Raw genomic sequence first — 54,927 nt, 5'->3', positions numbered from 1 at the left:
TGCTGGTAGGTCGGGTTGTCCGGTTTGATGGCCTGCACGGTCAGCGTCGCCACGTAGTAGATGTCCCCCGCCCGGTACACCGTGCCCAGCGAGGTCGCGGTGCGCGGTGGGATCTTGGGGAGCTTGGGCCCCAGCACGACCTCCGGTGCGACGTAGGAACTCGACAGCGCCGGCGCCCCGCACACCGTGGTCGGCGTGGTCTTCATGTCGGTCAGCTTCAACTTCGCGGTGAGCCCTTTGTTCTGCTCTTCGAGGATCTTTTCGGGCTTTCCGGCCCGGGTGCTGATCTGCTGCAGGGTGACCACGGCGGTGGGAGTGAAGTCGTCGACGGCCAGGGCGGGGTTGCGGATGGCAAAGCGGATCGACTCGTTGTCGCGCTGGGTGGTGCGCTCCCAGCCCGGGGGTACCGGGATGCGCATCTTGGGTTCCTGGTCGGTCCGGGTCGGGACGTCACTCAGCGGCGCCGAAACCGTCTCGCACTTGTCGGCGCTGGGCTGTCCCTGGTTGAAACACCCGGCCAGCATCACCGCAACCGCCAGAAGTACGGCGGCCCGAACGGTTCCGGACGGTGTCGGTCTGCGCACGTCAGCTTCCCTTCTCAAACCCGCCACAGCCTACCGGCCGTCAACCCCGGTCCCCCGGGACCGCAGGACCGCGACGAGCACCGCCCACACCGAGCAGATCACGGCGGCCACCGCGAACAGCGCGCCGAGATACAACCCGTACCCGGCGGCCACCGGCGGACGCACGTTGGCGTGGTAGTACCACCAGGTCAAGACCACGACCAGGATCGAGACGAGCAGCGCGGCGACCGCCGAGAGCCGCGGCGACAACCCGCGGGCGGCCATCGCGCCGAGCACGATCAGCACCGAGGACAGCAGCACGATCAGCTGGCCCGGACCGAAGCGCGCCGGCAGCACGATGCTGCCCAGCGCCCCGCCGATGGCGCTGGCCCGCCCGCCCCCGCCGACCGAGGTGGTCAGCCAGGGCAGCCAGGCGCTGACCCCCAGAGCGGCCGACCACAGCACGACCAACCACCCCGGACGCAGCCGTGCCATGGAATAAAACCCTAACCGGCTGATCGCCCACGTACCGTTTTCCCATGCGCGCTCAGGTCCTCGGTCACATGATCGTGTGCGGTGACGATGCGCTGGCCCGGCGGATCATCGACGTCCTCAACGACGCCGAACTGACCGTGGTGACGCTGCGCACCCCGGCCGACCTGGCGGCCGCCGGAGTGGCGACCGCCCGGGCGGTGATCTGCGTGTCCCCCGACGACTCGCTGAACCTGGAAGTCGCACTGCTGGCCCGCCGTGCCAACCCGAACGTCCGGGTGGTCGCCCGGCTGGGCAACTCCGTGCTGCGCCAGGCGATGAACGACGGCAACGAGGCCGGCGCGGTGCTCGACGTCGCCGACCTCGCCGCACCGTCGGTCGTCGAGGCACTGCTGGGCCGCACGGCGCACACCATCCGGGTCGGGTCGCTGGACTTCCTGGTCTCCGGGGTGTCGGCCCCCCGGGCGGGCACCGTGGGGGAACTCTCCGGACAGCTGATCCCGGTGGCCGTGATCCGCGGCGACCTGTCGCCCACTCCCGGTGAGGTCATCGCCTGCCCCGCGCCCGGCGATCCGCTCTACCCCGGCGACTGGACCGCGATGATCGGTCAGACGGACGGGGCCGCACAGCCGGGCGTCAGGGCCGACCTTTCCGCCGCCGACTCCACCGGCGCCTCGCCGCGACGACCGTGGCCGGTTCGCGTGATCGACGCCGCGCGCGCCTTCCACGACGACGTCAACCCGATGTTCTACCGCGCGCTGGCGGTGGCGGCCACCCTGCTGATCGGCTCGGCGGTCATCCTGAAGCTGGCCTACCGGGACTCCGGTTTCAGCCTGATGGACGCGCTCTCCTTCGCCACCGAGACCCTGACCACGGTCGGCTACGGCGATTTCAGCTTCACCGAGCAGCCGGTGTGGTTGCGACTGTGGGGCGTGGTGATGATGCTCAGCGGAGTTGCGACCAACGCCATCCTGGTGGCGTTCATCGCCGACGTGCTGCTGTCCCGGCGCATCAGCCAGGCGGCCAATCGCCAGCGAGTGAGCCACCTGCGCGACCACTTCGTCATCGTCGGGGTCGGCTCGTTCGGTTACCGGGTGGCCGGTCTGCTCAAGGAGTCCGGTTATGACGTGGTGGCCATCGAGCGCGACGAGGCCGGCCGCTATCTGTCCTCGGCGGCCGAACTCAACGTGCCGGTCATCCTCGGCGACGCGACGCTGCGCGCCACGCTGGCGGCGGCCGGGGCCGAACGTGCCCGCGCGATCGCCGTGCTGACCGAGGACGACATGGTCAATATCGAGACCGGCATCGTGCTGCGCGAGATGATCGGGTCCCGCTCCGAGGGCGGCTCCGGGCGCGGCCCGATCGTCCTGCGGATCTACGACCGCACGCTCGGCAAGGCCGTGGGGCACCGCTTCGGGTTCGAACACGTTCGCTCGACCGTCGATCTCGCCACGCCGTGGTTCATCGGCGCGGCGATGGGCCTGGAAGTCCTCGGCACATTCTCGGTAGGCCAGAACTCGTTCATGGTCGGCGGGGTCCGGGTGCAGCCCGGAAGCGAACTGGACGGCGTCACGGCGACCACACTGTCCACCCAGACCCGGCTGATCGCGATCGAAAGCGGCGGGACGATCACCGCGATCCCCCCGGGGCGCGACGTCCGGTTGCGGGCCGGCGACACCGCCTACCTGGTCGGGCCCTATAACGAACTGCTGGAGACCCTGCGCCGCGGGCAGCGCGCCGGCTCGGTGCGGCCCGCTCCCGGGCCAGGCGGCTAGTTGTCGGCGACGCCGAGGACCCGCAGCGCGTTGTCCTTGAGGATCAGCGGCACCACGTCGGGGCTGATCCCCAGCGCGTCGAACTCGCGGCGCCACCGCTCCAGGGTGATGTACGGGTGGTCGGTGCCGAAGAGGGCCTTGGTGCTCAGGTGTCGCCCGACCGCGCGAACCAGCTGCGGCGGAAAGTATTTCGGCGCCCAGCCGGACAGGTCGATGTAACAGTTCGCCTTGTGCGAGGCGATGGCGATCTGCGCGTCCACCCACGGCACCGCCGGATGGGCCATCACGATCGTCAGATCCGGAAAGTCGGCCGCGACGTCGTCGAGCAGCATGGGGTCCGAATAGCGCAGCTTGATCCCGTAGCCGCCGGGCAGATCCGAACCCAGACCGGTCTGGCCGGTGTGGAAAAGCGCGGGCACACCCGCGGCCTCGATCGCCTCGTAGATCGGGTAGAACCGGCGGTCGTTGGGCTCGAAGGCCTGCAGGCTCGGATGGAATTTGAACCCGCGCACGCCGCGGCGCTCGACCAGCTCGCGCACCCGTTGCACGGCCGCGTCACCCGTCCACGGGTCGACACTGCCGAACGGGATCAAGATGTCGTTGTTGCGTGCGGCCCCGGCCACCAGTTCGTCGACGGAGTTGGGCGGGTGCCCGGAGGCGGTCTGCGCGTCGACGGTGAAGACCACCGCCGCGACGTTGTGGCGGCGGTAGTTCTCGGCGAGCTCGTCGATCGGCATCAGCGCCTCGGCGCTGAGCTTGAAGTAGCGCCGGGTGGCCTCGGCGAGCCCGGCGTCGTAGGCGCACTGACCCCTGCCGTCGATTTCGACGTGGGTGTGGAAGTCGATCGCGTCGACCTTGTCGAAGTCGATCCCGAACTCGTAGCGTCTGGCCATCGCGGCAGTCTACGGTCGGCTCAGCCCGGGCCGAACACGGTGACGAACCGGTCCAGCGATGCGCGGATGTCGCCGCGCAGTGCCGCGGCGACCACCATCCCGATCGGCCCGAACAGGGCGGGCCCGCCGAGGTGGACGTCCATCGAGACCACCGACGCCGACGCGTCGCCGGTGGCGGGCCGGACCTTGCCGACCAGTTTGACCTTGACCCCGCCGGCCCCCACCCCGTCGAGCGTCATCGCCTCGGGCGGCTTGAAATGCACGATGGTCCACCTGATCCGGCTGGGCATGCCTTTGACCTCGACGATGGACTCCACCACACTGCCCTTGTCCAGGGTTTCGGGCAGCGTGGAGCGCCACACCCGGTGGATGGTCAGCCACTCCCGGTAGCGGGACAGATCAGCGGCGTGCTGCCAGGCCTCCTCGGGCGGTAGCGGAACGTCCACCGAAACCGAGACTTTTGCCACCGCTACTGCTGGGGATCAACCTTGTCCGCTGCGGCGTTCGCCGCACCCTGGACTTTGTCGACCGCGGAGTGGGCGGCTTCCTGGACCTTGTCGACCGCCTCGGAGAGCTTGCCGCCGGTCTTCTCGTCGATGAGGTCGCCGGCCTTGTCGATCGCCGCTTCGACCTTGTCGACGTTCTCACTGATGGCGTCCTTGGCCTTGTCGAGGAACGACATGTTGGGGGCCTTTCTGTCGGTGTCCCGCCGGTCGTGGGGGAAGCTCGTGGCCAACCTTACGGCCCGGTGCGCCACAGATTCCGGGGTTCGCCCAACACCCGCCCGCCGATCCACCACACCGCCTCGATGAGGACGGCCGCCGCCACCCCGAGTGCGACGGCCGCGGAGGTCAGCGCGGGGTTGGACGGATCGAGCAGGAAGGTCCGCCGGGCCAGCGGCAGGCTGAAAATGATCACGTAGGCCACCGCCGAGACCGCGACCAGACCCACGCGCCACCACTGGTAGGGCCGGGCCACCACGGCCAGCACCCACAGCGCACCGATCAGCAGGGTGATCAGCGCGGCGGTGGAGGCCTGGTTCTGCTCGACGGTGTCGGCGTCGCTGCCCCGGTAGGCGATCAGGTAGGAGGCGAAGGTGGCCGCGCCGATCACCGCACCGCACGGCAGCGCCGAGGTCATCACCCGGCGCACGAAACCCGACCGGGCCCGCTCGTTGTTGGGTGCCAGCGAGAGCACGAAAGCCGGGATACCGATGGTGAACCAGGCCGCGATGGTGACGTGGATCGGCTGGAACGGGTAGACCAGCGGATCGGTGCCCAGCAGCTTGGCGCCCACGCCGGCCACCCCGACCGCCAGTGCCAGCAGCACCGAGTAGACCGTCTTGGTCAAGAACAGGTTGGAGACCCGTTCGATGTTGCCGATCACCCGCCGGCCCTCGCCGACGACGTAGGGCAGGGTGGCGAACCTGTTGTCCAGCAACACGATCTGGGCGACCGCGCGCGAGGCGGGGCTCCCGGAGCCCATCGCCACACCGATGTCGGCGTCCTTGAGCGCGAGCACGTCGTTGACCCCGTCGCCGGTCATGGCCACGGTGTGTTCGCGCTCCTGCAGCGCATGCACCATCGCGCGCTTCTGGTCGGGGCGCACCCGCCCGAAGGTGGTGCAGGACTCCATGGTGTCAGCCAGCGCACCGGGATCTTCGGGAAGCCGACGGGCGTCGAGGGTCTCCCCGTGCAGCCCGAGTGAGTCCGCCACCGCACCGACCGACACCGCGTTGTCCCCGGAGATCACCTTGATCGAGACGTTCTGGGAGGCGAAGTACTCCAGGGTGTCGCGGGCGTCGGGGCGGATGCGCTGCTCGAGGACGACCAGGGCCGCCGGGGTGACCCGGCCGGGTGCGTCGGGACTGTCGACCGGACGTTCGCAGGATCCCAGCAGCAGCACCCGCAGTCCGCGCGCACCGATCTGCTCGGCCTGCTCGGCTGCCGCCGAGTCCGGGTCGAGCAGCACGTCGGGGGCGCCGATCACCCAGTTGCCGTGCTCCCCGAAGGACGCCCCGCTCCACTTGGTGGCGGACTTGAACGGCGCGCTGGCCGTCGCCGACCAGTCCGGCGGGGCGGGGTAGGCCTCGGCGATGGCCTGCATGCTGGCGTTGGGCCGGGCGTCGTCGGCGGCCAGTGCCGCCAGCACGCTGGCGGGCCGCTCACCGGAGCGCGGGGCTCCCAGTTCGGCGATCTGCGCCAGGCGCATCCCATTCTCGGTGAGGGTGCCGGTCTTGTCGGCGCAAACCACGTCCACTCGGGCCAGGCCCTCGATCGCGGGCAGTTCCTGAACCAGACACTTGCGCCGGCCGAGCCGGATCACGCCGACGGCGAACGCGAGGGAGGTCATCAGCACCAGGCCCTCGGGCACCATCGGCACCAGGGCGCCGACCATCCGCAGCACCGACTCGCGCCACCCGACGTTGGTCAAGAACAGCTGGGTGTAGATGATCAGCAGCCCGGTCGGCAGCAGGAGGTAGGTGATGAACTGAAGGATCTTGTTGATGCCGCTGCGCAGTTCGGACTTGACCAGGGTGAACTTGCTGGCCTCCTCGGCCAGCCGGGCGGCATAGGCTTCGCGGCCGACCTTGGTGGCTCGGTAGGCGCCCGTCCCGGCGACGACGAAGCTGCCCGACATCACCGGGTCGGCGGGACCCTTGGCGATCGGGTCGGCCTCGCCGGTCAGCAGGGATTCGTCGACCTCCAGCGCGCCGGCCTCGAGCACCTCGCCGTCGACGACGATCTGATCGCCGGGCCCGATCTCGATCACGTCGTCGAGCACCACCTCATTGGGCGCGAGGTCGACGGTGCCGGACTGCCGCCGCACGGTGGGCCGGGCCTGGCCGATGATCGCCAGGTTGTCCAGCGTCTTCTTGGCGCGCAACTCCTGAATGATGCCGATACCGCTGTTGGCGATGATGAGCAGCCCGAACAGTCCGTTGATCAGCGACCCGGTGGACAGCACGATGGCGAACAACACCCCGAGGATGGCGTTGATCCGGGTGAAGACGTTGGCCCGCACGATGTCGGCGACGCTGCGCGAGGCGCGGGTCGGCACGTCGTTGGTCTGGCCCTGGGCGATGCGGGTGGCGACGTCGGCATCGGAGAGACCTGCGGCGAGAGTCATCGGGTGAAGGTTCCCATGCCGTCGGTATCGAAGTACTCCAGTGTGAGGGTGTCGCCGCGGAAAGTCGCCGCGGAAACGCTTCCGGGCGGGGCGTTCTCCGAACCCAGGGCGAAGGTGAAGACATCCCCGTCGCGGTGGGTCAACTCGAAGGTCTGAGGACGGGCACCCAGCGACAGCGTGAGCCGGCCCCCGTTCGCGGTCACGGTGGCGGGACCGAAATAGTCGTTGGCGTAGCTGCCGACGTAGGCAGGTAGCGGGCGGGCCGGTGCCGGTTGCGCCGGGGCGGGGGTTCCGACCAGGTCACCGACCGGCCGGTCGATCTCGGCGAAGGCGTCACGGTAGAGCGCGGGCCAGTCCGCGCGGATCTCGCCGAACTCCACCAGGTCGGCGAACTGGGCGGTGAGCGCTTCGGGCACACCGGACGGCGCGGCGTTGGTGAGCGCCACAATCGCCACGTCCGCGTCGGGGATGATCACGAAGTTGGTCGCCGCACCCAGCAGGAACGCCCCGGAGTGGCTGAACTGCACGCGGCCGGCGGCCGACGTGTCGACGTTGAAGCCGTAGCCGTAGAAACCCGAACGCTCGGCGGGCTCCTCGGGCGGGCTGGACACCATCTGCGGAGTCAGCGCGGGCAGCAGCGCCTTCGGGTCCAGAAGTGGGGTGCCGTTGTTGTCGCGCCCGTCGGCGAGCATCATCGCCAGCCAGCGCGTCAGGTCGTTGACCGACGAGCTGACCCCGCCGGCCGGCGCCTGCGGATCGGGGTCGCGCGGGTCGCGCGGCGGCCGGTAGCCGGCGCCCGCCTCACCGGGAACCCGGATGTGTCCGACGGCCCGGTTGGGGCGAGACAGGAAGTCGGCGAATCGCGAACTGGTCGACGCCATCCCCAGCGGCCGATAGAGCACCTCGTCACAGAGTTGCGCCCAGTCCCGGCCCGCCGCGGCGGCCACCGCCTCGGCGGCGGCGGTGACCCCGAAGTTGGTGTAGGCGTAGGACGCCCGGAACGGACCCAGCGGGAGCAGTCGCAGCCGCTGCAGGATCGTGCGCCGGTCATAGCCGAGGTCCTCGAGCAGGTCGCCCGCGTGCTCGGGCAGACCAGAGCGGTGGGCGAAGAGATCACCGACGGTCACCAGCCTGGTGGCCACCGGGTCGGAGAGCGCGAACCACTCCAGCGCCTCGACGATCGGCGTATCCCAGCGGATCGTGCCGGCACCCACCTGCTGGGCGACGACGCTGGCCGACAGCGGTTTGGACAGCGACGCGAGCTGGAAAACCGTGTCGGCGTCGATCTTCTGCCCGGTGCGGGTGTCGCGGACTCCGAAACCCTTGGCGTACACAGTTTTTCCGTGGTGGACCACGCCGACCGCCATCCCGGGGATACCCGACGACCGCATCAGCTGCTCGGCCAGACCGTCGAGTTTGGCCACCGCGTCGACGACCGCATCCCCCGGTAGCGGCATCGCCGGTGCACGTCGCGGTGAATCAGCCAGCGGCGGTGCCGGTTTGGTAGCGGTGGCGGAGCAGCCGGCAATTGACAACACGAGCGCCAGGACCACGGTCCGTCGGCTCAGCGCCGTCATACCCGATGCCACCAGTGCTCGACATCCTGCGCCGCGGCGGCGTCCACCAGACCTCCGGGTCGCGGTATCCCGATACCTACCCCGGCGTCGGCAGCCGCGGCGACCAGCCGGTCGGCCGGCTCGGCCCAGGGATGCGGAGCCAGCCGGAAGGTGCCCCAGTGGATCGGGACCAGCACGCCGGTGGCTCCCGCGTTGAGATCGGTGTGCGCCCGCACGGCCTCCTCGGGGTTCAGGTGGATGTCCGGCCAGGCTTTGTTGTACGCCCCGATCGGCAGCAGCGTCAGGTCGAACGGTCCGTGCTGCGCGCCGATGTCGGCGAAGCTGCCGGTGTACCCGCTGTCCCCGCCGAAGTAGGCGCGGTGGTGCGGCCCGCGGATCGCCCACGACGCCCACAGCGTGGTGTTGCGCGACAGGAAGCGGCCGGAGTAGTGCCGGGCCGGGGTGCAGGTCAGGGTGAGATCGCCGACCTGCGTGCTGGCACCCCAGTCCAACTCGACGATCCGGGTGGCCGGCACCCCCCACGCGCGCAGGTGCGCCCCGACCCCCAGCGGGGTGACGAACTGCGCACGCTGGGTGCGCGCCAGCGTTCGCACGCTGGGCATGTCGAGGTGGTCGTGGTGGTCGTGGCTGATCACCACCGCGTCGAGGGCCGGCAGTGACTCCATCGACACCGGTGCCGGGTGCAGCCGCCGGGGGCCGATCGAGCGCGACGGCGAGCACCGCTCACTCCAGACCGGATCGGTGAGGATCCGGTGGCCGTCGATCGTCACCAGCGCGGTGGCGTGCCCGAGCCAACTGACCGACAGCGGGGCGGCCGGATTCGCGGTGAAGTCCGCCATCGGGATGTCCGCGTTGGGCAGGCTCCGGCTGCGGCTGGAGAAGATCTCGAAGAGGATCAGGCGGTTCTCCTCGGTGTCGAGGCGGATCGCCGAGGCGGGCTCGAGGTTGCTGAAGACGCCGTCGCGACAGTTCGGCGACCCCTCGGTGACGGCCCTGATCGCGGCCGGGCCGGCGCCCAGCGCCGCGGGGGTGTCGCGCAATGCCTGCAGCACCCACCCCCCGGCGGCCAGCGATGCGGTTCCGGCCACGAGCCGCACGGCGGCCCTTCCGCTGGGCAGCAGCGCGGGAAGGTCGGGCAGACCGGGCACGGCTCAGGCTCCCTGGAACCTCGCGGCGCGCTTCTCAATCCGGGCGACCTGGGCCTCGATCACGTCGTGACTGGACCATGCCCGCTCGAAAAGATCCTTGTGCACCTCGGTCTGATCCTCGTAGGCCCCGTCGTCGTTGAGGACCCGCTTGGAGTGCTGCAGCGACAGCGGCGCGAGCCCGGCGATCTCCGCGGCCCAGGCCTGGGCGTCGGCCAGCGTTCCGAGCCGGTTGGCCATCCCCGTCATCAGCGCGGTGTCGGCGTCGAGCTTCTCGGCGGCCAGCAGCATCGCCCGGGCGCGGCCGTGACCGGCCAGCGACGCCAGCCGGCGCACGCTCCAGTTGTCCAGGGCCAGCCCGTATCGGGCGATCGGGAACTGGAAGTAGGCGCCGGGGGCGACCACCCGAAGGTCGCAGACCATGGCCAGCTGCACGCCCGCTCCGATCGCCGCGCCGTTGATGGCGCCGATCACCGGAACCGGTACGGCGTCGATGGCCTTGTTCAGCGCGATCGCCTTGTCCGGGAAGTCCGCGGCGAACACGTCACCGGAGAGGTCCGCCCCCGCGCAGAACACGCTGCCCGCCCCGGTCAGCACGATCGCCCGGACCTGGTCGGCCGCGGCTTTCTGCACCGCCTCGCGCAACGCGTCGACCAGTTCGGAGTTCAGCGCGTTACGCCGCTCGGGCCGCTGCAACTCGATGGTCGCCACGTCGCCGACCCGCTCGATTCCGATCATGGGTCCCCAGACTACTGGCCGGGCCGACGCGGCCCGCCGGTGCCGAAGGCGCTCAGCCGAGGAGCGACCTGAGCGCGTAGACGCAGATGAACAGATTCACCGCGAACATGGACAGGGCCTGCAGGGCCTGGCCCACCGAGTCACCGGAGCGGAAGCGGACCCCGACGCCCAGCGCCATCAGCAGCGCCAGCCCACCGGCGGCCAGCACCACCAGGGCCGGCACGAAGTAGCCGGCGATCAGCCCGAGCGCACCGAGCACCTCCACGATCCCGGTGAGTTTGCGGAACCGGGCCAGCCCGTAGCGCTGGAACTCCTGGGCCATCGCATCGGTGAACAGAACGTGCAAGCCGTAGAAGAGAAACGCGAGAATGGAGACTACTTTCAGTACCTCGTAGACCGCGCCCACACCGTTCCGATCGGTTATCGTCGTCCTTGACGACACAACTCAGCAGCGACATCATCCGGCAGCAGGGGCGCCCCATGTCAACTCACGCGATATCCAGCGTACTTCAAGTGATCGTGGGGCTCGGTCTCCTCAACGTCTGGCTGGTGCGGGCCCGGTCGGCGACCGCCTACCGGGGAGGTACGGCGCAGTCGCTCAAGGAGGAGTTCGCCGTCTACGGACTGCCCGAGTGGACCTTCTATCTGGTGGGCGGGCTGAAGATCGTTTCCGGCGTGCTGCTGATCATCGGCATCTGGGTCCCCAAGCTCGTCGTGGTGCCGGCGCTGATCGTCGCGGGGCTGATGGTCGGCGCGCTGGCCATGCACGCCAAGGCCAAAGACCCGGCGTCCAAGTTCGCCCCCGCGCTGTCGGTGCTGGTGCTGAGCGTCGCGATTCTGTGGCTCAACCGCCCCTGATTCCCTCCCCCGGGGCCGCCGAGAGCAGCGCGCACACCTGTTCGTCGGAAGTCTGGCCGAAGTCGCGGTAGCCCTGACCGACGGCGGAGAAACCGCCCGGCATGGTCAGGCACATCACCTCGTCGGCCACCTCGCGCAGTTCGGCGACGGTCTCCGCGGAGCCGATCGGGGCGGCCAGCACCACCCGCTTCGCCCCCCTGGCCCGGGCCACCAGCGCGGCGGCCCTGGCGGTCGCGCCGGTGGCGAAACCGTCGTCGATGATCAGCACGGTCCGGCCGGCCAGCGCCAGGCCGGGCCGGTCGCCGCGGTAGCGGCGGACCCGCCGCTGCAGCTCCCCGCTTTCGGCGGCCTGCACCGCCGCCGCGTCGGCGGGACTCAACCCCGACCGGCGCAGCACCGAATCGTTGAGCACCCGCACCCCGTCCTCGCCGATCGCGCCGAACGCCAGTTCCGGGTGGGAGGGCACGCCGAGTTTGCGGACCACCAGGACGTCGAGCGGGGCGCGCAGGCTCGCGGCGACCTCGTAGGCCACCGGCACGCCACCGCGCGGCAGCGCCAGCACCAGCACGTCGGACCCCCACTGACTGCCCGGGCAGCCGCGCAGCCGTTCGGCCAACTGCCGGCCCGCGTCGGACCGGTCCGCGAAACGCGCCATGCCACCGATTCTCCCCCAGCGCCGGGCCGGGTCAGGCCAGCGAATCGAGCCAGGCCCGGTGCAGGGCGGCGTAGCGGCCCTGAGACCCGATGAGGTCCGCGGGCGTCCCGTCCTCCAGGACGCGCCCGCCGTCGAGCACCAGCACCCGGTCGGCGATCTCGACGGTGGACAGCCGGTGGGCGATGATCAGCGCGGTGCGGTCGGCCAGCACGGTGCGCAGCGCGCGCTGGACCAGACGTTCACTGGGCACGTCCAGCGAGGACGTCGCCTCGTCGAGGATCAGCACCGCCGGGTCGGCGAGAAACGCCCGGGCGAAGGCGACCAGTTGGCGCTGGCCGGCACTGAGCCGGCCGCCCCGTTTGGCCACGTCGGTGTCATAGCCGTCGGGCAGCGCGGAGATGAAGTCGTCGGCGCCGACGGCGGCCGCGGCGGCCCGCACCTGCGCGTCGGTGGCCTGCGGCCGGCCGAACCGGATGTTGTCGGCGACCGTGCCGGAGAACAGGAAGTTCTCCTGGGTCACCATCACCACGTGGTGACGCAGGTCGGCCTGGGCGAGGTGCCGCAGGTCGACGCCGTCGAGGGTCACCGACCCCGACTGCGGGTCGTAGAAGCGGGCGATCAGCTTGGCGATCGTCGTCTTGCCCGAGCCGGTGGCGCCGACCAGGGCGACGGTCTGCCCGGCCGGTATCTGAAGCGACATCCCCGAGAGCACCGGCTGGCCGGGCAGGTACCCGAAGCTCACCTCGTGCAGGGTCATTTCGCCGCGGACGCCGGCGAGGGTGACCGGTTCGGCCGGGTCGGCGATCGCGGGCCGCTGGGCCAGCACGCCGGCGATCTTCTCCAGCGCCGAGGACGCCGACTGGAAGGAGTTGAAGAACTCCGAGATCTCCTGCATCGGCTCGAAGAACATCCGAAGGTAGAGCAGGAAGGCCGTCAGCGTGCCGATGGTCATCTCGTCGTTGAGCACCCGGTAGCCGCCGTAGAGCAGCACCAGACCGGTGGTGAGGTTGCCGACGAGTTTGACCGCGGGCATGAACACGGCCAGCAGCTTGAACGCGCGCTCGTTGTCCGCGCGGTAGGAGTCGGCGACGCCGTCGAAGATTTCCTGGTTGCGCGGCTCCCGCCGGTAGGCCTGCACCGCCTTGATGCCGGTCATGGTCTCGACGAACTGGACGATCACCAGGGCCGCGCTCTCCCGGACCCGCCGGTAGGTCTTGGCCGACTCGCCGCCGAACCACCACACCAGCGCGACCAGCACCGGGAAGGCGGCCAGGCACATCAGTCCCAGCCGGACGTCGAGCGTCACCAGCAGCACCGCGGTGCCGGCCAGCGTGAGCACCGCGGTGATCAGGTCACCGAAGCCGGTTTCGAGCAGGTCCTGGATGGCCTCGATGTCGTTGGTCGAGCGGCTGACCACCCGGCCCGAGGTGTAGCGATCGTGGAAGGCGACGTCGAGGCGCAGAAAGTGCCGGAAAAGACGTCGCCGAAGCTCCAGCAGCACCTGCTGGCCGATTCGGCCCGAGACATTGAGGAAAACCAGTCTGCTGACCGCCTGCACGACCACCAGCACGCACAGCACCGACACGACGACGATGAGCTCGCCGGCCGAGCCGTTATCGAGCAGCGGCGGGATGGCCTCATCGATGCCGCGCTTCACCAGGAGTGGAACCCCCAGCCGGGCAACGTTTTCGGCGATCACCACCGCGATGAGCATGCTCAACGTCAGCAGGTAGGGCCGTAGCAGCGAGGCAAGCAGCGCACGTGCCTCACGCGCCCGCGGGGCCAGTTCCCCCGCGGGAAGGTCGTCGGGCTCCTCGTCGAGGCGACCCCGCCATGCCGCCGTCATCCCGGACCGCCCTCGACGATGACGTAATCCACGGGCAGCCTGGCGGCCGCCTGCTGTTCGCGCTCCTCGGCGTAGACCCGCCCCGCCCGGGCGCGATCGTCGTCGCCCTCCCAGTCCGGGCGGGGCTCACATCCGTCGTCGATCTCGTCATCGGCGGCCAGCAGATACCGGTAGCGCGGCACCGTTGCCAGCAGTTCGTCGTGGGTTCCGACCGCGACGATGGTCCCGGCACCGTCGACGACGTCCAGCAGCGCGACCTTGTCCGCGAGCAGGACGGTGGACGCGCGATGGGCGACGACGATTCCGGTGACCCCGCGCAGCACCCGCCGCAGTGCGGCCGTAACCACGGCTTCGGTGTGCACGTCCAGCGCCGAAAGCGTGTCGTCGAGTACCAGGATGTCGGGTGCGGCCAGGATCGCGCGCGCCAGCGCCAGCCGCTGGCGCTGACCTCCGGACAGACTCATACCCTGCTCACCGATGCGGGTCTGCAGACCGAAGGGCAGGTCGTAGACGAACTGCGCGGCGGCCACCTCGATGGCCTCGGCGATCTCCGCGTCGTCGGCCGGGTCTTCTGCGGAGCGGCCGAGAGTCAGGTTCTCGATCACCGACATCGAAAAGAGGATGGGATCCTCGAATGCGACCGCGACGACCCGTCGCAGGGCGGATCGGGACAGGTCTCGGATGTCGATGCCGTCGATGAGGATCCGGCCCTCGGTGACGTCGTAGAGCCGCGGCAGCAATGCGGTGAGCGTCGACTTGCCCGCACCGGTCGGGCCCACCACGGCCAGGGTCTGGCCCGGTTCGAGGGTGATCGACACGTGACGCAGCGCCCACTGATCCGGCGGGGCGTCGGCGAAGCGGAATCCGACGTCGTGCAGTTCCAGCCGGCCGCCCCCGGGGTGCGCACCGGAGGGCCCGTCGGTGATTTCCGTCGGCGCGTCGAAGATCTCGGCGATCCGGTTGGCCGCGGTCATCGACTCCTGCGTCATCGACAGCAGAAAACCCAGCGAGGCGATCGGCCACACCAGCGAGAGCATCATCGTGATGAACGCGACCAACGTGCCGAGGCTGACCAGATCACGCCCGGCGGCGTAGGCACCCAGGCCGAGCACGAGGATCACCGTCACGCTCGGGATGGCTTCCAGCAGGGTCCAGAACTTCGCCGAGACCGCGACCTTGCGCAGCTGCGTGCCGAACAACCGGGTGGCCTGCGCGTCGAAACGCGCGTAGACGTAGTCCTCGCGACCGAACGACTTCACCGCGCGCAGTCCGAGAGCGGACTCCTCGACGTGAGTGGCGATCTCACCGGCCTGATCCTGGGACTGGCGCGACAACTCGGTGAAGGCGCGCTCGAAGTGCAGGACGGTGATCGTCACCGGCACCACCGACAGCAGCACGATCACACCCAGTGGCCAGTACATCGCGAGCAGCAGTGCGGTGACCACGACGATCTGCAGGCCGTTGAGTACCAGGAAGATCAAACCGAAGGACAGAAACCGGCGAATCGCGCTGAGGTCATTCATGATTCGCGAGAGCAGTTGGCCGGACTGCCAGCGCCCGTGAAAGGACATCGGCAGGACCTGCAGACGAGCGTAGAGGTCCTTGCGGATGTCGGCTTCGACTCCCATGGTCGCGCGCGCCACCAGCCAGCGGCGGACGAACCACAGCGTCGCCTCGGCCACACCGAATGCGACGGCGACACCGCCGGCCAGCCACAGACCGTCCGGGTCGCGATGGCGCACCGGCCCGTCGATGACAGCCCTGGTCATCAGCGGGATCGCCAGGGTGGCCACCAGGCTGACCATCGCGACAACGACCATCGCCACCCAGCGGGTCCGGTAGGGCAGCAGGTAGGGCAGCAGACGCAGCAGATCGGACGCGGCCCGAACCTGCGCACTGGTCGCCATCATGGGAATTCTTCCTCCGCCAGCTGTCTGCCCGATCATGTCACGGCCATGCCTCCCACCGGCCGGCGCAGCGATCCGGCAAGATGGGTTCATGGACAGCGGATCGGCCTCCCCGCGCGTTCTGGTCGTCGACGACGACCCCGACGTCCTGGCGTCGCTGGAGCGGGGCCTGCGGCTTTCCGGATTCGAGGTGGCCACCGCCTCCGATGGCGCCGAGGCCCTGCGCAGTGCCACCGAGACCCGCCCGGACGCGATCGTCCTGGACATCAACATGCCGGTGCTCGACGGGGTGAGCGTGGTCACCGCCCTGCGGGCGATGGACAACGACGTGCCGGTGTGTGTGCTCTCCGCGCGCAGTTCGGTCGATGACCGGGTGGCCGGCCTGGAAGCGGGCGCCGACGACTACCTGGTCAAGCCTTTCGTGCTGGCCGAGCTGGTGGCGAGGGTCAAGGCCCTGCTGCGCCGGCGCGGATCGGTGGCGACGTTCTCCTCGGAGACCATCCAGGTGGGGCCGCTGGAGGTCGACATCCCCGGCCGCCGGGCCCGGGTCAACGGTGTCGACGTCGACCTGACCAAGCGCGAGTTCGACCTGCTCGCCGTGCTGGCCGAGCACAAGACGGCGGTGCTCAGCCGCGCGCAGTTGCTGGAACTGGTGTGGGGCTACGACTTCGCCGCCGACACCAACGTGGTCGACGTCTTCATCGGCTACCTGCGCCGCAAGCTCGAGGCCGGCGGCGCACCGCGGCTGCTGCACACCGTGCGCGGTGTCGGCTTCGTGATGCGCACCCAGTAACGGCTCAGCGGAAGTTCTTGTCCCACTTGTCGAAACCGGCGGCCTTCGCGGTCTCCTCGTCGAAGAACCACACCTCGGCGATCGTCTCGGTGTAGGCGGGGCTGTCCGGCGGGTGGTAGAGCATCGAGTCGACGTTGCCCTTGATCGGCCAGCCTGCGGGGCCGGCGCCGTCAGCACCCGGTGCGGCCGAGCCCCTGCCGTACGGGCCGGCCGGCACCTCCTCGATCGAGGCGACCAAGGCCGCAGCACCCTTGCCGCCCCTGCCGGCATCCCAGCGGGTGAAGCCGGCCCGGGTTGCCGAATCCTCGTCGGCGAACCAGACCTCGGCGATGGTCTGCTTGTACCAGGGACTGTCGGTCGTGTGATAGAGCATCGAGTCCTCGTTGCCCTTGATCGTGAAACCGGGTTCCGTCGCGGCGGCGACCAGTCGTACCGAGCCGGGACCGTACGGCTCCTTCTCCAGAACGCTCTCGAGCGTCCCGGCCGCACCGGCCAGGGTCGCCGAGACCGTGGCTGTGACCGGTACTTCCCGGGTGACGCGGCGGATCATCATGGCGAAGGTGAGCAGTAGGCCCAGCAGGAAGGCCAGCGTCATCAGCCACCAGTTCACATCTTTCATCACCGGGCTCCGATCTCACGCGAGCCGGGAAGGTCGGCGATCGCCTCTTCCCGACTGGTCCGGTGGACGGTCACCACGGTGATCACCCAGGCCACCGCCGAGCCGGCCAGAAAGGCCAGCAGGTACCACAACCACTGTCCCCAAAACCCCATCTCGATGCTCCCTCGTCGACCTAGTTGACCTTGATCTCGGTGCGCCGGTTCTGAGCCCGCCCGGCCTCGGTGTCGTTGCTGGCAATCGGCTCGGAAGCACCGACACCCTCGCTGGTGACCGAATCGGCCGGGATGCCCTGCGACACCAGGTAGGCGGCCACCGTCTTGGCCCGGTTCTCGCTGAGCGGTTTGTTGATCGCATCGGTTCCGGTGTTGTCGGTATGTCCGATCACCAGCAGCTTGACGCCCGTGCAGGCCTTCACCGATGGGACGACCACCGCGAGTTGCTGTTGTCCGTCGGCGGTCAGCCGGTCGCTGCCGGTCTCGAACTTGACCGGGGCGGCGAGGTCGGCGTCGATGGTCGCCTGCAGGTTGTCGCACGAGGGCGCCGCCCCGACGATCGTGATGTTGTTGATCACCTGAAGATCCGGCCAGCCGGCCTTGGCCGCGGCCTCGACGCCGGCTTTGACCTCCTCCGACGGAGCGGTTCCGGTCAGGGTCAGGGTGCCGCCCTCGACGGTGAAACGGAAGTCCGGGATGTCGGCGGCGGCCTTGAGCAGCGCAGCGAGTCCGCCGAAGTCGGGTGCGACCGCACCGGCTGCGATGTCGATCTTGTCGATCAGGGTGACCCCCGGACCCAGTGCGGACTTCAGCGCGGCCAGCAGGGAGTCCCGCACGGAGACGTCCGGCAGGATCCCGGAGAGGGTGAAGCCGTTCGGGGACCGCAGGATCGACAACGGGGAGAAGTTCAGCGACGGCAGCGTGACGCTGGGCATGTCGGGCGCTGTGGCGTTGATGCTCGGAACGCCCAGGTCCACCTTCGGCTTGAGGGCTCCCCAACCCAGCCAGCCGAACAGCAGCGGGATCAGCAACAGACCCAGCAGCCAACCCCAGCCCGGCGAACGCCGGTAAAAGCGCGATTCGGTCCGCCACTGGGTCGCCGTGGCGCTCACCTCGGCGTCGCCGGAACCCGTCATCGGTTCCCTCCTCCTGCCCCCGGGGCGTCATTTGCGCGGTCGGGTGCAACCTATGACAGCCCCAGCATTTTTTTTCTGGTTTGGCAGACTGCAAGACGATGAGCGCTCAGATCGACGCGGTGGTGATCGGTGGCGGGCACAACGGACTGGTGGCGGCCGGCTACCTGGCCCGGGCCGGGCTGACGGTGCAGCTGCTCGAGTGCCTCGAGGAGGTCGGCGGCGCCGCGGTCTCCGCGCACGCCTTCGACGGCGTGGACGCCCGGCTGTCCCGGTACTCCTATCTGGTGAGCCTGCTGCCGCGCCGGATTCTCGACGATCTCGGGGCCGCGGTGCGCCTGGCCCCGCGGCGCTACGCGTCCTACACCCCCGACCCCGCCGCGGGCGCACGGCGCGGACTGCTGATCGGGCCGCAGGCCACGTTCGCCGAGGTCGGTGCGGCCGGCGACGCCCCGGGCTTCGCCGACTTCTACCGGCGGTGCCGCGCGGTCACCGAACCGCTGTGGCCGACCCTGCTGGAGCCGCTGCGCACCCGGACCGACGCCCGCCGGCACGTGCTGGCCGGCGGGGCGCGGGGCGCGGCCGCGGGCTGGGATGCGCTGATCGAGAACCCGGTCGGCCACGCGATCACCGCGGCGGTGGCCTCCGACCTGGTCCGCGGGGTCATCGCCACCGACGCGCTGATCGGCACCTTCGCCCGACTCGACGAGGCGTCGCTGCAGCAGAACGTGTGCCTGCTCTATCACGTGCTCGGCGGCGGAGACGGCCGGTGGGACCTCCCGGTCGGCGGCATGGGCGCGGTCACCGCCGCCTTGGCGGCGGCGGCCCGGGCCCACGGTGCCCAGATCCGCACCGGAGCGCAGGTGGTCGGCCTGACCCCGGACGGCGAGGTGCGCTACCGCTGCGGGGACGACGAACGGCTGATCCGGGCCCGGTTCGTGCTCGCCGGGGTCACCCCGACCGTGCTGGCCGGGTTGCTGGGCGAGCCGGCGCCGCCGGCCAGCGACGGCTGCCAGGTGAAGGTCAACCTGATGGTGCGACGGCTCCCCCGGCTACGCGACCCCGCTGTGACACCCGAGCAGGCCTTCGGTGGCACCTTCCACGTCAACGAGACCTGGTCGCAACTGGACGCGGCCTACTGCGCTGCCGCGGACGGCGCGCTTCCCGATCCGCTGCCGTGCGAGATCTACTGCCACTCGCTGACCGATCCCAGCATCCTGTCGCCCGAATTGCGCGAGGCGGGCGCGGCGACGCTGACCGTCTTCGCCCTGCAGGTGCCGCACGCGCTGCAGGGCGGGCCACCCGAGCAGGTGCGCGACCGGCTGACAGCGGCCGTGCTGGCGTCGCTGGACAGCGTGCTGGACGAGCCGATCGGGGACGTGGTGATGTCCGACGCCCACGGCAGGCCCTGCATCGAGACCAAGACCACCGTCGACCTCGAGCACGCCCTGGGCCTGACGGCGGGCAACATCTTTCACGGCGGGCTGCAGTGGCCCTTCGCCGAGGACGACGAACCGCTGGCGACACCGGCGCAGCGGTGGGGTGTGGCCACCGGACACGAGCGGATCCTGGTGTGCGGCTCCGCATCCCGCCGCGGCGGCGGGGTGTCGGGCATCGGCGGGCACAGCGCCGCGATGGCCGTCCTGGCCAGCCTCGCGGGCCGGGGCTAGCGGGTGTCGATGGACACGAAGTCGCGCTCACCGTAGCCGGTGTAGATCTGGCGCGGGCGGCCGATCTTGTTGGGCTCGGTGTGCATTTCCCGCCAGTGCGCGATCCAGCCGGGAAGCCGGCCCAGCGCGAACAGCACGGTGAACATCCGCGTCGGGAATCCCATCGCGCGATAGATCACCCCGGTGTAGAAGTCGACGTTGGGGTAGAGCTTGCGCTCGACGAAGTAATCGTCGGTCAGCGCGACCTCTTCGAGGGTCTTGGCGATGTCGAGCAGTTCGTCGTCGCCGCCGAGCTTGCCCAGGATCTTGTCGGCCTGCTCCTTGACGATGCGCGCGCGGGGGTCGTAGTTCTTGTAGACGCGATGGCCGAAGCCCATCAGCTTCACGCCGTCCTCGCGGTTCTTGACCTTACGCACGAAATCGTGAACGTCGCCGTCGGCGCTTCGGATGCTCTCCAGCATCTCCAGCACCGACTGGTTGGCCCCGCCGTGCAGCGGGCCCCACAGCGCGTTGATCCCACCGGAGATCGAGGTGAACAGGTTCGCCTGCGAGGAGCCGACCAGCCGCACCGTCGAGGTCGAGCAGTTCTGTTCGTGGTCGGCGTGCAGGATCAGCAGCAGGTCCAGGGCCCGGATGATCTCGGGGTCCGGCTTGTAGGGCTCGGCGGGGAAGCCGAAGGTCATGCGCAGGAAGTTCTCCACCAGGGTCTGCGGGTTGTCGGGGTAGAGGAACGGCTGGCCGACGGACTTCTTGTAGGCGTAGGCGGCGATCGTCGGCAGCTTGGCCAGCAGCCGGATCGTGGACAACTCGACCTGGTCGTGGTCGAGCGGATCCAGCGAGTCCTGGTAGTAGGCGCTGAGCGCGTTGACCGCGCTGGAGACCACCGGCATGGGGTGGGCGTTGCGGGGGAATCCGTCGAAGAACCGCTTGAGGTCCTCGTGCAGCAGGGTGTGCCGCTCGATCTTGGTGGTGAACGTCGCCAGCTCATCGGCGGTCGGCAGCTCGCCGTAGATCAGGAGGTAACTGACCTCCAGGAAGTTCGACTTCTCGGCGAGCTGCTCGATCGGATAGCCGCGGTAGCGCAGGATGCCGGCGTCGCCGTCGATGTAGGTGATCGCGCTCTTCGTGGACGCGGTGTTGACGAAACCGGCGTCGAAGGTGGTGTAGCCGGTCTTGGCCAGCAGCGGGCCCAGGGCGATCCCGTCGGAACCCTCGGTCGCGTGGACGATCTCCAGGTCGATCTCCCCGCCCGGATAGCGGAGAGTCGCGGTGTCGTCGTTCTCGGCCACATCTGCCCCTTCTCGAGCGTGCGAGGCCGCTGGCCCCGCACTCCGGTCACGCTTCTGCGCGCACGGTTCGACCGTAGTCGCTACTGCCCCGACCCGCCTAGCGGGGTCCGGGCGGGCAGGTGCCAGGGGTGCCACAGGCGGGTGAAGACCTCGTAGGCGGCTTCGATGCGGTCGCTGACCGTGCCCGGATCGCTGGCTTCGGCGCCCGGCGTGCCGCAGGCGGAGGCCATTAGCACCGCCCAGGTGTCGAACAGGATCCGCACCGCCGGGTGGTGCACCGAGACCCCCATCCGGCGCGCCATCGCCTCGATCACCGCCCGGGTCGGCCCGTCCGGACGGAACGTGAACGCCGCCAGGGACAGCATGGGTGAGCTGTTGACGATCTGCAGGAAACCCCGCACCCGGTCGAAGGCCATCGCCCCGGGCGCGCCCCGTTCGGCGGCCCGGAACACCTCGACGTGGGCGCGCACCAGGGCCTCGTGCTCGGTGATGTCGTGCGGCTGGCGGGCCAGGGCGTCGGCGACGTTCTGGGAGGTCTCCTCGATCAGCGCCCCGATCACCGCTTCCTTGTTGGGGAAGTAGCGGCTGAAGGTGCGCGGGGAGATGTCGGCCGCCTCGGCGATCTGCTCGACGGTGGTCTGCTCGAAACCTCGCTCGCCGCACAACCGGGCCGCGACGTCGACGATCGTGGCGCGCGTCCGCTGCTTCTTGCGTTCGCGCAGCCCCGAGGTTGTCTGTGAAGTCGCCGGGCGCACGACGTCAGATCGTAGACGCGGCGCTTCGCTGGGCAACCTCAAGGCTGCAGTCGCTCGATGTGATCCTGACCGGCCGGGTCCGGGGTGACCCGGATGCGGTTGTGAATCCGGTTCTCCCTGCCCTGCCAGAACTCGATGATCTGCGGGGTGATGCGGTACCCGCCCCAGTGCGGCGGAACGGGGATCTGCTCGTGCGCGGCGAATCGCTGGGTAACCTCCTCCAGTTTTTCGATCAGCTCGGCTCGGGAACCGATCGGATGCGACTGAGCCGACGCCCAGGCGCCCAGCTGGGACCCCCGCGGCCGGCGTGCCCAGTACTGCGCGGTCTCCTCGGCGCTGACCTTCGCGACCGGGCCGCGAACGTGCGCCTGACGCCCCAGCGCGTACCACGGGAAGGTGACCGAGGCGTACGGGGTCTGCGCGAGATCGGCGCCCTTGGCGGAGTCGTAGTTGGTGTAGAACGTCACACCCTGGGCATCGACGCTTTTGCACAGCACCGTCCGGGTGACCGGGTTGCCGGAGTGGACGGTGGCCAGCACCATCGCGTTGGGCTCGGCGATCCCGGCCGCGGCCGCGTCGTCGATCCAGCTGTGCAGCAACGCAACCCAGCCCTCGGCCAGCCAGTCGGTGTCGAGGTCGGTGCTGCCGTCCTTCTCCACCGAGCCGTACTCCACCCGCATCGCCGCCAGGCGATGGGGATCACGTGCAGTCACGCTCTCAACCTACGCCGCGGCGGCCGGCGACGGCGAGCAAGTCCCGACGCGAGGCGAACTTCACCCGCGGGCGGCCCAGCGCCTGACCGCGGGCGCGTTCGGCGGCGTCGACGGCCCGCCAGCCCTCGTCGTCGACGAGATCGGGCTGGCGCGAGCGCACCAGGCCGTCCCACGCGGCGGGCGCAGACACCGGATCGCGCAGGACCCCGGTGTTGAAGTCGTCGACCAGAGCGTTCACAGTCTGCATCGCGCACGACTTATTGGTGCCGATGAACCCGCTCGGACCCCGCTTGATCCAGCCCGCGACGTAGACCCCGGCCACCGGCCGTCCGGTGGCCGGGTCGATGACGCGCCCGTCCCGGTTGGGCACCACCGCGGCCGCGGCGTCGAACGGCAACCCGGGCAGCTCACCGGCGCGCTGGCCGACAGCCGCCAGCACCAGTCCGGTCTGCAGCACGCACACCCGGCCGTCACCGGCGCGCTGGAACTCCACTGCCCGCACCCGCTCGTCGCCGAGGATCCGCCGCGGAGTCAGGTGATAGGCGAGCCGCACGCGCGCCCGGGTGGCGCCGGCCGCGGAAAGGTCCTCCGCGGCGGGCAACGCCGCGAGGATCTCCAGCTTCATCGCGGTGTGCCGATCGGGCGCCCGGGTCAGTTCATCGACGGCCGAGGCGCGGTCCTCTGCCCCGATCACGACGTCGGCGGTGGCGGTCAGCCCGATCAGCTGGGGCAGGGTGAAGGCCGACTGCGCGGGACCCCGCCGGGCCGCGACCACGACTTCGCGCACCGCGGATCCACCCAGCACATCCAGCGCGGTAGTCGAGATGTCGGTGCGCGCAAGCGCTTCCGGATCGGCCGTGAGCAGGCGGGCGACGTCGAGGGCGACGTTGCCGTTGCCGACGACCACCACCCGCTCGTGGTCGAGGGCGACGGGGACGTCGGTGAGGTCGGGATGGCCGTTGATCCAGGCGACGGCCTGCATCGCGGTCGCACAGCCCGGCAGCGCGCTGCCGGGGATCTCCAGGGGGCGACCCCGCGACGCGCCCGCGGCGTAGAGCACGGCGTGGTGGTGGGCCAACAGCTCATCGTGCGACACGTGCCGGCCCACCTCGACGTTGAGGTAGAACCGGAACCCCCGGGTCCGGCTGATCCGGTCGAACAGCCGGGTGATGCCCCGGGTGTCCTGGTGGTCCGGGGCGACGCCGCCGCGCACCAGGCCGTAGGGGGTGGGCAGCCGGTCGAAGACGTTGACCCGCACCCCGCGCTGGGTCAGCAGCTCGTCGGCGGCGTACATCCCGGCCGGGCCCGATCCCACGACCGCCACCGTCAGCGGAGCCTTGCTGCGGCGCACCCGGGGGGCGGGCGGCACCGCGGCCAGCGTGGTGGCGGGCGGCAGGCGCGAACCCGGCGCACGCTCGGGATAGAACGCGGCGTTCACCGCGGCGAAGGCGCGCTGCTCGGGCAGCAGCGCGTTGTCGGCGACGATCGCTCCCACCGGACAGGCCGATACGCACGCCGCGCAGTCCACGCATGCGGCGGGATCGATGTGCAGCATCTCCGCGGTCGCGAACCCCGGCTCGTCAGGACTGGGATGAATGCAGTTCACCGGGCAGGCGTACACACACGAACCATCACCGCAGCAGGACCGCGTGATCACGTGCGGCATGGCGGTTTAGGCGACGCTGTCCACGTGGCGGCGTTGCGGCTGGCTGCGGAACCGACTGGGTGGTCCGTCGATCTTGCAGACCCGCCACATCAGCTTCGCCGGCGTACTCATCAGCCCGGTGTCATAGCAGAGCATGCGAACGTCGGCGAACATGTCCTGCAGCATCCGGCGCGATTCCGGCGAGCCGAAGAACAACTCTCTGCGGACCGCGGCCGGGATCGCATACCGGCGGAAGAAACTGCGCGGCGGCACGATGATGGCCTGGCACAACACCCTCATCATGACCGGAACGTGCAGCGAGAGCCAGAACCGCTGCCGAGAGCTCAAGTGGGGCAACCGCTTACGTAGGTACTCGTGGGCGAAGGAGATGTGACGGGCCTCCTCGGCGACGTGGATGGCGATCACGTTGGCCATGATCGGATGCAACGAGCGGCCCTCGCGCAGCATGTCCTTCTGGGTGTGGTCGATCGGTTCCTCGCCGGCGAGCACTCCGAAGAAGAACGGCACCGGCAGCGGCCCGGCGAACAGCGGGACCAGCGGGGAGAGCCAGCGCAGCAGTCGCGGCAGGCCCGGAACGTCGGCCCCGATGCGGTTGACCATCTCCTGAAACATCAGGGTGTGGTTGCACTCCTCGACCGACTCGTGCAGGCAGTACCGGTATTCCGGCGAACCGTTGGGCACCCAGAACGCGTAATTCAGCAGTCCGCGGATGAGCATCGACTCGAATTGCAGTCCGACCTTGGCCACGTTGGCCTGCCGCCAGCGCCCGATCTCGATGCGCTGCTCCACCGGCTGCGCCCGGTACCAGGGGTGGCGGCCCAGGGGGTCCGACTCGGGAAGGATCCAGCGCTCGTCGCCGGGGTTCACGGCCATCTCCGGGGACTCCCAGTCGATGTCGAGGTAGGGATTGAAATTCCGCCGGACCGAACCCTCCGACAGGGTGGTCAGCAACCCCACGTACGCGTCGTCGTCACGGACCTCCATGTTGCGCCGCCAGCGCCGGATCAGCCGCGTCCTCGCCATGTCGAACCCCTTCTTTACAAATGGGCGTCCTTTGTCCAAACGATACCGGAGCGTGTGCCGCGCTGTCCATGCCCGGCGGGTAACGGTCCGGCCCCGCCCCGTCCGGCCCGGTGATTTGCTGAGCACGCGATTTCACCGTCCGGGCCCGCGGCTCCTACGCTGTGGGCATGCCTGATCCGACTGAGTTGACGATCCCCGCCGACCTCAAGCCCGCCGACGGCCGTTTCGGTTGCGGACCGTCGAAGGTGCGGCCCGAACAGCTGGCCGCGCTGACCACCACTGCCGCCGGCCTGTTCGGCACCTCGCACCGGCAGGCTCCGGTCAAGAACCTGGTGGGCCGGGTGCGCGAGGGCCTCGCCGAGCTCTTCCGCGCCCCGGACGGCTACCAGGTCGTGCTGGGCAACGGCGGCGCGACGGCCTTCTGGGACGCTGCCGCCTTCGGCCTGATCGACTCCACATCGCTGCACCTGACCTACGGGGAGTTCAGTGCGAAGTTCGCCGCCGCGGTGGCCGCCAACCCCTTCGTCGGCGATCCGATCGTCATCAAGGCCGACCCGGGCAGCGCTCCTGATCCGCGGTCGGACCCCTCGGCGGACGCCATCGCCTGGGCGCACAACGAGACCTCCACCGGCGTCGCGGTCGGGGTGCGCCGCCCGCAGGGGTCCGGTGACGCGCTGGTCCTCATCGACGCCACCTCCGGTGCCGGCGGGCTCCCGGTCGACCTCGCCGACTGCGACGCCTACTACTTCGCACCGCAGAAGAACTTCGCCAGCGACGGCGGCCTGTGGCTGGCCATCCTCTCCCCGGCCGCCCTGGCCCGGATCGAGAAGATCGACGCTGCCGGGCGCTGGGTGCCCGACTTCCTGTCGCTGCCGATCGCGGTGGACAACAGCCTCAAGAACCAGACCTACAACACCCCCGCCATCGCCACCCTGGCTCTGATGGCCGAGCAGATCGACTGGATGCTGGCCAACGGCGGCCTGGACTGGGCGGTCAAGCGCACCGCGGACTCCTCCGGACGGCTCTACGCCTGGGCCGAGGCCGCCGCGTTCGCGACCCCGTTCGTGGCCGATCCCGCGCTGCGCTCCCAGGTGGTGGGCACCATCGACTTCGCCGACGACGTCGACGCGGCCGCCGTCGCCAAGGTGCTGCGGGCCAACGGCATCGTCGACACCGAGCCGTACCGCAAACTCGGCCGCAACCAGTTGCGGGTTGCCATGTTCCCCGCGATCGACCCCGACGACGTCACCGCACTGACCCGGTGCGTGGATTGGGTCGTCGAACGGCTCTGATCCCACGGGCGTGTCCTTTTCGTTATCCGAGATCAGGCTGGGTTAGAGTCCGACCGAAGGAGGTCGGCATGCGCGAACTCACGCTCATCGGGCTCGATGTCGACGGCGCGAACATCATCTGCGAAGGTGGCGACCCGGCCGACAAATTCCTGGTCCGGGTGGACGACCGGCTGCGCGCCGCGATCCGCGGCGACCGGACGCGCCTGGGCCAGACCCCCCGAGAGGAAGTCAGAGCCGTGCTGCGTCCCCGCGACATTCAGGCCCGCATCCGAGCCGGTGCATCCGTCGAGGAAGTCTCCGAGGCGTCCGGGATGGACATTTCCAAGGTCGAGCGCTTCGCCAGTCCCGTGCTGCTGGAACGCCAGCGCGCGGCCGAACTGGCCACCGCCGCCCACCCGGTGCTCGCCGACGGGCCCGCGGTGGAGACTTTGCTGGAGACCATCACCGCGGCCCTGGGCGCCCGGGGCCAGAGCGCTGACGCCACCACCTGGGATGCCTGGCGTGGCGACGACGGACGCTGGACCGTCCGGATGGAGTGGCAGACCGGAAGGTCGGAGAACGTCGCGCACTTCCGGTTCACCCCGGGCGCGCACGGCGGGACGGTCACCGCCGTCGACGAAGCCGCCAGCGAGCTGATCGACCCGGAGTTCGAACGTCCGCTTCGCCCGGTCGCGGTGGTGGCGCAGCTGGAGTTCGCCGAACCGCAGTCCGCACCGCAGGCCCCCGCCGCCGAGGTCGCCGACCCGGCGCCGACGCCGCACCCGGTCCCCGCCAAACGCGGCAACGGCAAGCCCGTCGTTCCGGCCTGGGAGGACGTTCTGCTCGGAATCCGCACCAGCGGCGAGCGCTGAGCCGCACCGCTGGTGCGCCTCGGCGCTATCGGGTTGATCTGAGGGTCACCGCCAGCAGCAGAATCCATCCGAGCGCCACCCCGACCGCCAGCCCCAGCACGAACCACCGGCGCACCGGGACGCGCCGCCAAGTCCACAGCGTGGGTGCCAACCCGCCGACGGCCACCAGATTCAGTCCGACCGTCAGCAGCGGGTTCACCCGGTTGACGCCGATGCCCAGGACCGTGACCGCGACGGCGGTGACCGCGGCCACGAATCCCGCGACCGTCAACCCGGTCCCCCACGGGGTGGGTTCGCGCTGACTCAGCTCATCCATACGTCCGCCCCTGCCGACCCGAATCCGCACCGAAGCCTTTCATAGAACGCCAGCCCGGCCGCGGTGGCGACGTTGAGCGAGTCGGTGCCGCCCGACATCGGGATGCGGACCCGAACATCGGCGGCCCGCATTGCGGCCGCGGTCAGGCCCGGCCCCTCCGCACCGACCAGTATCGCCACCCGGTAATCCGCGAGATCGACGAGTACGTCACCCAGTACCCGGGCCTGCCGATCAGGTGTCATCGCCAGCAGACGAAACCCGTTGTCGCGCAACACTTCAAGATCCTGTGGCCACCGGGTGACATGGGCGTAGGGCAATCGCAACGCGTGTCCCATCGAGACCCGCACGGCTCTGCGGTAGAGCGGGTCGGCACAGCCCGCCCCGAAGAGCACCGCGTCCACGCCGAGCCCGGCGGCGTTGCGGAAAAGGGAGCCGAGATTCTCGTGGTCGTTCACGCCCTCCAGTACCGCTATCGTGCGCGCCCCGTCGAGGATCTCGACGGGGGTCGGCTCGGGCGGCCGGCGGGCGGCCGCGAGCACACCGCGATTGAGATGGAAGCCCACCACCTCGGCCATCACCTCCGCCGAGGCCCGGAAGAACGGGGCGCCCGCCCTAACCAGATCCGGGCCGAGTTCGGTCAGCCGCCGCTCGGTGCCGAGGAAGGCGTGCGGCACGAACCGCGACGCCAGCATCCGCTGGACCACCAGGACACCCTCGGCGATCACCAGACCCTTCCCGGTCGGCAGGTCGGGGCGGCGGTCGACGCTGTTGAGGTCGCGGAAATCGTCGACTCGCGCGTCGGCGGGGTCGGTGATGTCGATGACGTCTGTCACGGCGCCAAACTACGGCACGCCGCGATCAATTACCGTTGTGCCCGATGGCCGTCCCCGATCCGCCGCCCCAACCCGAGGCACCGCAGCTGCCCGCCGCACTGCTCAACCCGCGTCCGGTGATCGCGGTCGGCGCGCTGCTGTGGCTGCTGGCCGCCGTGGCGGCGTTCTCGGTTCCCGGGTTGCACACCTGGCGGCCGGTCACCCTGGCCGGGCTGGGCGTGGGGGTGCTGGGCACATCGATCTACCTCTGGCAGCGCGCGGCCGCCCGCCGCGGGACGCGGGGGGCGCAAACTGGACTGGACATCGACTGATCGGAGGACACCGCATGGCAAAACCATTGATTCAGGCGCACATCGACATCGACGCGCCGGTGAGCAAGGTCTGGGGTCTGGTTTCGGACTTACGGCTGATGCGGCAGTGGAGTCCGCAGTGCCGGGTGATGAGACCGCTCGGGCCGCTGCGTCCGGGCACCCGCACCGTCAACCTCAACCGGCGCAACCTGTTGTTCTGGCCGACCACCTCGACGATCACCGAGGTCATCCCGGAGCGCAAGCTGGCGTTCCGGGTCGACATCAACAAGACGGTGTGGAGTTACGAACTCGAACCGACGGCCACCGGCACCCGGCTCACGGAGAGCCGGCATGCCCCCGACGGGATCACCGCGCTCTCGACCACGGTGACCAACACGGTGCTGGGCGGGGTGCCCTCCTTCGAGCAGGAACTCGAGGAGGGGATGAACCTCTCGCTGGCCCGGATCAAGGCCGCCGCCGAAGCCCGCTAATCCCCCGCGGGCTCGTTGTCGACCACCTCAAGCACGCCGTCGTCGTAGGGCTCGAACGCCGGCGATCCCTGACCCGCGGGCGGCGGCGGGGTGTCGGAGTGCGCGCCGCAGCCGTAGGCGAAGTCGACAACGCGGCCGTCGGCAGACATCTCGTTGCAGCACACCCCGAACATCAGCCCGAGGGCGCCGGCGAGCGGAACCATGAACCCGCAATCCCGGCAGACCCGCTTGGTCGCGCCTGACATCGCCGAGCCCGGACCGAAGTCGCCGTCGTGCCAGCGCTGCGCGGCGTCGTCGCGCCCGAAGGCGCTGAGCACCTGGCGGCGGCCCAGACCGATCTGCACCGCGGTGTCGTCGATGAGCGGGTCGCCGGTCGCCACGAAGCCCGGCACCAGCCGCGGGTCATCAGCAGCGGGCGCCAGCAGGTCGCCGGGACCCAGGTCACCGGGTTTGACCCGCTCCTCCCACGGCACCCACGACGGGGCCAGCAGCGCGGTCGGGCCGGGCAGCAGGACGACCTCGCTGACGGTGGCGCGCTCGGCCCCGGGACAGGCCGCGACCACCACCGCCCACTGCCAGCCGCGGTAGCCGGGCAGCACGGCCTCGAACCGGTGGGTCGCGGCGGCCGGGTCGTCGATTTCGACGCCGAGGTAGTCGCCGACGGTGTCGCCGCTGGACTCGATAACGGCCCCGCGGGCCAGCTCCGCCGCGCCGCGCAGGACGGCGCCAACCGACTCGTCAACCCCGGTGTGCATCGCCCCATCCTGCCCCACGCAGCACCCGCGCGACCACACCGGCCCGGTGCACCGCTTAGTCCTGGCGAATGGGGGAGAATCGACACCGTGTCGAAGCGGCGGATGCCCCCGGGAGCCGGATCGGTACCCGGCGATCATCCGGGCCTGGCGAACTACCCCAGCGACGACACCGGCCACCGCGGCGGCGCGCCCAGCTCGAATCGCTACCTGCCGCCGCTGGACCCCGACCGCGGGCGTGGCGAGCCCTCGTTCACCGATCACGGCGAGGAGGCCGAACGGGTCAGACTCACCCAGGCCGCGGCCATGCGCAGCCGCGAGATGGGTTCGCGGATGTACTCGATGGTGCAGCGCGCCGCCACCGCCGACGGTGCGGACAAGTCCGGCCTGACCGCCCTGACCTGGCCGGTGGTCGCCAACTTCGCCGTGGACTCGGCGATGGCCGTGGCGCTGGCCAACACCTTGTTCTTCGCCGCGGCCACCGGCGAGAGCAAGGGGCGCGTCGCGCTCTACCTGCTGATCACGATCGCGCCCTTCGCGGTGGTCGCCCCGCTGATCGGACCGGCGCTGGACCGGCTGCAGCACGGCCGGCGCGCGGCGCTGGCGATGTCGTTCCTGTTGCGCACCGTGCTGGCCGTGGTGCTGATCATGAACTACGACGGAGCGACCGGCAGCTTTCCGTCCTGGGTGCTCTACCCCTGCGCGCTGGGAATGATGGTGCTGTCCAAGTCCTTCTCGGTGCTGCGCAGCGCGGTCACCCCCCGGGTGATGCCGCCGACGATCGACCTGGTGCGGGTCAACTCACGGCTGACCACGTTCGGGCTGATCGGCGGGACGGTCATCGGCGGCGGCATTACCGCCGGGGTGGAGTACGTCTCCACCACGCTCTTCGAACTGCCCGGCGCGCTGTTCATCGTCGTGTTCGTCACGCTGGCCGGAGCATCGCTGACGATGCGAATCCCGCGCTGGGTGGAGGTCACCGAGGGTGAGGTCCCGGCCACCCTGACCTATCACGGCCGGCGCGCGGGCGCCTGGGACTGGCTGGACGGCGAGACCGAGCCGCAGGACACCGGCCGCGGACCACCGCGCTCCCCCCGACAGCCCCTGGGCCGCAACATCATCACCGCGCTGTGGGGCAACTGCACCATCAAGGTGATGGTCGGGTTCCTGTTCCTCTACCCCGCGTTCGTCGCCAAGTCCCACGACGCCAGCGGGTGGGTGCAACTGGGCATGCTCGGGATGGTCGGGGCCGCCGCCGGGATCGGCAACTTCGGCGGCAACTACGCCGCCGCGAAGCTGGAGCTGGGCCGGCCGGCGGTGCTCGTCGTCCGCGCCGCGGTCGCGGTCACCGTCGCGGCCCTGGTGACGGCGGTGACCGGCAGCCTCGTGGTCCTGGCCGTGGCGGCGCTGATCACCTCGGCCGCGAGCGCGATCGCGAAGGCCTCGCTGGACGCCCTACTGCAGGACGATCTGCCCGAGCAGTCGCGGGCCTCGGCGTTCGGCCGCTCAGAGTCGGCACTGCAGCTGTGCTGGGTGCTCGGCGGGGCGCTGGGCGTGCTGGTCTACACCGAACTGTGGGTGGGGTTCACCGCGGTCAGCGCACTGCTGATCCTCGGGCTGGCCCAGACGGTGGTCAGCTTCCGCGGGGGTTCACTGATCCCCGGCTTCGGCGGCAACCGGCCCGTACTGGCCGAACCGGAGAGCCGCTCCGCGGTGCCGCGCCGGTGAGGCGCACGGCGACCTGGATCACCTGGACGGCGACCGCGGCGGTGGTCCTGGCCTCGGCCGGGGCGGGCGTCGGCGCCTGGCTTCTGACCCGCGGCGGCGGGGATCACCTGCCGCAGATCAGCGTCTACTCGCGCGGCACGGCGGTTCGGGTTGGGCCCTACGTGTACTGCAACGTCGTCGACCTGCGCGACTGCGAGAACCCCGGGGAGCGCGGCGTGCTGAGGGTCGACGGAAGCCACCCGGTGCAGCTCTCGGTGCCCTCGGCCATCGCCGACGCGCCCTGGCGGCTGCTGAAGGTCTACGAGGACGAAACCAACTCCACCACTACGGCCTACCGGCCCGATACCGCCCTGGCGGTGACGATTCCCACCGTCGACCCCCAGCGCGGCCGGCTTGCCGGCATCGCCGTGCAGCTGCTGACCCTGGTCCAGGACGAACGCGGCGAGGTGTTCGACGTCCCGCACGCCGAATGGTCGGTGCAGCTGGTGTTCGTCGGCTGAGCGTCGAGTTGTTGCGGAAAAATCCGCGATCTGTGCACAACAAGTCGACGCTGGGCGCCCGGCACCCGATCGTGTCGGTCGGCGCGGTCACGGTGTCGGCGTGGATACCCCGTTCCTGGCCAGCGAAGCCCTCACCGCCCGGGCCGTGACGCGCCATCAGCTGCGGACCCGGTTCGAGGCGCTGCATCGAAACGTCTACATCAGTAGCGGCCAGCCGCTGACGCCGGTTACCCGCGCAGTTGCCGCATGGCTGTGGTCGGGGCGGCAGGCGACGGTCGCCGGCCTGTCTGCGGCGGCGCTGCACGGGATGAAGTGGATCGACGAGCGGGCACCCGCCGAACTCAACCGCCGTGGCCGGGACAAGACCGCGGGCATCCTGCTGCACAGCGACGCGCTGACGCCGGACGAGAAAGTGCTGCTCGGCGGAATTCCGGCCACCACGGCGGCCCGCACCGCATACGACATCGGGCGACGCGGGAGCCTCACGGCGGCAGTCATTCACCTTGACGCCCTGGCCAGGGCTACCGCCGTTCGGGCCTGCGACATCGAGGCCGTGATCGCTCGCCATCCCGGCACCCGCGGCATCGTGACGCTGCGGCGCGCGGTGCGGCTGATGGACGCCGGCTCGGAATCGCCCTACGAGACCCGCACGCGTCTGCTGGTGCGGGGTTGCGGCCTGCCCCCGCCGAGGACCCAGATCAAGGTGTTCGACGGGCAGCGCTTCGTGGCACGCCTGGACATGGGATGGGACCAGTGGCTGGTCGCGGTGGAGTTCGACGGCGCCCAGCACTGGACGGATCCGGCCCAGCGCACCCGCGACATCGACCGCCTGGCCGAACTCGAGGCGCTGGGTTGGCGGGTCGTGCGGGTGAGCGCGCACCTCCTGCGCAACCGGCCCGGCGTCGTGATCGCGCGGGTTCGCGCCGCCCTGCGGGCAGCCGGCGCGCACGTCTGACGAACGTCGAGTTAGTGGCGGAAATCCAGCGAATCGGCGTCACCAACTCGACGCTCGCCGCCAGGGGCCCTCAGGAATCGAGCTCGCGGGCGACCGCCCGCACCACCTCCGACACCCGCCGGGAGACCTTCTTGTCCGGGTAACGCCCGCGCCGCAGTTCGGGCTGCACCGCGCCCTCCAGGAGGGTGATCATGTCCTCGACCATGCCGTGCAACTCGTCAGGGGTGTGCTTGTGCTCGCCGGCGGGCTCGCGACGCGGGCGCGACAGCGTCGGCGGCGGGTCGATGAGCTTGAGGCTGAGCGCCTGCGGGCCGCGGCGCCCGGTGGCCACGCCGAACTCGACGCGCTGGCCGGCCTTGAGATCCTCCACCCCGTCGGGCAGCGCCGAGGCGCGGACGTAGACGTCCTCCCCCTCCTCCTGGGACAGGAAGCCGAAGCCCTTCTCGGCGTCGTACCACTTCACCTTGCCGGTTGGCACTGGTCTCACCCGCTTGTCGGTCGTCTACTGGGTCATCCACTATGACGACGGCGATCCTACTCAACGCCGCGTTGGTTAGGCTGACTTGGCGGAGGTCTCATGCGCCTGGTTCTGAACGTCATCTGGCTGCTGTTCGGCGGTCTGTGGCTGTGCCTCGGCTACCTGCTGGCCGCCCTGGTGTGCTTCGTGCTCATCATCACCATCCCGTTCGGTTTCGCCGCGGCACGGATCGCGCTGTTCGCGCTGTGGCCCTTCGGCCGCACGATCGTGGACAAGCCCGGTCCGCGCACCGGCGCCCTGGTCGGCAACGTGATCTGGCTGGTGCTGTGCGGGCTGTGGCTGGCGATCGGCCACGTCGTCTCGGCGGTCGCGATGGCGATCACCATCGTCGGCATCCCGCTGGCGCTGGCGAATCTCAAACTGATCCCGGTTTCGCTGATGCCGCTGGGCAAGGAGATCGTCCCCGTCGACGAGGCCGACCGGATGCGGCTACCGACGTGACGCTCACCGATCTGGGCCTGCCGGGGCCGTGCGCCGAGCCTCTTACGCAACCCGCCGAGATGCCGATCGACGGTCCGCTGGTCGACACGTTCGGGAGGGTCGCCACCGACCTGCGCGTCTCGCTGACCGATCGCTGCAACCTGCGCTGCACCTACTGCATGCCGGCCGACGGGGTGGACTGGCTAGCCACCCGCGACCTGCTCACCGCCGACGAGGTGTCCCGGCTGATCCGGTTGGCCGTCACCCGCCTGGGTATCACCGCCGTTCGGTTCACCGGCGGCGAGCCGCTGCTCTACCGCGACCTCGACTCTGTGGTGGCGGCGGTGGCCGCGCTGCGTCCCCGCCCGGAGATCGCGCTGACCACCAACGGCGTTGGCTTGGCGAACCGCGCTGCGGGCTTGGCCGCGGCCGGACTGGACCGGGTCAATGTCTCCCTGGACACTCTGAATGCCGATCGCTTCACCGCGATCACCCGTCGCGACCGGCTGGCCGACGTACTCGAGGGCCTGTCCGGCGCGGCGGCTGCCGGGCTGCAACCGGTCAAGGTCAACGCCGTCCTCGACCCCACCTGCGGCGCCGAGGACGCAGTCGAGCTGCTGCGGTTCTGTACGCGCTACGGATACCAACTGCGCATCATCGAGCAGATGCCGCTGGATGCCGGACACAACTGGCGCCGCGACGCCACCGTCAGCGCCGAGGACACCCTCGCCGCATTGCGCCGCCACTTCGAATTGACCGCCGACCCCGCGCCGCGTGGGTCGGCGCCGGCGCGGCTGTGGCTCGTCAACGGCGGACCGGGGACCGTGGGCATCATCGCGTCGGTGTCCGACGAGTTCTGCTCAGCCTGTGACCGGACCCGGCTGACCGCGGACGGCCAGGTGCGCAATTGTCTTTTCGCCACCCAGGAGACCGACTTGCGCAGCCTGCTGCGCGGCGGCGCCGACGATGACCAACTCGAACTGGCGTGGCGGTCGGCGATGTGGCGCAAGGCCGCCGGGCACGGCATCAACAATCCCGACTTCGTGCAGCCCCGGCGGCCGATGAGCGCGATCGGCGGCTGACTATGACTGATGTCACAGCGTGCGAACCGGTGACGCCTCTGACTGTGCGATTCTTTGCTGCGGCCCGCTCCGCGGCGGGGTCCGACACGGCCGTGTTGCACCTGGGGCCGAACGCTTCCATTGCTGATGCGGTACGTGAACTATGTTGCCGCAGTGACGAATTGGCGCTCGTACTGCGGAAGTGTTCCTACCTGTGCGACGGGGTGGCGGTTCGCGACCTGTCGACTGTGCTGAGAGCGCATCAGACCCTCGACATCCTGCCGCCGTTCGCCGGCGGATGAGCGTGATCTGGCTTACATCACGGCCGGGTCGCACGGTGGCTGCAAGGCCGTCACCGGCCGGTCCTAGCAGGCACGTCGCCGGCCACTAGCGCACGGCTGAACCGGATCGCCGGGCGAAACGCCAGGCGGCGGGTGACACGACCGAGCGGGCGAGGGCAGCTACCGTATTTACATAGCCCGCCCCCTCGCGGCGGGTCTTCCCCGCTTCTCACGCGCCGAGCCCATCCCTGGGGCGGGGAGAACCGCGCGCCCGGGATGGGGCGGAGCTCCGCAGGCGCAGGCGCAATCTTTAGAGAGGAACCGACATGGGACGTCACCGCAAACCGCGTAAGCACGCACCCGCCGCCATCGCCAGGAACACCGTCGCCGGCGCCCTCCTCGGCGTTGGCGGTCTCGCCTTCGCCGCCTCGGCCGCGCACGCCGCACCCGACTCCGAGTGGGACCGCGTCGCCCGTTGCGAATCCGGTGGAAACTGGGCGATCAACACCGGCAACGGCTACCACGGCGGTCTGCAGTTCGCGCCGGGAACCTGGTCCGGACACGGTGGCGGCGAGTTCGCGCCGAGCGCCAACCTGGCCACCCGCGAGGAACAGATCGCCATCGCCGAGCGGGTGCTGGCCACACAGGGCCGGGGCGCCTGGCCGGTCTGCGGAACCGGACTGTCCGGTCCGACGCTGCGTGAGGTGAAGCCCGAAGCCGAAGAGGTGACCACCGAGACGGCGGGAAATCCGGACGACACCGTCGCGCCGGCTGAAGCGCTGGATGCACCCGAGGCGCCACCGGCACCCGAGGCGCCACCGGCACCCGAAGCGCCGCCGGCACCCGAGACCGCACCGGAGCCGGAGACGGCGCCCGAGGAGGCGCCTGACGCGGTCATCACGACCGCGTGGTCACCGGAAGTCGCCACCGAGGCCGACGACCCGACCGCGGCGACCGGTTAGGCCGAGTTCACCCACTCGTCGGTGCCGTCGGCGAAGAACTGGTGCTTCCACACCGGCAGCTTCGCCTTGACGGTGTCGACCACCCGGGCGCAGGTGGCGAACGCCGCGTCGCGGTGCTCGGCGGACACCGCGACCACCAGCGCGGCATCGCCGACCGACAGCGCCCCGATGCGGTGGCTTGCGGCGATGGCCCGGACCCCGGGCGTCGCCGCGGCGACTTCGGCCAGCAGTTCGAAGAGCGTCTCACCGGCCGACGGGTGGGCGGAATACTCCAGGCCGACCACCTGACGACCGGCGTCGTGGTCGCGGACCACCCCGGCGAATCCGACCACCGCGCCGGCGGCGGCATGGCTGACGAGTTCCTCGTGCTCGGTCACCGAGACGGGCCCCTCGGTGACCGCGGCCCGCACGATCCGTGTCATCGGTGGTCGGTTCCGGCGAGCTGGTCCAGAGCGTGGTCGATGACGTCGGCCAGCACATCCAGCCCGTCGCGCACGCCGCCGGGCGAGCCGGGCAGGTTGACCACCAGGGTCCGGGCGGCCACGCCGCACACCCCGCGGGACAGCACCGAGGTGGGAAGGGCCGGCAGACCCGAACGGCGAATCGCGTCAGCCAGTCCGGGCACCTGATAGTCGATGACCGCGAGGGTCGCCTCGGGGGTGGCGTCGGTCGGCGAGATGCCGGTGCCCCCCGTACTGATCACGACGTCGACCCGCTCGCCGATCGCGGCGCGCAGTGCCTGCTCGACCGCCTCGCCGTCGGCCACCACCACCGGGTCGGTGACGTCGAAACCGCGGCGGGTCAGCCATTCGACGATGATCGGGCCGCACCGGTCGTCGTACACCCCGGCGGCCGCCCGCGTGGAGGCGACCACGACCCGCCCGGAACGCTTCACCGCTCGCGGGTCCAGACCCCGGTCTTGCCGCCGTCCTTGCGCAACACCCGAATGCCGTCGACTCGCGCGGCGGGATCGACGGCCTTGATCATGTCGTAGATGGTCAGCGCCGCGACCGTGACGGCGGTCAGCGCCTCCATCTCGACTCCGGTGCGGTCGGTCGCGTGCGCGGTCGCCGTCAATTCGACGGCGCTGGTGCCGATCTCGAAGTCGACATCGACTCCGGTCAGCGCCAGTTGGTGGCAGAGCGGGATCAGTTCGGGTGTGCGCTTGGCGGCCAGCACCCCGGCAACCCGCGCGGTGGCCAGGGCGTCGCCCTTGGGCAGCCCCCCGGTCGCCACCAACGCGATCACCTCCGCGGTGGTGTGCACGGTCGCGGCGGCGGTCGCGCTGCGCGGGGTGGCGGACTTGCCGCTGACGTCGACCATGCGCGCAGCGCCCGCGTCGTCGACGTGCGACAGCCGGCGCTGCGGCCCGCTGGTCACCGGTTGACGACGGTGACCGGGTGCACGTACGGCAGATCCCCGGCGGGTACCGGAAACTCGATGTCGCCGAACGGTGAGAGCGCACCCACCCGGTCGGCGGCGAGCTCGCTCACCGGATGATCTTCGGGATCCCGGGTCGGCCATCCGTTGTCGACGTACCGGGTTCTATGCGTCTTCGCCACCGGGTCATTCTGACACTTGTCCGGCGAACTCGCCCCTATGCCGGCTGATTTAGGCTGGTCGGCAATGACCAAGTCCGTAGGGTCCCTGGGCGCGTGGCTGGCTGAGCTGCCCGACGCGAGCCTGATCCGCCTGCTGGAACTCCGGCCCGATCTGGCCCAGCCGGCGCCGGCCAGTATCAGTGCGCTGGCGGCGCGCGCGGTGACCCGCCAGTCGGTTATCGCCGCCGCCGACGAGCTGGACTTCCTGCGGCTGGCCGTGCTGGACGCGCTGCTGGTCCTGGGCGCCGGCCGCACCGCGGTGCCCGCCGCCGGGGTGGCCGCCGTACTCGGTCCGCGTGCGCCCGACCGGGCCGTGTCCGAGGCGCTTGAGGACCTGCGCGACCGCGCGCTGGTCTGGGGCCAGGACACGGTGAGCATCTCGGCCGAGGCCGCCGCGGCCCTGCCGTGGTACCCGGGCCAGGCTGTCACTGCCGACGAGTGCCGGACGGCGGCGGAGATCTCGGCGGCACTGGCCGCGCTGGGCGACCCCGAGCGCGATCTGCTCCGCCGGCTCGTCGGGCCGCTGATCGGCCGGACCCGCGACGCGGCCCCGGGCACCGCGGCCGACCGGCCGGTGCAACGACTGCTCAGCGCGAGCCTGCTGCGCCGCATCGACGGCGAGGCGCCGGACACCGTGGTCCTGCCGCGCGATGTCGCCCAGGTGCTGCGCGGCGAGGAAACCGGGCCGTGCGAGCTGGCTGCGCCGGACCCGGTGGTCGGGCAGACCACGGTCGCTGACGCCGACGCCTCGGCGGCCGGCGCGATCACCGACTTCCTGCGCGAGGTCGAGGTCGTGCTGGAGAGCCTGTCGCTCGCGCCCGTACCCGAGCTGCGCAGCGGCGGATTGGGGGTGCGGGAAGCCAAGCGGCTCGGAAAGGTCACCGGGATCGACGAGCAGCGCCTGGGCCTGATCCTGGAACTCACCGCAGCCGCGGGTCTGATCGCCAACGGAATTCCCGATTCGGGGCCGCGCGGAGATTCCAACTACTGGGCGCCGACGCTGGCCGCCGACCGGTATCTGGACGCCTCGGCCGCGAACCGCTGGCTTCAGCTGGCCACCGCATGGCTGACACTGCCGTGCCGGCCGGGTCTCATCGGCACCCGCGGACCCGACGGCAAACCCTTTGCGGCGCTGTCGGTTTCGCTGTACTCGACGGCTGCCCCGGTGGACCGCAGGCTGCTGCTGGAGTTCCTGGCCGACCTGCCGCCGGGTTCGGGCGTCGATGCCGGCAGCGCCTCGCGGGCGCTGAGGTGGCGCCGGCCGCGCTGGGCGGCCCGGCTGCAGCCCGAGCCGGTCGGGCATCTGCTCGACGAAGCCCACACGCTCGGGCTGACCGGCCGCGGGGCGTTGAGTACCCCGGCGCGCGCCTGGATTGCCGACGGCGAGCAGGAGGCGATCGCGGCCATGGCGGCGATCCTGCCCGCACCGATCGACCACTTCCTGGTGCAGGCCGACCTCACCGTGGTGGTGCCCGGACCACTCAACCGCGAACTCGCCGAGGAACTGTCGCTGGTGGCCACGGTCGAGTCGGCCGGCGCCGCGATGGTCTATCGGGTCAGCGAGAATTCCGTGCGCCACGCGTTGGACTCCGGACGCACCGCCGAGGCGCTGTGTGCGTTCTTCGAGACGAACTCCACGACGCCGGTGCCCCAGGGATTGACCTATCTGATCAACGACGTCGCCCGCCGGCACGGACAGCTTCGGGTGGGATTGGCCTGCTGCTTCCTGCGCTGCGACGACGCGGCCCTGCTGGCCAGCGCGGCGGCCGCGCCGGCGGTCAGCGCTCTGGGGGTGCGTCTGCTGGCGCCGACCGTGGCCGTCTCCCAGGCGCCGATCGCCGAGGTCCTCGCCGCGCTGCGGGAGGCCGGTTTCGCGCCGGCCGCCGAGGACGCCGCCGGGGCGATCGTCGACCTGCGGCGGCGCATCACCCGGGTGGCGGGCCCACCCAGCCGACGGCCGTTCCGGCCACCGGCCAGGCCGAGTCCGGAGACCCTGGCGGCGGTGGTCGCGACGCTGCGCCGGGTCGAGGCGATGCCGCTGGGCGGCATGCGGCTTGACCCGGCGGTGGCGATGGACCTGCTGCACCGGGCCGCGATACGCGGCCGGGAGGTGCTGATGGGGTACGTCGACGCGGCCGGGGTGGCCACCCAGCGGGTGGTGACCCCGATCTCGGTGCACGGCGGCCACCTGATGGCCTTCGACCCCGCGCAGGGCAGGCTGCGCGAGTTCGCCGTGCACCGGGTGACCTCGGTGATGTCGGCCGACGACGGATAATGACGGACATGACCGACGGACCGCTGATCGTGCAATCCGACAAAACGGTCCTGCTCGAGGTCGACCACGAGCAGGCCGACGCCGCCCGCGCCGCGATCGCCCCGTTCGCCGAACTGGAGCGCGCCCCCGAACACGTGCACACCTACCGGGTCACCCCGCTGGCCCTGTGGAACGCCCGGGCAGCCGGACACGACGCCGAACAGGTCGTCGACGCCCTGGTCACCTTCTCGCGCTACGCGGTACCGCAGCCGCTGCTGGTCGACATCGTCGACACGATGGCCCGCTACGGCCGGCTGCAACTGGTCAAGAGTCCCGCCCACGGGCTGATCCTGGTCAGCCTGGACCGCGCAGTCCTCGAAGAGGTTCTGCGTCACAAGAAGATCGCCCCGATGCTCGGTGCGCGCGTGGACCCCGACACCGTGGTCGTCCACCCCAGCGAGCGCGGGCGGGTCAAGCAGATGCTGCTCAAAATCGGTTGGCCCGCCGAGGATCTGGCCGGTTACGTCGACGGGGAGGCGCACCCGATCGGACTCGTCCAGGACGGCTGGGAACTGCGCGACTACCAGCAGATGGCCGCCGACTCGTTCTGGGCGGGCGGCTCGGGAGTCGTGGTGCTGCCGTGCGGCGCGGGCAAGACGATCGTCGGCGCCGCCGCGATGGCCAAGGCCGGTGCGACCACGCTCATCCTCGTCACCAACACCGTGGCCGGCCGGCAGTGGAAGCGCGAGTTGCTGGCGCGAACGACGCTGACCGAGAACGAAATCGGCGAGTACTCCGGTGAACGCAAGGAGATCCGGCCGGTGACCATCGCCACCTATCAGGTGATCACCCGGCGTACCAAGGGTGAGTATCGGCATCTGGAGTTGTTCGACAGTCGCGACTGGGGCCTGATCATCTACGACGAAGTACACCTGCTTCCCGCGCCGGTGTTCCGGATGACCGCTGATCTGCAGTCCCGGCGGCGCCTGGGCCTGACCGCGACGCTGATCCGCGAGGACGGCCGGGAGGGCGACGTGTTCAGCCTGATCGGGCCCAAACGCTACGACGCGCCCTGGAAGGACATCGAGGCGCAGGGCTGGATCGCCCCGGCCGAGTGCATCGAGGTTCGGGTGACGATGACCGACAACGAGCGGATGCAGTACGCGGTCGCCGAGCCCGACGAGCGCTACCGGCTGTGCTCGACCGCGCGGTCCAAAATCGCCGTGGTCAAGTCGATCCTGGCCCGCCACCCCGGCGAACCGACCCTGGTGATCGGTGCCTACCTCGACCAGCTCGACGAACTCGGTGCCGAACTCGACGCCCCCGTCATCCAGGGATCCACCAGGAACTCCGAGCGCGAGGCCCTCTTCGACGCCTTCCGGCGCGGCGAGGTCAAAACCCTGGTGGTGTCGAAGGTCGCGAACTTCTCCATCGACCTGCCGGAAGCCTCGGTGGCCGTGCAGGTCTCGGGCACCTTCGGATCCCGCCAGGAGGAGGCCCAGCGCCTCGGCCGGCTGCTGCGACCCAAACACGACGGCGGCGGTGCGGTCTTCTACTCGGTGGTCGCCCGCGACAGTCTGGACACCGACTACGCCGCGCACCGGCAGCGCTTCCTGGCCGAACAGGGCTACGGCTACATCATCCGAGACGCCGACGACCTGCTCGGCCCGGCGATCTAACTGTTATGTCCGGCCCGCTGAGCCTCTCGCAGTCCGACACCGGTGCCCACTACCGGCGGTGGCGGATCCGGATTTTCGCCATCACCTGGATCGCCTATGCCGGTTTGTATTTCACCCGTCAGAGCTTCTCGGTCGCGAAGCTGGGAATCCTCGACGACCCCGTCCTCAGCGTCAGCCTCAACAGTCGGGTACTGGGCCAACTCGACGCCGTCTATCTGACCGCCTATGCGCTCGGGCAGTTCGTCTGGGGTCAGGTCGCCGACCGGTACGGCCCCCGGGTGGTCCTGCTCGGCGGCTTGGCGATCTCCGTGGTGGCCACCTTGTTCATGGGCCTTCTTCCGGCCCTGGTGTTCCTGATCCCGCTGATGATCGTGCAGGGGCTGGCGCAGTCCACCGGGTGGGCCTCCACCCTGGACAACATGGCGCAGTTCTTCTCGATCGGCGAGCGCGGCCGGGTTCTCGGATTCTGGAGCACCAACTACGCCTTCGGCGGACTGGTTGCGGCACCGTTTCTGGGCTGGGTCGCCTACAGCGTCTTCGACAGCTGGCGGGTGGCGTTCTTCTCCGGCGCGGCGGTCGTTCTCGTGGTGCTGGGGCTCGTCGTGCTGTTCCAGCGAAACCGGCCGACCGATGTCGGGCTTCCGCCCATCGAGGAGTACCACGCCGACGAGGAGTCCAGCGGGATCATCGCCCCGCTGGATCACACGCCGGAAGCCGAGGCGATCGCCGAGCCGACGCGGTCGTGGTGGTCGACGCTGGTGACCACCCTTCGCGAACCGATGGTCCGCTCCCTGGGCGCCGCGTACTTCCTGCTCAAGCCGGCCCGCTACGCCATCCTGCTGTGGGGCCCGGTCATCGTCGCCGAGCGGCTGCCCGACGCGAGCAACCTCGAGGCCACCCTGATCCCGATCGCCTTCGGGGTCGCGGGCATCCTCGCCCCGATAATCTTCGGCCGCATCTCGGACAAGGTGTTCCGGGCTCGCCGGGTACCGGCCACCGTGCTGAGCCTGGCGATCCTGGTCGCCGCACTCGCTCTGTTCGTGCCGCTGACGGCGACCCGCAGCACCCTGGTGATGATCGCCGTCCTGGCGGTCGTCGGTCTCAGCGTCTACGGGGCGGATTCCATGGTCTCCTGCGTCGCGGCGGTCGACTTCGGGACCTCCAAACACGCGGGCACCGCAGCCGGTCTGATCAATGGATGCGGTTCGGTCGGGGCGATCCTCGGCGGCCTGCTGCCCGGCTACCTCGGGACGGCGGCACTGTTCTACGGGTTCGCCGGCGCGGCCTTCGTCTCGATGCTCATCCTGCTTCCGCACTGGAACCGGATGCCGGCGGCCGACTAGGACCCTCTAGGCCGACGAGCCACCGAGGGCGGGAATGACCTCCCGTTCGAACAACTCGACACCCGAGCGGTCGTAGGCGGCCTCGGGGAAGTAGCAGATCAGGTAGTCGCACCCCAGCTCGCGCAGCTTCGCCATGCGCTCGATCACCCGCTCGGGTGTCCCGGTGGCCGAGTAGGGGTTGTCGTTCACGGCCATCATGGCCTCGGCGGCGGCATCACCGCAGATGCCTGCGATGCGGTCGCGGATCACCGCGCACCGCCGGTCGAAGTCCGGCTCGCTCTCGCCGATGATGACATTGACATTGGCCGAGCGGGTGATCGCCTTGTAGTCGGTTCCGACGTCGCGGCAGTGACCGGCGAGGACGTCGGACTTGTGGGCGAACTCGTCGAGGTCGGCGCTGAAGTTGGTGTACTGCGCATACTTCGCGGCGATCTTCAGCGTCACCTTCTCCCCGCCGCCGGCGATCCACAGCGGAATCCCGTTTTGCTGCAGCGGTTTCGGCGCGACGATCGCGCCATCGACCTGGTAGTGCTTGCCGGCGAAACTCACCCGGCCGTCGCGCCAGGCGTCCCGCATGATCTGCACGCCCTCGTCGAGGCGGGCCAGTCGCTCACCGGCCGACGGAAAGCCGTACCCGTAGGCGCGCCACTCGTGTTCGTACCACCCCGCGCCGATTCCCATCTGCACCCGGCCGCCGGAGATCACGTCGGTGGTGGCGGCCACCTTGGCCAGGTAGACCGGATTGCGGTAGCTCATCGCCGTGCACATCTGACCGAGCTTGATCCGCGAGGTGCTCGCCGCAAAGGCGGCCATCAGGGTCCATGCCTCGTGGGTGGCTTCGTCGGTGGGTATCGGCACGGTGTGGAAGTGGTCGTAGACCCACAGCGAGTCCCACGAGCTCTGGTCGGCGTAATCGGCGAGCCCGCGCATCACCGCCCAGTGCTGATCAACCGGAATCCCGGCCAGGTCGAGTCGCCAGCCCTGGGGAACGAACAGTCCGAAGCGCATGCCCCGAGTGTAGGGAAGCGGCTATCGGCGCGACGCCCGCTGGGCGGACGGTTTCGACTCAGCACCGTCGGGGCGCGAGTGCCCGGCTGCCGCAGCCGCCTTCGACCGGACGGCGGACGCCGCGCGCGACCGCGCCGGAGCACCGGACGGCGCCCTGGCCGCGCGCGGAGCTGCGGGCAGTGCCGCGGCCGGCAGTGGGAAGGCCACCGCGGCGCGGACGTCGGCGCGAAGCTTGCCGACCGCGCCGAACACCGTCGCGACCGAGTTGACCGACACCGCCTCGACGTTGACCACGGCATCACCGGCCGCGCTGATCACGTTGAAGGGGTTGAGGGTGAGCACGGACCCGGCGACGGACACCGCAGCGCCGACAAGTGCGTTGCCGATGGCGACCGGGACCCCGATCAGCGCGCCACCGATCGAACCGAGGTTGGCGATGACCGCGTTGGCCACACCGATCGCCCGCGTGAGGGTGGTCGAGACCAGCGTGCTGAGCGCGGCGGTGACCGGGGTGATCGCCGACGTCGCGACGGAGACGACGTTGGAGACCAGGCCCGCGAGGATGGCGGGAATCGCCAGCGGGTTGGCGATCGCGTCGAAGGCGGCGTTGAGCAGAAGATTCGGTGCGCTGACCAGACCGCTGATCACCACCTGCGCGGCTGTCACGCCGGCTCCGCCCACATCCTGGGCGTCGACGATCAGGTTGCGCGCGATGGTGCTGAGGATCGGCACCGGCTCGTCGATCTCGTTCTGAATCACATTGGCGATCGCGGCGATCTGCGCGTTGAGCACAGTCGTTCCGGTGGACACCCACTGCAGCCAGCTCGGCAACGCGGAAAGTTCGATCGCCGCCCCCGCCACGGTCCGCGGGAGAGGTTCGGCGGACGGCGCCGGGCCGACGGCGATCGCTCCCGCCGCGACCAGCGCCACACCGGCAGCGGCCCATGGGCGAGCGGCGGCGTGCATGAGATTCCCTTCGGTCGAGAACCTCAAGTTAGCAACGAACGCCGCGGATTCCTGGCAACGCGGCCGTACGGCGCTACCCCTCGAGTGACGCCGGCGGCGTGAACCGCGCACCGTAGCGCTCAGCCAGCTCCTTGGCCCGGGCCACAAAGGCGGCCTTGCCGCCCGGATAGCCGGTGATGAACTGCGCCGCGCCACCGGTCCACGGCGGGAACCCGATACCCATGATCGAGCCGATGTTGGCGTCGGCCGTCGTGGTGATGACACCCTCGTCGAAGCACTTCTGGGTTTCCAGGGCCTCGGCGAAGAGCATCCGGTCGATCATGTCCTGCAGCGGCGGCTTGGAGCTGCCCGAGGTGAAGGTCTCCCGCAGGCCCGGCCACAGCTGGGTCCGCTTGCCGTCGACGTACTCGTAGAAGCCGGCACCGGAAAGCCTTGACGGGCGGCCGATCTCGATCATCTTCTCCACCACCGCCTCGGCCGGGTGCGCGGTGTAGGTGCCGCCGGCGTCCTCGATGCCCTTGCGGGAAGCGACGGCGATCTTGTGCATCAGCTCCATGTTCAGTTCATCGGAGAGCTGCAGCGGCGGAGCCGGATAGCCGGCCTGGGAACCGGCGTGCTCGATCGAGGCGGGCTCCACACCCTCACCGAGCATCGCCAGCGCCTCGTTGATGAAGGTGCCGATCACCCGGCTGGTGTAGAAGCCGCGGCTGTCGTTGACCACGATCGGAGTCTTGCCGATGGCCAGCGTGTAGTCGAAAACCCGAGCCAGCGCCTCATCGGAGGTCTTCTCGCCCTTGATGATCTCGACCAGCGGCATCTTGTCCACCGGTGAGAAGAAGTGGATGCCGATGAAGTCCTCCTGCCGCTTGACCCCGGACGCCAGACCGGTGATGGGCAGCGTGGACGTGTTGGAGCCGAGGATCGCGTTGGGCTCGACGATGTCCTCGATCTCACCGAACACCTTGTGCTTGAGCTCCTGGCTCTCGAAGACCGCCTCGATCACGAAGTCCACCCCGGCGAAGTCCTTGGGGTCGGCGGTCGGGGTGATCCGGCCGAGCAGAGTCTTGCTCTTCTCCTCGGTGGTGCGGCCGCGCTCGAGCGCCTTGGCTTCGAGCTTCTCGGAGTAGCCCTTGCCCTTCTGCGCGGCTTCAAGGGTGACGTCCTTGAGCACCACGTCGAAACCGGCCTTGGCCGATACGTAGGCGATGCCCGCGCCCATCATGCCCGCACCCAGTACGCCGATCTTGGTGATCGGGGTCTTGCCGATGCCTTCGGGGCGGGAGCCGCCCGCGTTGATGGCCTGCATGTCGAAGAAGAACGCCTGGATCATGTTCTTGGCGACGTGACCGGTGGCCAGTTCGGTGAAGTAGCGGCTCTCGATGCGGCTGGCGGTGTCGAAGTCCACCTGGGCACCCTCGACCGCGGCGGCCAGGATCGCCCGCGGCGCGGGCATGTTCGCGCCTTTGATCTGCTTGCGCAGCAGCGACGGGAACGACGGCAGGATCGCGGCGAGCGCGGGGCTGGCCGGGGTGCCGCCGGGCATCTTGTAGCCCTGGGCGTCCCACGGTTGGGTGTGCTTGTCCGGATTCGCCTTGATCCACGCCTTGGCGGCGGGGACGACTTCTTCCACGGTTGCGACGAGTTCGTCGACCAGGCCGGTTTCCTTGGCCTTCTTGGGGTTGAACCGGGTGCCCTGGCTGAGAACGTTGACGAAGGCGTTCTGGATCCCGAGCATCCGCACGGTGCGGGTGACCCCGCCGCCGCCGGGCAGCAGGCCCAGGCTCACCTCGGGCAGGCCGATCAGGCTGCCCTTGACGTCCGCGGCAATACGGTGGTGGCAGGCCAGCGCGATCTCCAGGCCGCCGCCGAGCGCGGCACCGTTGATGGCCGCGACGACCGGGACACCCAACGTCTCCAGAGCCCGCAGATCACGCTTGACACCCTCGACCGTGTCGAAAGCCTCTCCGGCGTGCTCCGGGGTGATCTGGATGATGCCGTTGAGATCACCGCCGGCGAAGAAGGTCTTCTTGGCGCTGGTGATCACCACGCCGGTGATCGAGTCCTTCTCCGCGGCCAGGCGCTCGACGGCCTTGCGCATGGACTCCTGGTAGTGCTCGTTCATCACGTTGGCCGACCCGGTGGGGTCGTCCAGGGTCAGGGTGACGATGCCGTCGGCGTCCTTGTCCCACTTGATGGTGTTCTCGGCCATGGTTTTTCCCTAAACCCTCTCGATGATGGTGGCCACGCCCATGCCGCCACCGATGCACAGCGTGATCAGCGCGCGCTTGGCGCCGCGGCGTTCCAGTTCGTCGACCATGGTGCCGGTGATCATCGCGCCGGTGGCTCCCAGCGGGTGGCCCATCGCGATGGCGCCGCCGTTGACGTTGAGCTTCTCGTTCGGGATGTTCAGATCCTTCTGGAACTTCAGCACCACCGAGGCGAAGGCCTCGTTGAGCTCGAACAGGTCGATGTCGTCGACGGTCAGCCCGGCACGGGCCAGCGCCTTCTCGGTGGCCGGGGTGGGCCCGACGAGCATGATCGTGGGGTCCGCGCCGCTGGTCGCGGTGGCCACCACCCGGGCGCGCGGGGTCAGCCCGCACGCCTTGCCGGCCCTTTCGTTACCGATCAGCACCAGGGCGGCGCCGTCGACGATGCCCGAGCTGTTGCCGCCGGTGTGGACGTGGTTGATCTTCTCGATCCAGTGGTACTTCTGCATCGCGACGTCGTCGAAGCCGGCCATCGCGGCCAGGCCCTCAAAGGCGGGCTTGAGCTTGCCCAGGCCTTCCTTGGTGGTGTCGGGGCGCATGTGCTCGTCGTGGTCGAGGATCAGCAGACCGTTCTGGTCGCGCACCGGGACCACCGATTTGGCGAAGTAGCCGCCCGACCACGCGTCCGCCGCCCGCTGCTGGGACTGCAGCGCGTAGTTGTCGACGTCGTCGCGGTCGAAGCCCTCCAGGGTGGCGATCAGGTCGGCGCCGATGCCCTGCGGGACGATGTAGGCGTCGTAGTTGGTGGCCGGATCGGACATCATCGCCCCGCCGTCAGAACCCATCGGGACCCGGCTCATCGACTCCACACCCCCGGCGACCACCAGATCGTCCCAGCCGGAGCGGACCTTCTGGGCGGCGGTGTTGACCGCCTCCAGGCCGGACGCGCAGAACCGGTTGAGTTGCACGCCGCCGACGGTGTCGGGCATCCCCGCGGCGATGACGGCGGTGCGGGCGATGTCGCCGCCCTGATCGCCCACCGGCGAGACGCACCCCAGCACGACGTCGCTGATCATGTTCTCGTCCAGGCCGCCGTGGCGGCTGCGCAGTTCGTCGATCAGACCGGTGACCAGATTGAGCGGCTTGACCTCGGTCAGGGCGCCGTTCTTGCCTTTGCCGCGCGGAGTGCGGATGGCCTCGTAGATGAAAGCTTCTTCGGACATGGCGGTTCCTCGGTTTGGTGGGTTTCCGGCACCGATGAGCCTAGACCGCTGCCACGGCCGGCCGGCAACGGCCCCGGCCAACCTGTTGGTTGGGTCGGCACCCCGCCTCGACCCCGGGGATCTACGCTCGGGTGCCATGACGGTCGAGCGTCTGCGGCCCTACACAGTCAACGTCTTCGCCAAGACGTCGGCACTGGCTGCCCGGTTGGGCGCGGTCAACCTCGGCCAGGGCTTCCCCGACGAGGACGGGCCCCCCGCAATGCTGGAGGCGGCGCGGCAGGCGATCACCGACGGTTTCAATCAGTACCCGCCCGGACCCGGCATCGCACCGCTGCGCACGGCGATCGCCGCCCAGCGACGCCGCCGCTACGGCATGGACTTCGACCCCGACACCCAGGTGCTGGTCACCGTGGGGGCCAGCGAGGCGATCGCGGCTGCGGTGATCGGCCTGGTCGAGCCGGGCTCGGAAGTTCTGGTCATCGAACCGTTCTTCGACACCTACGGCCCCGTCATCGCGATGGCCGGCGCGACCCGGGTGGCGGTCCCGCTGGTGCCTGACGGGCACGGCTTCAGCCTCGACGTCGACGCCGTGCGCGCGGCGATCACGCCCCGCACCCGGGCGATCATCGTCAACTCCCCGCACAACCCGACCGGCATGGTGCTCTGTGAACGCGAGGTGCGCGACCTGGCCGCGGTGGCTGTCGAGGCCGACCTGCTGGTGATCTCCGACGAGGTCTACGAGCACCTGACCTTCGACGGCCGCCGCCATCTGCCGCCGGCCACCTTTCCGGGCATGGCCGAGCGCACCGTCACGATCTCCAGCGCCGCCAAGATGTTCAACTGCACCGGCTGGAAGATCGGCTGGGCCTGCGGACCGGCCGAGCTCGTCGCGGGGGTGCGCACGGCCAAGCAGTACCTCAGCTACGTGGCCGGCGGTCCGTTCCAGCCCGCCGTCGCCTATGCGCTGGACAACGAGGACTCCTGGGTGACCGGTCTGCGTGACTCGCTGCAAGCCAAGCGGGACCGCCTCGCGGCCGCGCTGAGCGACATCGGTTTCGCCGTCCACGACAGTGCGGGCACGTATTTTCTGTGCGCCGACCCCCGACCGCTGGGATACACCGACAGCACCGCCTTCTGCGACGAGCTGCCGCACCGGGCAGGAGTCGCGGCCATCCCGATGTCCGCGTTCTGCGACAGCAACGCCCCACTGGCATGGAATCACCTGGTGCGCTTCGCTTTCTGCAAGCGCGACGACACCCTCGACGAGGCGATCAGCCGGCTGGGCGTGCTGGCCGGCGGCTAGCCGCCTTTGACCTTGAGCACCTGCTTGCGCAGACCGTCGGTCGCGGTCTCCATCGCGCCCTTCATGGCCCGCTTGAGGATGAAGCCCGGCAGCGGCACCGAGGGGTCGACGGTGATGGCGAAACGCACCTTGGTCTTGGCGCCGTCCGGGGTCAGGGTGTAGCTCGCCTCCTGGGAACGCAGCTGGCCGGCTTTCAGCAGCGTCCAGCTGACGGTGTTCTCGCCCCAGGTGTACTCGACGACCTGCTCGTCGGTCAGCCCGGCAGCCTTGACCTTCATCTTGACCGTCTTGGGCCTGCCGTTGTCGTAGGTGTCGATAATCTCGGCGCTCTGGTACTGCGGAGACCACGTGTGCGCAGTCGTGACGTCGGCGAGGACGTCGAAGATCTCCTCCGGGGTGGCCTCGATGACGATGTCCCGGGTATCGCTGATAGCCATGACGCGAGATTACGAGCCGGGCAGGGTTTCCGGGACGGTTTGCCGGTACTGGGCGACGATCGGCTCGAGCTCCCGGGGTGTGGCGCCGTGCAGAATCACCGCATCGGCGCCGTAGCCGAACTCGGCGCGGATCCGTTGCACGCACTGCCGGGCCGGACCGGTGGCCGCCGGGCTCAGCCACTCCTCGGGAATGAGGGTGGCGATGTGCTCGATCTGATCGGCCGACGCCTTGTGGTCGATGCCTCCGCCGATGGAACAGACGATCGGATCGGCCCGGAACCGTTGCAGCACAGCCGGATCCCAGTCGTTGGTGCTCACCATGAGGTCGCCGTAGCCCTGCAGGTAGGTGGCCAGCCGCGCGACGGTTTTCTTCAGCCGCAGCTCTTCGGGCAGGTGGTCGCCGACGGTGGCCAGGCACGACCAGACCCGCACGCGGCCCGGATCGCGGCCCGCCCGCTCAGCCGACTCCTTGACCGTGCGGACACAGCGGGCGAGGGTCTCCGGCGTGAAGTAGGTGTGCAGGATGACGTCGTCGAAGAGCCGCCCGCCCAGTTCCAGCGTCCTGGGCCCGAACGCCACCAGTGCCAGCCGGATGTCCTCGTCGAAGTCGGGATCGAGCACCAGGATCGGGTAGCTCCCGATGGGTCCGTCATGGTTGACGATCACCTCTCCGCGCCACAGCCGGCGCATCACCTGGGCGAAGTCCTCCATCTGCGCGGTGGTCACCGCCGGCACCCCGAATGCGGCGTAAACCGCGGCGATGCCGCGCCCGATGCCCAGCGTGAAGCGCCCCGCGGAAAGCCGGTGCAGGGTGGTCGCCCACGAGCCGGTGATCAACGGGTGCCGGGTGTTGTGATTGGTTGCGGCCGTGGCGATCTGCATGCGGGTGGTGACCGCGCATGCTGCCCCGGTCAGCGACGCCGACTCCTTGATGTTCCAGCGTTCGGAGACGAAGGCCGTGCCGAATCCCAATTCCTCGCCGAGACGGGCTTCGTCCACCAGCGCGGCGGGTCCGTCGCCGCCGGCACCGGCGAGCAGGTAGAACCCCAGTTCGTCGAGGATGCGGGAAGCCATCAGATCCGGTACTCGTCGAGCAACCGGCGGCTGATGATCAGTTTCTGGATCTCGCTGGTGCCCTCGCCGATCAGCAGGAAGGGCGCGTCGCGCATCAGCCGTTCGATCTCGTATTCGGCGGAATAGCCGTAGCCGCCGTGGATCCGGAAGCTGGACTGGACGACTTCCGAGCAGAACTCCGACGCCAGCAGTTTGGCCATGCCGGCGGCGAGGTCGTTGCGCTCCCCGGAATCCTTGAGCCGGGCGGCGCTGACCATCATCAGGTGTGCCGCCTCGACCTTGGTCGCCATCTCGGCGAGGCTGAACGCCACCGCCTGATGCTCGGCGATCGGCTTGCCGAATGTCGAGCGCTGCTGGGCGTAGCGCACCGCCAGTTCGAACGCCCGCAGCGCCACCCCGCAGGCGCGGGCGGCGACGTTGACCCGCCCGACCTCGATGCCATCCATCATCTGCGCGAACCCCCGCCCGGGGTCACCGCCGAGAACGGTCTCGGCGGCCGCGACGTAGCCGTCGAAGACCAACTCCGTGGTGTCGATGCCCTTGTAGCCGAGCTTGTCGATCTTGCCGGGGATGGTCAGCCCGGGGGCGACTTCGCCGAAGCCGGTGGGCTTCTCGACCAGGAACGCGGTGAGGTTGCGGTGGGGCTGCTCGGCACCCAGGTCGGTGCGCACCAGCACCGCCACCAGGGTCGAGCTGGCCCCGTTGGTCAGCCACATCTTCGAACCGTCGATGGTGTAGCTGTTGTCGGGGTTGCGCACGGCGCGGGTGCGGATCGCCGCCACGTCGGATCCCAGTCCGGGTTCGGACATCGAGAACGCGCCGCGGACCTCCCCGGTGGCCATCGCGGGCAGCAGTCTTCGCTTCTGCTCCTCGGTGCCGTGCTGCTCGATCAGATAGGCCACGATGAAGTGGGTGTTGATCACCCCTGAGATGCTCATCCAGCCGCGCGCCAGTTCCTCGACGCACAGCGCGTAAGTCAGCAGCGACTCCCCCAGCCCGCCGTACTCGGCGGGGATCATCAGCCCGAAGAGCCCCATCTCGCGCATCCGGTCGACGATCGCCTGCGGGTAGGCGTCGGCGTGCTCGAGATCGCGCGCATGGGGGATGATCTCGGTGTCGACGAAGCGGCGCACGGCGGCCAGGATGTCGGTCTGCACCTCGCTCAGGCCCGGGGTGCGCGCGAGGCTGCTCACCAGCCCACCTTGCCCCAAATGGTTCACACGTTCCAGTGCCTCGTCATTCGTCGTCGGGTCGCAGGATGTCTTCGGGGTGGTGAAAGAGGTTGACCCTTGGTTGGCCGCGGTCCAGCGCTGGTGGGGGGATCCATTCGGTGCGGTTGTCGCGGGGGCGTTTTCGGGTGGTCCAGCCGGTGGGGGTGGTGTCGACCAGCCGGTTGTCGCAGCCGCAGGCCAGGGTGAGCTGGTCGATGTCGGTGCGGCCGCCGTGTTGCCAGTCCGCTTCGGCGTGATGGACCTCGGAGCGGTTCGGTGGGGCGTCGCAGCCGGGTTTGCTGCACCCCCTGTCCAGGGTGTGCAGGGCCAGGCGTTGGCCGGCGCTGGCGGTGCGCCGCCGTCGCCCGTAGTACAGGCGCATCTTCTTCGGGTTCTCAAACAACCCCAGGTAGGGGTGCACGCATCCGGCGGCGGCCATCCGGATCAAGGTCGGGATCGGCAGCCGGGTGCCCCCGCCGGTGTGGGCCTTCCCCGCCGCGGCGGTCAACTCCGCCAGGGTGGTGGTGGCCACGATCGTCACGGGCAACCCCTGATGGCGCCCGAGGGTTCCCGAGGACAGGACCTGCCCGCAGATCGCCGCCAGCGCGTCGTGCTGACGCTGAGCCACAGTGCGGACGTCGGCGGCGGGCTCGGTGTCCGCGGGCAGGCACTGGCCCGGGGCGGCCATCTTGGCCAGCAGTGCCTCGAGGGCCGCCCGCAGCGCGGGGGTCAGCCACCCGGACAGCCGGCTCATCCCGTCCAGACCCTGCGGGCCCACGCTCAACCCCCGCTTGCGGGCATGATCGCGCTCGTCGTCGAGGGTGCCGTCAGGATCCAGATACTCCACCAGCGTGCGGGCCACCTGACGCAGCCCCTCCGGTGTCAGGCCCCCGGCCAGACCGGCCAACTCGGTCTCGGCGGCCTGCCGCGTACCGGCGTCGACCTCGGCGGGCAGATGATGCAGGAAGTCCCGGATCACCCCCACATGCTCGGCGCCGATCTCACCGCGGGCCTGGGCGGCGGCGGTAGCGGCCAGCACCGGTTCCACCGGCTCCCCGCCGAGTGCCCGCCGCGGCCCCAGATCAGCGGCCTCGGCCAGCCGCCGCCCGGCATCGGCCCCGCTGATCCCCAATCGCTGGGACAGCACCGACCGCCATGACTTCGCCCCCAAATCCCTCGGCGCGGCCTGGCAGCGCGCCTGGGCGATCAGCGCGTGCTCGACCGCCGGCAGGCGGCGGCGCAAACGCTCCACACGGTCCAGCACCGCCAACACCTGCACGCCGTCCAAGGCCTCCACCGGCAGGCCGGCCAGCTTGCCCAACGCGGCGTCCAGATCATCAAGCGCGGACAGGATCTCCATAAATCGAACACTAGTGCGATGGTCTGACAAGATTTCGGTGGCCGAACGTCCCTCTGCACGAAGTGGCCAGGGCCGGGATCGAACCGGCGACCTTCCGCTTTTCAGGCGGACGCTCGTACCAACTGAGCTACCTGGCCGGAAGGCACACCGGTGCCTCGCGACCCTGACGGGACTTGAACCCGCGACCTCCGCCGTGACAGGGCGGCGCGCTAACCGACTGCGCCACAGGGCCTTGCTGAGCAACGCCACGTTGCACGCCGAGCGTACCCCCTACGGGATTCGAACCCGCGCTACCGCCTTGAAAGGGCGGCGTCCTAGGCCGCTAGACGAAGGGGGCCTGAGCCGAATCTGACGAGGGCACTCGGCTGTCTGCACTGTGCCGAAGCCCTCCCAGCTTAGGGCACCCCGCGGGTGATTCCCAAACCTCCCCGCCGGGCTCGGCACCCGCGGGCGGGCGGCGGGCACGCAGTATCCTGATCTCCCGCGCCCCTATAGCTCAGTTGGTAGAGCTACGGACTTTTAATCCGCAGGTCCTAGGTTCGAGTCCTAGTGGGGGCACCGCACGTCTGAAGGCCCTAGCTAGGGCACTAGCTAGGGCCCTAGCTAGGGCAGTAGTGGATGCCCTTCCCGCGCTCGGACGCCGGTGGCAGATGCGGCGGCGGCGTCTGCGGGAGCGGGGAGGCCGCGGCAAGCCGCCCCGCGGCGCGATCCCTGCCCGCCCGCGGGTGCCGAGCCCGGCGGGGAGGTTTGGGAATCACC

55 protein-coding genes, 4 tRNA genes and 1 pseudogene (1 of these 60 only partly in view) are annotated in these 54,927 nt (G+C 70.0%); 20 read left to right on the top strand and 40 right to left on the bottom strand.

Translation table 11 applies throughout. The features are described from left to right. Together ACKOB8_RS07575 and ACKOB8_RS07570 are read right to left on the bottom strand one after the other, a co-directional pair. On the bottom strand, positions 1–584 hold the 5' portion of the coding sequence (locus ACKOB8_RS07575; protein ID WP_526376599.1) for a hypothetical protein. The gene continues 49 nt to the left of window position 1, outside the view; only the first 584 of its 633 coding nucleotides appear in the window; the start codon lies at positions 582–584; its stop codon lies off the left edge, out of view. Between the two features lie 30 nt (positions 585–614). Then, a complete protein-coding gene (locus ACKOB8_RS07570; RefSeq protein ID WP_526376598.1) occupies positions 615–1,058 on the bottom strand; it encodes a hypothetical protein in 444 nt (147 codons plus the stop codon). A gap of 44 nt (positions 1,059–1,102) precedes the next feature. Between ACKOB8_RS07570 and ACKOB8_RS07565 the strand changes: the two genes are divergently transcribed. Next, the gene (locus ACKOB8_RS07565; RefSeq protein WP_526376597.1) at positions 1,103–2,830 is read left to right on the top strand and encodes an NAD-binding protein; all 1,728 of its coding nucleotides are present in this window, start codon (positions 1,103–1,105) and stop codon (positions 2,828–2,830) included. On the opposite strand, the gene ACKOB8_RS07560 is transcribed toward ACKOB8_RS07565, so the two are convergent. The 8 genes from ACKOB8_RS07560 to ACKOB8_RS07525 are packed head-to-tail and all read right to left on the bottom strand — an operon-like array spanning position 2,827 to position 10,718. Beyond that, positions 2,827–3,723, bottom strand: coding sequence for an amidohydrolase family protein (locus ACKOB8_RS07560; RefSeq protein ID WP_526376596.1), 897 nt, complete (start codon positions 3,721–3,723; stop codon positions 2,827–2,829). The genes ACKOB8_RS07565 and ACKOB8_RS07560 overlap by 4 nt on opposite strands. A 20-nt stretch (positions 3,724–3,743) precedes the next feature. Next, positions 3,744–4,190: a type II toxin-antitoxin system Rv0910 family toxin gene (locus ACKOB8_RS07555; protein WP_526376595.1), complete on the bottom strand. Its 447-nt coding sequence runs from the start codon at positions 4,188–4,190 to the stop codon at positions 3,744–3,746. 2 nt (positions 4,191–4,192) lie between these two features. Further along, the gene (locus tag ACKOB8_RS07550) at positions 4,193–4,405 is read right to left on the bottom strand and encodes an Rv0909 family putative TA system antitoxin (RefSeq protein WP_526376594.1); all 213 of its coding nucleotides are present in this window, start codon (positions 4,403–4,405) and stop codon (positions 4,193–4,195) included. 56 nt (positions 4,406–4,461) lie between these two features. Beyond that, a complete protein-coding gene (locus ACKOB8_RS07545; protein ID WP_526376593.1) occupies positions 4,462–6,852 on the bottom strand; it encodes a cation-translocating P-type ATPase in 2,391 nt (796 codons plus the stop codon). After that, positions 6,849–8,429 (bottom strand): serine hydrolase domain-containing protein, encoded by a 1,581-nt coding sequence (locus tag ACKOB8_RS07540; protein ID WP_526376592.1) that lies wholly within the window; start codon positions 8,427–8,429, stop codon positions 6,849–6,851. Before ACKOB8_RS07540 ends, ACKOB8_RS07545 begins: the two co-directional genes overlap by 4 nt. Then, positions 8,426–9,568: an MBL fold metallo-hydrolase gene (locus tag ACKOB8_RS07535; protein ID WP_526376611.1), complete on the bottom strand. Its 1,143-nt coding sequence runs from the start codon at positions 9,566–9,568 to the stop codon at positions 8,426–8,428. The genes ACKOB8_RS07540 and ACKOB8_RS07535 overlap by 4 nt, the downstream gene beginning before the upstream one ends. A 12-nt stretch (positions 9,569–9,580) precedes the next feature. Continuing rightward, positions 9,581–10,312 (bottom strand): enoyl-CoA hydratase, encoded by a 732-nt coding sequence (locus ACKOB8_RS07530; RefSeq protein WP_526376591.1) that lies wholly within the window; start codon positions 10,310–10,312, stop codon positions 9,581–9,583. A 52-nt stretch (positions 10,313–10,364) separates the two neighbouring features. Further along, positions 10,365–10,718, bottom strand: a complete 354-nt coding sequence (locus ACKOB8_RS07525; RefSeq protein WP_526376590.1) for a DoxX family protein — start codon at positions 10,716–10,718, stop codon at positions 10,365–10,367. 107 nt (positions 10,719–10,825) lie between these two features. Between ACKOB8_RS07525 and ACKOB8_RS07520 the strand changes: the two genes are divergently transcribed. Further along, complete coding sequence (locus tag ACKOB8_RS07520) at positions 10,826–11,170, top strand: DoxX family protein (RefSeq protein WP_526376589.1); 345 nt, start codon at positions 10,826–10,828, stop codon at positions 11,168–11,170. 13 nt (positions 11,171–11,183) lie between these two features. Here the strand turns inward: ACKOB8_RS07520 and ACKOB8_RS07515 are convergent. The 3 genes and pseudogenes from ACKOB8_RS07515 to ACKOB8_RS07505 all read right to left on the bottom strand — a co-directional run. Then, positions 11,184–11,825: pseudogene (locus tag ACKOB8_RS07515) on the bottom strand (phosphoribosyltransferase); the annotation flags it as partial. 31 nt (positions 11,826–11,856) lie between these two features. Beyond that, positions 11,857–13,671, bottom strand: coding sequence for an ABC transporter ATP-binding protein (locus ACKOB8_RS07510; RefSeq protein ID WP_526376588.1), 1,815 nt, complete (start codon positions 13,669–13,671; stop codon positions 11,857–11,859). After that, on the bottom strand, positions 13,668–15,578 hold the full coding sequence (locus tag ACKOB8_RS07505) for an ABC transporter ATP-binding protein (RefSeq protein ID WP_526376587.1): 1,911 nt from the start codon (positions 15,576–15,578) through the stop codon (positions 13,668–13,670). The genes ACKOB8_RS07510 and ACKOB8_RS07505 overlap by 4 nt, the downstream gene beginning before the upstream one ends. Positions 15,579–15,669: 91 nt before the next feature. Here ACKOB8_RS07505 and prrA point away from each other — a divergent pair, with 91 nt between their 5' ends. Further along, positions 15,670–16,371, top strand: a complete 702-nt coding sequence (prrA, locus tag ACKOB8_RS07500; RefSeq protein WP_526376586.1) for a two-component system response regulator PrrA — start codon at positions 15,670–15,672, stop codon at positions 16,369–16,371. 4 nt (positions 16,372–16,375) lie between these two features. Here prrA and arfC read toward each other — a convergent pair whose 3' ends face one another. Genes arfC through arfA form a run of 3 tightly spaced genes read right to left on the bottom strand, consistent with a single transcriptional unit; the run spans position 16,376 to position 18,119 of the window. Continuing rightward, positions 16,376–16,990 carry a channel accessory protein ArfC, sunset domain variant gene (gene arfC / locus ACKOB8_RS07495; RefSeq protein WP_526376585.1) on the bottom strand — a complete coding sequence of 205 codons (615 nt, stop codon included), beginning with the start codon at positions 16,988–16,990 and terminating at the stop codon, positions 16,376–16,378. Beyond that, entirely contained in the window at positions 16,990–17,142 is a 153-nt protein-coding gene (gene arfB / locus ACKOB8_RS07490) for a channel accessory protein ArfB (RefSeq protein WP_526376584.1), read from the bottom strand. Before arfB ends, arfC begins: the two co-directional genes overlap by 1 nt. 20 nt (positions 17,143–17,162) lie before the next feature. Continuing rightward, positions 17,163–18,119: a channel-forming protein ArfA/OmpATb gene (arfA, locus tag ACKOB8_RS07485; RefSeq protein WP_526376583.1), complete on the bottom strand. Its 957-nt coding sequence runs from the start codon at positions 18,117–18,119 to the stop codon at positions 17,163–17,165. A 98-nt stretch (positions 18,120–18,217) separates the two neighbouring features. Here arfA and ACKOB8_RS07480 point away from each other — a divergent pair, with 98 nt between their 5' ends. Then, positions 18,218–19,786, top strand: coding sequence for a phytoene desaturase family protein (locus ACKOB8_RS07480; RefSeq protein WP_526376582.1), 1,569 nt, complete (start codon positions 18,218–18,220; stop codon positions 19,784–19,786). On the opposite strand, the gene ACKOB8_RS07475 is transcribed toward ACKOB8_RS07480, so the two are convergent. From ACKOB8_RS07475 to ACKOB8_RS07455, 5 genes are all read right to left on the bottom strand, one after another. Continuing rightward, complete coding sequence (locus ACKOB8_RS07475) at positions 19,783–21,075, bottom strand: citrate synthase (protein WP_526376581.1); 1,293 nt, start codon at positions 21,073–21,075, stop codon at positions 19,783–19,785. The two genes, ACKOB8_RS07480 and ACKOB8_RS07475, sit on opposite strands and share 4 nt — an antisense overlap. A gap of 80 nt (positions 21,076–21,155) precedes the next feature. Beyond that, positions 21,156–21,830, bottom strand: a complete 675-nt coding sequence (locus ACKOB8_RS07470) for a TetR family transcriptional regulator (RefSeq protein ID WP_526376580.1) — start codon at positions 21,828–21,830, stop codon at positions 21,156–21,158. A gap of 38 nt (positions 21,831–21,868) precedes the next feature. After that, positions 21,869–22,510: a pyridoxamine 5'-phosphate oxidase gene (gene pdxH / locus ACKOB8_RS07465; RefSeq protein ID WP_526376610.1), complete on the bottom strand. Its 642-nt coding sequence runs from the start codon at positions 22,508–22,510 to the stop codon at positions 21,869–21,871. Between the two features lie 37 nt (positions 22,511–22,547). Continuing rightward, positions 22,548–24,209: an FAD-dependent oxidoreductase gene (locus ACKOB8_RS07460; protein WP_526376579.1), complete on the bottom strand. Its 1,662-nt coding sequence runs from the start codon at positions 24,207–24,209 to the stop codon at positions 22,548–22,550. Positions 24,210–24,215: 6 nt separating this feature from the next. Next, the gene (locus tag ACKOB8_RS07455; RefSeq protein ID WP_526376578.1) at positions 24,216–25,232 is read right to left on the bottom strand and encodes a diiron oxygenase; all 1,017 of its coding nucleotides are present in this window, start codon (positions 25,230–25,232) and stop codon (positions 24,216–24,218) included. 167 nt (positions 25,233–25,399) lie between these two features. Between ACKOB8_RS07455 and serC the strand changes: the two genes are divergently transcribed. Continuing rightward, a complete protein-coding gene (serC, locus tag ACKOB8_RS07450; protein WP_526376577.1) occupies positions 25,400–26,524 on the top strand; it encodes a phosphoserine transaminase in 1,125 nt (374 codons plus the stop codon). A gap of 68 nt (positions 26,525–26,592) precedes the next feature. Then, on the top strand, positions 26,593–27,375 hold the full coding sequence (gene sepH, locus ACKOB8_RS07445; RefSeq protein ID WP_526376576.1) for a septation protein SepH: 783 nt from the start codon (positions 26,593–26,595) through the stop codon (positions 27,373–27,375). A 25-nt stretch (positions 27,376–27,400) separates the two neighbouring features. Here the strand turns inward: sepH and ACKOB8_RS07440 are convergent, their stop codons facing one another. Both ACKOB8_RS07440 and ACKOB8_RS07435 read right to left on the bottom strand, forming a co-directional pair. Next, positions 27,401–27,691 (bottom strand): DUF2537 domain-containing protein, encoded by a 291-nt coding sequence (locus ACKOB8_RS07440; protein WP_526376575.1) that lies wholly within the window; start codon positions 27,689–27,691, stop codon positions 27,401–27,403. Then, the gene (locus ACKOB8_RS07435; protein ID WP_526376574.1) at positions 27,679–28,524 is read right to left on the bottom strand and encodes a TrmH family RNA methyltransferase; all 846 of its coding nucleotides are present in this window, start codon (positions 28,522–28,524) and stop codon (positions 27,679–27,681) included. The genes ACKOB8_RS07440 and ACKOB8_RS07435 overlap by 13 nt, the downstream gene beginning before the upstream one ends. Before the next feature lie 44 nt (positions 28,525–28,568). On the opposite strand from ACKOB8_RS07435, the gene ACKOB8_RS07430 reads away from it, so the two are divergent. Both ACKOB8_RS07430 and ACKOB8_RS07425 read left to right on the top strand, forming a co-directional pair. Further along, a complete protein-coding gene (locus ACKOB8_RS07430; protein ID WP_526376573.1) occupies positions 28,569–28,835 on the top strand; it encodes a DUF2530 domain-containing protein in 267 nt (88 codons plus the stop codon). A 14-nt stretch (positions 28,836–28,849) separates the two neighbouring features. Continuing rightward, a complete protein-coding gene (locus ACKOB8_RS07425; RefSeq protein ID WP_526376572.1) occupies positions 28,850–29,305 on the top strand; it encodes an SRPBCC family protein in 456 nt (151 codons plus the stop codon). Here ACKOB8_RS07425 and ACKOB8_RS07420 read toward each other — a convergent pair. Further along, complete coding sequence (locus ACKOB8_RS07420; RefSeq protein ID WP_526376571.1) at positions 29,302–30,060, bottom strand: DUF3027 domain-containing protein; 759 nt, start codon at positions 30,058–30,060, stop codon at positions 29,302–29,304. The genes ACKOB8_RS07425 and ACKOB8_RS07420 overlap by 4 nt on opposite strands. Positions 30,061–30,162: 102 nt before the next feature. Between ACKOB8_RS07420 and ACKOB8_RS07415 the strand changes: the two genes are divergently transcribed. The 3 genes from ACKOB8_RS07415 to ACKOB8_RS07405 all read left to right on the top strand — a co-directional run bounded on the left by ACKOB8_RS07415 (position 30,163) and on the right by ACKOB8_RS07405 (position 33,240). Beyond that, complete coding sequence (locus ACKOB8_RS07415; protein ID WP_526376609.1) at positions 30,163–31,785, top strand: MFS transporter; 1,623 nt, start codon at positions 30,163–30,165, stop codon at positions 31,783–31,785. Then, positions 31,782–32,285, top strand: coding sequence for a DUF2771 family protein (locus tag ACKOB8_RS07410; protein WP_526376570.1), 504 nt, complete (start codon positions 31,782–31,784; stop codon positions 32,283–32,285). The genes ACKOB8_RS07415 and ACKOB8_RS07410 overlap by 4 nt, the downstream gene beginning before the upstream one ends. A gap of 100 nt (positions 32,286–32,385) precedes the next feature. Next, positions 32,386–33,240, top strand: coding sequence for an endonuclease domain-containing protein (locus ACKOB8_RS07405; RefSeq protein WP_526376569.1), 855 nt, complete (start codon positions 32,386–32,388; stop codon positions 33,238–33,240). A 70-nt stretch (positions 33,241–33,310) separates the two neighbouring features. On the opposite strand, the gene ACKOB8_RS07400 is transcribed toward ACKOB8_RS07405, so the two are convergent. Further along, positions 33,311–33,718 carry a cold-shock protein gene (locus tag ACKOB8_RS07400; protein ID WP_526376608.1) on the bottom strand — a complete coding sequence of 136 codons (408 nt, stop codon included), beginning with the start codon at positions 33,716–33,718 and terminating at the stop codon, positions 33,311–33,313. 99 nt (positions 33,719–33,817) lie between these two features. Between ACKOB8_RS07400 and ACKOB8_RS07395 the strand changes: the two genes are divergently transcribed. The 4 genes from ACKOB8_RS07395 (at position 33,818) to ACKOB8_RS07380 (ending at position 36,502) form a co-directional block, all read left to right on the top strand. Then, on the top strand, positions 33,818–34,219 hold the full coding sequence (locus ACKOB8_RS07395; protein WP_526376568.1) for a YccF domain-containing protein: 402 nt from the start codon (positions 33,818–33,820) through the stop codon (positions 34,217–34,219). Continuing rightward, positions 34,216–35,280: a GTP 3',8-cyclase MoaA gene (gene moaA / locus ACKOB8_RS07390; protein WP_526376567.1), complete on the top strand. Its 1,065-nt coding sequence runs from the start codon at positions 34,216–34,218 to the stop codon at positions 35,278–35,280. The genes ACKOB8_RS07395 and moaA overlap by 4 nt, the downstream gene beginning before the upstream one ends. A 2-nt stretch (positions 35,281–35,282) precedes the next feature. Beyond that, positions 35,283–35,561 (top strand): MoaD/ThiS family protein, encoded by a 279-nt coding sequence (locus ACKOB8_RS07385; RefSeq protein WP_526376566.1) that lies wholly within the window; start codon positions 35,283–35,285, stop codon positions 35,559–35,561. Between the two features lie 305 nt (positions 35,562–35,866). After that, positions 35,867–36,502, top strand: coding sequence for a transglycosylase family protein (locus ACKOB8_RS07380; protein WP_526376565.1), 636 nt, complete (start codon positions 35,867–35,869; stop codon positions 36,500–36,502). Here the strand turns inward: ACKOB8_RS07380 and ACKOB8_RS07375 are convergent. The 4 genes from ACKOB8_RS07375 to ACKOB8_RS07360 are packed head-to-tail and all read right to left on the bottom strand — an operon-like array spanning position 36,499 to position 38,064. Then, positions 36,499–36,924, bottom strand: coding sequence for a molybdenum cofactor biosynthesis protein MoaE (locus ACKOB8_RS07375; RefSeq protein ID WP_526376564.1), 426 nt, complete (start codon positions 36,922–36,924; stop codon positions 36,499–36,501). The genes ACKOB8_RS07380 and ACKOB8_RS07375 overlap by 4 nt on opposite strands. Next, positions 36,921–37,397 (bottom strand): MogA/MoaB family molybdenum cofactor biosynthesis protein, encoded by a 477-nt coding sequence (locus ACKOB8_RS07370; protein ID WP_526376563.1) that lies wholly within the window; start codon positions 37,395–37,397, stop codon positions 36,921–36,923. The genes ACKOB8_RS07375 and ACKOB8_RS07370 overlap by 4 nt, the downstream gene beginning before the upstream one ends. After that, positions 37,394–37,882, bottom strand: coding sequence for a cyclic pyranopterin monophosphate synthase MoaC (gene moaC / locus ACKOB8_RS07365; RefSeq protein WP_526376562.1), 489 nt, complete (start codon positions 37,880–37,882; stop codon positions 37,394–37,396). The genes ACKOB8_RS07370 and moaC overlap by 4 nt, the downstream gene beginning before the upstream one ends. Continuing rightward, on the bottom strand, positions 37,879–38,064 hold the full coding sequence (locus tag ACKOB8_RS07360; RefSeq protein WP_526376561.1) for a hypothetical protein: 186 nt from the start codon (positions 38,062–38,064) through the stop codon (positions 37,879–37,881). Before ACKOB8_RS07360 ends, moaC begins: the two co-directional genes overlap by 4 nt. Positions 38,065–38,128: 64 nt before the next feature. Here ACKOB8_RS07360 and ACKOB8_RS07355 point away from each other — a divergent pair, with 64 nt between their 5' ends. From ACKOB8_RS07355 to ACKOB8_RS07345, 3 genes are read left to right on the top strand one after another with little or no spacing between them, the layout of a single operon-like run. Then, on the top strand, positions 38,129–40,378 hold the full coding sequence (locus tag ACKOB8_RS07355) for a helicase-associated domain-containing protein (RefSeq protein ID WP_526376560.1): 2,250 nt from the start codon (positions 38,129–38,131) through the stop codon (positions 40,376–40,378). 8 nt (positions 40,379–40,386) lie between these two features. Beyond that, positions 40,387–42,036 (top strand): DNA repair helicase XPB, encoded by a 1,650-nt coding sequence (locus tag ACKOB8_RS07350; RefSeq protein ID WP_526376559.1) that lies wholly within the window; start codon positions 40,387–40,389, stop codon positions 42,034–42,036. A gap of 5 nt (positions 42,037–42,041) precedes the next feature. Continuing rightward, on the top strand, positions 42,042–43,379 hold the full coding sequence (locus tag ACKOB8_RS07345; RefSeq protein ID WP_526376558.1) for an MFS transporter: 1,338 nt from the start codon (positions 42,042–42,044) through the stop codon (positions 43,377–43,379). Between the two features lie 6 nt (positions 43,380–43,385). Here the strand turns inward: ACKOB8_RS07345 and ACKOB8_RS07340 are convergent, their stop codons facing one another. From ACKOB8_RS07340 to ACKOB8_RS07325, 4 genes are all read right to left on the bottom strand, one after another. After that, positions 43,386–44,387 (bottom strand): LLM class F420-dependent oxidoreductase, encoded by a 1,002-nt coding sequence (locus tag ACKOB8_RS07340; RefSeq protein ID WP_526376557.1) that lies wholly within the window; start codon positions 44,385–44,387, stop codon positions 43,386–43,388. Positions 44,388–44,408: 21 nt separating this feature from the next. After that, positions 44,409–45,353, bottom strand: coding sequence for a hypothetical protein (locus tag ACKOB8_RS07335; RefSeq protein WP_526376556.1), 945 nt, complete (start codon positions 45,351–45,353; stop codon positions 44,409–44,411). A gap of 73 nt (positions 45,354–45,426) precedes the next feature. Then, positions 45,427–47,562, bottom strand: coding sequence for a 3-hydroxyacyl-CoA dehydrogenase NAD-binding domain-containing protein (locus ACKOB8_RS07330; RefSeq protein WP_526376555.1), 2,136 nt, complete (start codon positions 47,560–47,562; stop codon positions 45,427–45,429). A 9-nt stretch (positions 47,563–47,571) separates the two neighbouring features. Next, positions 47,572–48,783, bottom strand: a complete 1,212-nt coding sequence (locus ACKOB8_RS07325) for an acetyl-CoA C-acetyltransferase (protein ID WP_526376554.1) — start codon at positions 48,781–48,783, stop codon at positions 47,572–47,574. 136 nt (positions 48,784–48,919) lie between these two features. Between ACKOB8_RS07325 and ACKOB8_RS07320 the strand changes: the two genes are divergently transcribed. Beyond that, positions 48,920–50,086, top strand: coding sequence for a pyridoxal phosphate-dependent aminotransferase (locus tag ACKOB8_RS07320; protein ID WP_526376553.1), 1,167 nt, complete (start codon positions 48,920–48,922; stop codon positions 50,084–50,086). Here ACKOB8_RS07320 and ACKOB8_RS07315 read toward each other — a convergent pair. The 7 genes from ACKOB8_RS07315 to ACKOB8_RS07285 form a co-directional block, all read right to left on the bottom strand. Next, positions 50,083–50,523, bottom strand: coding sequence for an SRPBCC family protein (locus ACKOB8_RS07315; protein WP_526376552.1), 441 nt, complete (start codon positions 50,521–50,523; stop codon positions 50,083–50,085). The two genes, ACKOB8_RS07320 and ACKOB8_RS07315, sit on opposite strands and share 4 nt — an antisense overlap. Positions 50,524–50,532: 9 nt before the next feature. Further along, positions 50,533–51,597 carry a TIGR03857 family LLM class F420-dependent oxidoreductase gene (locus ACKOB8_RS07310; RefSeq protein ID WP_526376551.1) on the bottom strand — a complete coding sequence of 355 codons (1,065 nt, stop codon included), beginning with the start codon at positions 51,595–51,597 and terminating at the stop codon, positions 50,533–50,535. Next, on the bottom strand, positions 51,597–52,790 hold the full coding sequence (locus tag ACKOB8_RS07305) for an acyl-CoA dehydrogenase family protein (protein ID WP_526376550.1): 1,194 nt from the start codon (positions 52,788–52,790) through the stop codon (positions 51,597–51,599). Before ACKOB8_RS07305 ends, ACKOB8_RS07310 begins: the two co-directional genes overlap by 1 nt. A gap of 43 nt (positions 52,791–52,833) precedes the next feature. Further along, positions 52,834–54,168: an HNH endonuclease signature motif containing protein gene (locus tag ACKOB8_RS07300; protein WP_526376549.1), complete on the bottom strand. Its 1,335-nt coding sequence runs from the start codon at positions 54,166–54,168 to the stop codon at positions 52,834–52,836. A 63-nt stretch (positions 54,169–54,231) separates the two neighbouring features. Beyond that, positions 54,232–54,305 (bottom strand) — tRNA-Phe (locus tag ACKOB8_RS07295). Between the two features lie 21 nt (positions 54,306–54,326). Then, a tRNA-Asp gene (locus tag ACKOB8_RS07290) sits at positions 54,327–54,400 on the bottom strand. A 32-nt stretch (positions 54,401–54,432) separates the two neighbouring features. Then, positions 54,433–54,505, bottom strand: a tRNA-Glu gene (locus ACKOB8_RS07285). A gap of 148 nt (positions 54,506–54,653) precedes the next feature. Between ACKOB8_RS07285 and ACKOB8_RS07280 the strand changes: the two genes are divergently transcribed. Continuing rightward, positions 54,654–54,726, top strand: a tRNA-Lys gene (locus tag ACKOB8_RS07280). The last annotated feature ends 201 nt before the right edge of the window (positions 54,727–54,927 follow it).

The organism is Mycobacterium sp. (genome assembly GCF_046091765.1).
Classification (GTDB): Bacteria; Actinomycetota; Actinomycetes; order Mycobacteriales; family Mycobacteriaceae; genus Mycobacterium.
This window is presented reverse-complemented; position numbering and strand designations above follow the sequence as displayed.

Bases quoted from the DNA above. Each gene is read 5' to 3' on its own strand.
- ACKOB8_RS07570 (WP_526376598.1), bottom strand. From the start codon at position 1,058: ATGGCACGGCTGCGTCCGGGGTGGTTGGTCGTGCTGTGGTCGGCCGCT.
- ACKOB8_RS07565 (WP_526376597.1), top strand. From the start codon at position 1,103: ATGCGCGCTCAGGTCCTCGGTCACATGATCGTGTGCGGTGACGATGCG.
- ACKOB8_RS07560 (WP_526376596.1), bottom strand. From the start codon at position 3,723: ATGGCCAGACGCTACGAGTTCGGGATCGACTTCGACAAGGTCGACGCG.
- ACKOB8_RS07550 (WP_526376594.1), bottom strand. From the start codon at position 4,405: ATGTCGTTCCTCGACAAGGCCAAGGACGCCATCAGTGAGAACGTCGAC.
- ACKOB8_RS07545 (WP_526376593.1), bottom strand. From the start codon at position 6,852: ATGACTCTCGCCGCAGGTCTCTCCGATGCCGACGTCGCCACCCGCATC.
- ACKOB8_RS07540 (WP_526376592.1), bottom strand. From the start codon at position 8,429: ATGACGGCGCTGAGCCGACGGACCGTGGTCCTGGCGCTCGTGTTGTCA.
- ACKOB8_RS07530 (WP_526376591.1), bottom strand. From the start codon at position 10,312: ATGATCGGAATCGAGCGGGTCGGCGACGTGGCGACCATCGAGTTGCAG.
- ACKOB8_RS07510 (WP_526376588.1), bottom strand. From the start codon at position 13,671: ATGACGGCGGCATGGCGGGGTCGCCTCGACGAGGAGCCCGACGACCTT.
- ACKOB8_RS07505 (WP_526376587.1), bottom strand. From the start codon at position 15,578: ATGGCGACCAGTGCGCAGGTTCGGGCCGCGTCCGATCTGCTGCGTCTG.
- prrA (WP_526376586.1), top strand. From the start codon at position 15,670: ATGGACAGCGGATCGGCCTCCCCGCGCGTTCTGGTCGTCGACGACGAC.
- arfC (WP_526376585.1), bottom strand. From the start codon at position 16,990: ATGAAAGATGTGAACTGGTGGCTGATGACGCTGGCCTTCCTGCTGGGC.
- arfB (WP_526376584.1), bottom strand. From the start codon at position 17,142: ATGGGGTTTTGGGGACAGTGGTTGTGGTACCTGCTGGCCTTTCTGGCC.
- arfA (WP_526376583.1), bottom strand. From the start codon at position 18,119: ATGACGGGTTCCGGCGACGCCGAGGTGAGCGCCACGGCGACCCAGTGG.
- ACKOB8_RS07480 (WP_526376582.1), top strand. From the start codon at position 18,218: ATGAGCGCTCAGATCGACGCGGTGGTGATCGGTGGCGGGCACAACGGA.
- pdxH (WP_526376610.1), bottom strand. From the start codon at position 22,510: ATGCGGGTGGAGTACGGCTCGGTGGAGAAGGACGGCAGCACCGACCTC.
- ACKOB8_RS07460 (WP_526376579.1), bottom strand. From the start codon at position 24,209: ATGCCGCACGTGATCACGCGGTCCTGCTGCGGTGATGGTTCGTGTGTG.
- ACKOB8_RS07455 (WP_526376578.1), bottom strand. From the start codon at position 25,232: ATGGCGAGGACGCGGCTGATCCGGCGCTGGCGGCGCAACATGGAGGTC.
- serC (WP_526376577.1), top strand. From the start codon at position 25,400: ATGCCTGATCCGACTGAGTTGACGATCCCCGCCGACCTCAAGCCCGCC.
- sepH (WP_526376576.1), top strand. From the start codon at position 26,593: ATGCGCGAACTCACGCTCATCGGGCTCGATGTCGACGGCGCGAACATC.
- ACKOB8_RS07440 (WP_526376575.1), bottom strand. From the start codon at position 27,691: ATGGATGAGCTGAGTCAGCGCGAACCCACCCCGTGGGGGACCGGGTTG.
- ACKOB8_RS07430 (WP_526376573.1), top strand. From the start codon at position 28,569: ATGGCCGTCCCCGATCCGCCGCCCCAACCCGAGGCACCGCAGCTGCCC.
- ACKOB8_RS07425 (WP_526376572.1), top strand. From the start codon at position 28,850: ATGGCAAAACCATTGATTCAGGCGCACATCGACATCGACGCGCCGGTG.
- ACKOB8_RS07420 (WP_526376571.1), bottom strand. From the start codon at position 30,060: ATGCACACCGGGGTTGACGAGTCGGTTGGCGCCGTCCTGCGCGGCGCG.
- ACKOB8_RS07415 (WP_526376609.1), top strand. From the start codon at position 30,163: ATGCCCCCGGGAGCCGGATCGGTACCCGGCGATCATCCGGGCCTGGCG.
- ACKOB8_RS07395 (WP_526376568.1), top strand. From the start codon at position 33,818: ATGCGCCTGGTTCTGAACGTCATCTGGCTGCTGTTCGGCGGTCTGTGG.
- ACKOB8_RS07385 (WP_526376566.1), top strand. From the start codon at position 35,283: ATGACTGATGTCACAGCGTGCGAACCGGTGACGCCTCTGACTGTGCGA.
- ACKOB8_RS07380 (WP_526376565.1), top strand. From the start codon at position 35,867: ATGGGACGTCACCGCAAACCGCGTAAGCACGCACCCGCCGCCATCGCC.
- ACKOB8_RS07375 (WP_526376564.1), bottom strand. From the start codon at position 36,924: ATGACACGGATCGTGCGGGCCGCGGTCACCGAGGGGCCCGTCTCGGTG.
- ACKOB8_RS07355 (WP_526376560.1), top strand. From the start codon at position 38,129: ATGACCAAGTCCGTAGGGTCCCTGGGCGCGTGGCTGGCTGAGCTGCCC.
- ACKOB8_RS07350 (WP_526376559.1), top strand. From the start codon at position 40,387: ATGACCGACGGACCGCTGATCGTGCAATCCGACAAAACGGTCCTGCTC.
- ACKOB8_RS07345 (WP_526376558.1), top strand. From the start codon at position 42,042: ATGTCCGGCCCGCTGAGCCTCTCGCAGTCCGACACCGGTGCCCACTAC.
- ACKOB8_RS07340 (WP_526376557.1), bottom strand. From the start codon at position 44,387: ATGCGCTTCGGACTGTTCGTTCCCCAGGGCTGGCGACTCGACCTGGCC.
- ACKOB8_RS07335 (WP_526376556.1), bottom strand. From the start codon at position 45,353: ATGCACGCCGCCGCTCGCCCATGGGCCGCTGCCGGTGTGGCGCTGGTC.
- ACKOB8_RS07330 (WP_526376555.1), bottom strand. From the start codon at position 47,562: ATGGCCGAGAACACCATCAAGTGGGACAAGGACGCCGACGGCATCGTC.
- ACKOB8_RS07325 (WP_526376554.1), bottom strand. From the start codon at position 48,783: ATGTCCGAAGAAGCTTTCATCTACGAGGCCATCCGCACTCCGCGCGGC.
- ACKOB8_RS07320 (WP_526376553.1), top strand. From the start codon at position 48,920: ATGACGGTCGAGCGTCTGCGGCCCTACACAGTCAACGTCTTCGCCAAG.
- ACKOB8_RS07315 (WP_526376552.1), bottom strand. From the start codon at position 50,523: ATGGCTATCAGCGATACCCGGGACATCGTCATCGAGGCCACCCCGGAG.
- ACKOB8_RS07310 (WP_526376551.1), bottom strand. From the start codon at position 51,597: ATGGCTTCCCGCATCCTCGACGAACTGGGGTTCTACCTGCTCGCCGGT.
- ACKOB8_RS07300 (WP_526376549.1), bottom strand. From the start codon at position 54,168: ATGGAGATCCTGTCCGCGCTTGATGATCTGGACGCCGCGTTGGGCAAG.